General features: G+C 44.7%; 69 protein-coding genes and 3 pseudogenes (1 of these 72 running past the window's edge). 24 read left to right on the top strand and 48 right to left on the bottom strand.

The features are described from left to right. From MMY81_RS11505 to MMY81_RS11480, 6 genes are all read right to left on the bottom strand, one after another. A protein-coding gene (locus MMY81_RS11505) for a hypothetical protein (protein ID WP_252313018.1) crosses the window boundary here: on the bottom strand, positions 1-74 show its 5' end (the start). It extends 217 nt beyond the left edge of the window; the window shows 74 of its 291 coding nt (coding positions 1-74); it begins with the start codon at positions 72-74; its stop codon lies off the left edge, out of view. Positions 75-171: 97 nt separating this feature from the next. After that, positions 172-723 carry a glutamate ligase domain-containing protein gene (locus MMY81_RS11500; RefSeq protein ID WP_252313017.1) on the bottom strand — a complete coding sequence of 184 codons (552 nt, stop codon included), beginning with the start codon at positions 721-723 and terminating at the stop codon, positions 172-174. Further along, the gene (locus tag MMY81_RS11495) at positions 713-1,636 is read right to left on the bottom strand and encodes a Mur ligase family protein (protein ID WP_252313016.1); all 924 of its coding nucleotides are present in this window, start codon (positions 1,634-1,636) and stop codon (positions 713-715) included. The genes MMY81_RS11500 and MMY81_RS11495 overlap by 11 nt, the downstream gene beginning before the upstream one ends. 114 nt (positions 1,637-1,750) lie before the next feature. After that, on the bottom strand, positions 1,751-2,533 hold the full coding sequence (locus tag MMY81_RS11490) for an alpha/beta fold hydrolase (RefSeq protein ID WP_252313015.1): 783 nt from the start codon (positions 2,531-2,533) through the stop codon (positions 1,751-1,753). A 357-nt stretch (positions 2,534-2,890) separates the two neighbouring features. After that, on the bottom strand, positions 2,891-3,658 hold the full coding sequence (locus tag MMY81_RS11485) for a M15 family metallopeptidase (RefSeq protein ID WP_252313014.1): 768 nt from the start codon (positions 3,656-3,658) through the stop codon (positions 2,891-2,893). Between the two features lie 57 nt (positions 3,659-3,715). Next, complete coding sequence (locus tag MMY81_RS11480; protein WP_252313013.1) at positions 3,716-4,537, bottom strand: MBL fold metallo-hydrolase; 822 nt, start codon at positions 4,535-4,537, stop codon at positions 3,716-3,718. Between the two features lie 166 nt (positions 4,538-4,703). Here MMY81_RS11480 and MMY81_RS11475 point away from each other — a divergent pair, with 166 nt between their 5' ends. Beyond that, positions 4,704-5,438 (top strand): potassium channel family protein, encoded by a 735-nt coding sequence (locus MMY81_RS11475; protein WP_252313012.1) that lies wholly within the window; start codon positions 4,704-4,706, stop codon positions 5,436-5,438. Further along, positions 5,435-6,145 (top strand): thermonuclease family protein, encoded by a 711-nt coding sequence (locus MMY81_RS11470; RefSeq protein ID WP_252313011.1) that lies wholly within the window; start codon positions 5,435-5,437, stop codon positions 6,143-6,145. The genes MMY81_RS11475 and MMY81_RS11470 overlap by 4 nt, the downstream gene beginning before the upstream one ends. A 33-nt stretch (positions 6,146-6,178) precedes the next feature. Here MMY81_RS11470 and dhaM read toward each other — a convergent pair whose 3' ends face one another. From dhaM to gabT, 6 genes are all read right to left on the bottom strand, one after another. Continuing rightward, the gene (dhaM, locus tag MMY81_RS11465) at positions 6,179-6,577 is read right to left on the bottom strand and encodes a dihydroxyacetone kinase phosphoryl donor subunit DhaM (protein ID WP_120193073.1); all 399 of its coding nucleotides are present in this window, start codon (positions 6,575-6,577) and stop codon (positions 6,179-6,181) included. Further along, complete coding sequence (gene dhaL / locus MMY81_RS11460; RefSeq protein ID WP_252313010.1) at positions 6,570-7,199, bottom strand: dihydroxyacetone kinase subunit DhaL; 630 nt, start codon at positions 7,197-7,199, stop codon at positions 6,570-6,572. The genes dhaM and dhaL overlap by 8 nt, the downstream gene beginning before the upstream one ends. An 18-nt stretch (positions 7,200-7,217) precedes the next feature. Beyond that, the gene (dhaK, locus tag MMY81_RS11455; protein ID WP_252313009.1) at positions 7,218-8,171 is read right to left on the bottom strand and encodes a dihydroxyacetone kinase subunit DhaK; all 954 of its coding nucleotides are present in this window, start codon (positions 8,169-8,171) and stop codon (positions 7,218-7,220) included. Positions 8,172-8,291: 120 nt separating this feature from the next. Continuing rightward, positions 8,292-8,618, bottom strand: a complete 327-nt coding sequence (locus MMY81_RS11450) for a magnetosome magnetite crystal formation protein family (protein WP_252313008.1) — start codon at positions 8,616-8,618, stop codon at positions 8,292-8,294. A gap of 92 nt (positions 8,619-8,710) precedes the next feature. Then, entirely contained in the window at positions 8,711-10,048 is a 1,338-nt protein-coding gene (locus MMY81_RS11445) for an APC family permease (protein ID WP_256497888.1), read from the bottom strand. Between the two features lie 12 nt (positions 10,049-10,060). Further along, a complete protein-coding gene (gabT, locus tag MMY81_RS11440; RefSeq protein WP_252313007.1) occupies positions 10,061-11,362 on the bottom strand; it encodes a 4-aminobutyrate--2-oxoglutarate transaminase in 1,302 nt (433 codons plus the stop codon). Between the two features lie 108 nt (positions 11,363-11,470). On the opposite strand from gabT, the pseudogene pdxR reads away from it, so the two are divergent. From pdxR to MMY81_RS11420, 3 genes and pseudogenes are all read left to right on the top strand, one after another. Then, positions 11,471-12,876 (top strand): annotated as a pseudogene (pdxR, locus tag MMY81_RS36260) (MocR-like pyridoxine biosynthesis transcription factor PdxR). 114 nt (positions 12,877-12,990) lie between these two features. Next, a complete protein-coding gene (locus MMY81_RS11425) occupies positions 12,991-14,022 on the top strand; it encodes an LLM class flavin-dependent oxidoreductase (protein ID WP_252313004.1) in 1,032 nt (343 codons plus the stop codon). Between the two features lie 389 nt (positions 14,023-14,411). After that, positions 14,412-15,772, top strand: a protein-coding gene (locus MMY81_RS11420; protein WP_374561697.1) for an IS1182 family transposase whose coding sequence is annotated in 2 segments (ribosomal slippage) — positions 14,412-14,990 and positions 14,993-15,772 — 1,359 coding nt in all. Because the reading frame shifts where the segments join, the coding sequence is not laid out codon by codon here. A gap of 130 nt (positions 15,773-15,902) precedes the next feature. Here the strand turns inward: MMY81_RS11420 and MMY81_RS11415 are convergent. The 3 genes from MMY81_RS11415 to MMY81_RS11405 all read right to left on the bottom strand — a co-directional run bounded on the left by MMY81_RS11415 (position 15,903) and on the right by MMY81_RS11405 (position 17,763). Continuing rightward, positions 15,903-16,094 (bottom strand): hypothetical protein, encoded by a 192-nt coding sequence (locus tag MMY81_RS11415; RefSeq protein ID WP_252313002.1) that lies wholly within the window; start codon positions 16,092-16,094, stop codon positions 15,903-15,905. After that, positions 16,091-16,339 (bottom strand): hypothetical protein, encoded by a 249-nt coding sequence (locus tag MMY81_RS11410; protein WP_252313001.1) that lies wholly within the window; start codon positions 16,337-16,339, stop codon positions 16,091-16,093. Before MMY81_RS11410 ends, MMY81_RS11415 begins: the two co-directional genes overlap by 4 nt. Positions 16,340-16,410: 71 nt before the next feature. Then, the gene (locus MMY81_RS11405; RefSeq protein WP_252313000.1) at positions 16,411-17,763 is read right to left on the bottom strand and encodes a copper amine oxidase; all 1,353 of its coding nucleotides are present in this window, start codon (positions 17,761-17,763) and stop codon (positions 16,411-16,413) included. A gap of 226 nt (positions 17,764-17,989) precedes the next feature. Between MMY81_RS11405 and MMY81_RS11400 the strand changes: the two genes are divergently transcribed. Then, positions 17,990-18,313: a thioredoxin family protein gene (locus MMY81_RS11400; RefSeq protein ID WP_252312999.1), complete on the top strand. Its 324-nt coding sequence runs from the start codon at positions 17,990-17,992 to the stop codon at positions 18,311-18,313. 60 nt (positions 18,314-18,373) lie between these two features. On the opposite strand, the gene MMY81_RS11395 is transcribed toward MMY81_RS11400, so the two are convergent. Further along, positions 18,374-19,507: an alcohol dehydrogenase catalytic domain-containing protein gene (locus MMY81_RS11395; RefSeq protein WP_252312998.1), complete on the bottom strand. Its 1,134-nt coding sequence runs from the start codon at positions 19,505-19,507 to the stop codon at positions 18,374-18,376. 152 nt (positions 19,508-19,659) lie between these two features. Continuing rightward, a complete protein-coding gene (locus tag MMY81_RS11390) occupies positions 19,660-19,977 on the bottom strand; it encodes a DUF3243 family protein (protein ID WP_252312997.1) in 318 nt (105 codons plus the stop codon). A gap of 431 nt (positions 19,978-20,408) precedes the next feature. On the opposite strand from MMY81_RS11390, the gene MMY81_RS11385 reads away from it, so the two are divergent. The 3 genes from MMY81_RS11385 (at position 20,409) to adhP (ending at position 22,871) form a co-directional block, all read left to right on the top strand. Next, positions 20,409-20,894 carry a DUF2243 domain-containing protein gene (locus MMY81_RS11385; protein WP_252313129.1) on the top strand — a complete coding sequence of 162 codons (486 nt, stop codon included), beginning with the start codon at positions 20,409-20,411 and terminating at the stop codon, positions 20,892-20,894. Then, positions 20,894-21,688, top strand: coding sequence for a cytochrome c oxidase assembly protein (locus MMY81_RS11380; protein ID WP_252312996.1), 795 nt, complete (start codon positions 20,894-20,896; stop codon positions 21,686-21,688). The genes MMY81_RS11385 and MMY81_RS11380 overlap by 1 nt, the downstream gene beginning before the upstream one ends. A 166-nt stretch (positions 21,689-21,854) precedes the next feature. After that, entirely contained in the window at positions 21,855-22,871 is a 1,017-nt protein-coding gene (adhP, locus tag MMY81_RS11375) for an alcohol dehydrogenase AdhP (protein ID WP_252312995.1), read from the top strand. A gap of 45 nt (positions 22,872-22,916) precedes the next feature. On the opposite strand, the gene MMY81_RS34005 is transcribed toward adhP, so the two are convergent. The 10 genes from MMY81_RS34005 to MMY81_RS11325 all read right to left on the bottom strand — a co-directional run bounded on the left by MMY81_RS34005 (position 22,917) and on the right by MMY81_RS11325 (position 30,737). Further along, positions 22,917-24,302, bottom strand: a complete 1,386-nt coding sequence (locus MMY81_RS34005; RefSeq protein WP_252312994.1) for a sigma-54-dependent transcriptional regulator — start codon at positions 24,300-24,302, stop codon at positions 22,917-22,919. Next, positions 24,299-25,963, bottom strand: a complete 1,665-nt coding sequence (locus MMY81_RS11365; RefSeq protein WP_252312993.1) for an ATP-binding protein — start codon at positions 25,961-25,963, stop codon at positions 24,299-24,301. The genes MMY81_RS34005 and MMY81_RS11365 overlap by 4 nt, the downstream gene beginning before the upstream one ends. 12 nt (positions 25,964-25,975) lie before the next feature. Further along, positions 25,976-27,124 carry an iron-containing alcohol dehydrogenase gene (locus tag MMY81_RS11360; RefSeq protein ID WP_252312992.1) on the bottom strand — a complete coding sequence of 383 codons (1,149 nt, stop codon included), beginning with the start codon at positions 27,122-27,124 and terminating at the stop codon, positions 25,976-25,978. Positions 27,125-27,247: 123 nt separating this feature from the next. Then, a complete protein-coding gene (locus tag MMY81_RS11355) occupies positions 27,248-27,571 on the bottom strand; it encodes a YhgE/Pip family protein (protein ID WP_252312991.1) in 324 nt (107 codons plus the stop codon). Continuing rightward, a complete protein-coding gene (locus tag MMY81_RS11350; RefSeq protein ID WP_252312990.1) occupies positions 27,511-29,139 on the bottom strand; it encodes a hypothetical protein in 1,629 nt (542 codons plus the stop codon). The genes MMY81_RS11355 and MMY81_RS11350 overlap by 61 nt, the downstream gene beginning before the upstream one ends. After that, entirely contained in the window at positions 29,123-29,371 is a 249-nt protein-coding gene (locus MMY81_RS11345; protein WP_252312989.1) for a hypothetical protein, read from the bottom strand. The genes MMY81_RS11350 and MMY81_RS11345 overlap by 17 nt, the downstream gene beginning before the upstream one ends. Beyond that, positions 29,343-29,720 carry a hypothetical protein gene (locus tag MMY81_RS11340; RefSeq protein WP_252312988.1) on the bottom strand — a complete coding sequence of 126 codons (378 nt, stop codon included), beginning with the start codon at positions 29,718-29,720 and terminating at the stop codon, positions 29,343-29,345. The genes MMY81_RS11345 and MMY81_RS11340 overlap by 29 nt, the downstream gene beginning before the upstream one ends. A gap of 20 nt (positions 29,721-29,740) precedes the next feature. Continuing rightward, a complete protein-coding gene (locus MMY81_RS11335; protein ID WP_252312987.1) occupies positions 29,741-29,977 on the bottom strand; it encodes a YhgE/Pip domain-containing protein in 237 nt (78 codons plus the stop codon). Beyond that, on the bottom strand, positions 29,974-30,222 hold the full coding sequence (locus MMY81_RS11330) for a YhgE/Pip domain-containing protein (RefSeq protein WP_252312986.1): 249 nt from the start codon (positions 30,220-30,222) through the stop codon (positions 29,974-29,976). The genes MMY81_RS11335 and MMY81_RS11330 overlap by 4 nt, the downstream gene beginning before the upstream one ends. Continuing rightward, complete coding sequence (locus MMY81_RS11325; RefSeq protein ID WP_252313128.1) at positions 30,219-30,737, bottom strand: Rrf2 family transcriptional regulator; 519 nt, start codon at positions 30,735-30,737, stop codon at positions 30,219-30,221. Before MMY81_RS11325 ends, MMY81_RS11330 begins: the two co-directional genes overlap by 4 nt. Positions 30,738-30,936: 199 nt before the next feature. Here MMY81_RS11325 and MMY81_RS11320 point away from each other — a divergent pair, with 199 nt between their 5' ends. Beyond that, the gene (locus MMY81_RS11320; protein WP_252312985.1) at positions 30,937-31,794 is read left to right on the top strand and encodes a GAF domain-containing protein; all 858 of its coding nucleotides are present in this window, start codon (positions 30,937-30,939) and stop codon (positions 31,792-31,794) included. Positions 31,795-31,819: 25 nt separating this feature from the next. Here the strand turns inward: MMY81_RS11320 and MMY81_RS11315 are convergent, their stop codons facing one another. Genes MMY81_RS11315 through MMY81_RS11305 form a run of 3 tightly spaced genes read right to left on the bottom strand, consistent with a single transcriptional unit; the run spans position 31,820 to position 33,399 of the window. Beyond that, positions 31,820-32,005 (bottom strand): alpha/beta hydrolase, encoded by a 186-nt coding sequence (locus MMY81_RS11315; protein WP_252312984.1) that lies wholly within the window; start codon positions 32,003-32,005, stop codon positions 31,820-31,822. 11 nt (positions 32,006-32,016) lie between these two features. Further along, positions 32,017-32,733, bottom strand: coding sequence for an alpha/beta fold hydrolase (locus tag MMY81_RS11310; protein WP_252312983.1), 717 nt, complete (start codon positions 32,731-32,733; stop codon positions 32,017-32,019). A 12-nt stretch (positions 32,734-32,745) separates the two neighbouring features. After that, complete coding sequence (locus MMY81_RS11305) at positions 32,746-33,399, bottom strand: SOS response-associated peptidase (RefSeq protein ID WP_252312982.1); 654 nt, start codon at positions 33,397-33,399, stop codon at positions 32,746-32,748. 120 nt (positions 33,400-33,519) lie between these two features. On the opposite strand from MMY81_RS11305, the gene MMY81_RS11300 reads away from it, so the two are divergent. From MMY81_RS11300 to MMY81_RS35180, 3 genes are read left to right on the top strand one after another with little or no spacing between them, the layout of a single operon-like run. After that, on the top strand, positions 33,520-33,735 hold the full coding sequence (locus MMY81_RS11300; RefSeq protein ID WP_252312981.1) for a hypothetical protein: 216 nt from the start codon (positions 33,520-33,522) through the stop codon (positions 33,733-33,735). Next, positions 33,696-34,004 carry a TMEM164-related integral membrane acyltransferase gene (locus MMY81_RS35185; protein ID WP_374561692.1) on the top strand — a complete coding sequence of 103 codons (309 nt, stop codon included), beginning with the start codon at positions 33,696-33,698 and terminating at the stop codon, positions 34,002-34,004. Before MMY81_RS11300 ends, MMY81_RS35185 begins: the two co-directional genes overlap by 40 nt. 32 nt (positions 34,005-34,036) lie before the next feature. Then, positions 34,037-34,240: a TMEM164 family acyltransferase gene (locus tag MMY81_RS35180; RefSeq protein ID WP_374561690.1), complete on the top strand. Its 204-nt coding sequence runs from the start codon at positions 34,037-34,039 to the stop codon at positions 34,238-34,240. 7 nt (positions 34,241-34,247) lie between these two features. On the opposite strand, the gene MMY81_RS11290 is transcribed toward MMY81_RS35180, so the two are convergent. Continuing rightward, complete coding sequence (locus MMY81_RS11290) at positions 34,248-34,451, bottom strand: hypothetical protein (protein ID WP_120193097.1); 204 nt, start codon at positions 34,449-34,451, stop codon at positions 34,248-34,250. A 230-nt stretch (positions 34,452-34,681) separates the two neighbouring features. On the opposite strand from MMY81_RS11290, the gene MMY81_RS11285 reads away from it, so the two are divergent. The 7 genes and pseudogenes from MMY81_RS11285 to MMY81_RS35170 all read left to right on the top strand — a co-directional run bounded on the left by MMY81_RS11285 (position 34,682) and on the right by MMY81_RS35170 (position 37,680). Continuing rightward, entirely contained in the window at positions 34,682-34,948 is a 267-nt protein-coding gene (locus MMY81_RS11285) for a hypothetical protein (RefSeq protein WP_252312980.1), read from the top strand. 418 nt (positions 34,949-35,366) lie between these two features. Further along, positions 35,367-35,561, top strand: coding sequence for a hypothetical protein (locus MMY81_RS11280; RefSeq protein WP_252312979.1), 195 nt, complete (start codon positions 35,367-35,369; stop codon positions 35,559-35,561). A gap of 137 nt (positions 35,562-35,698) precedes the next feature. Further along, positions 35,699-36,120, top strand: a pseudogene (locus tag MMY81_RS11275) (ATP-binding cassette domain-containing protein); the annotation flags it as partial. Then, positions 36,118-36,273: a hypothetical protein gene (locus MMY81_RS35175; protein WP_374561734.1), complete on the top strand. Its 156-nt coding sequence runs from the start codon at positions 36,118-36,120 to the stop codon at positions 36,271-36,273. The pseudogene MMY81_RS11275 and the gene MMY81_RS35175, both read left to right, overlap by 3 nt. A 20-nt stretch (positions 36,274-36,293) precedes the next feature. Continuing rightward, positions 36,294-36,605 carry an ATP-binding protein DrrA1-3 family domain-containing protein gene (locus MMY81_RS11265; protein ID WP_252312978.1) on the top strand — a complete coding sequence of 104 codons (312 nt, stop codon included), beginning with the start codon at positions 36,294-36,296 and terminating at the stop codon, positions 36,603-36,605. A gap of 98 nt (positions 36,606-36,703) precedes the next feature. Continuing rightward, on the top strand, positions 36,704-36,919 hold the full coding sequence (locus MMY81_RS11260; RefSeq protein WP_252312977.1) for a hypothetical protein: 216 nt from the start codon (positions 36,704-36,706) through the stop codon (positions 36,917-36,919). A 132-nt stretch (positions 36,920-37,051) separates the two neighbouring features. Then, positions 37,052-37,680, top strand: a pseudogene (locus MMY81_RS35170) (ABC transporter permease). Between the two features lie 231 nt (positions 37,681-37,911). Here the strand turns inward: MMY81_RS35170 and MMY81_RS11245 are convergent. The 3 genes from MMY81_RS11245 to MMY81_RS11235 are packed head-to-tail and all read right to left on the bottom strand — an operon-like array spanning position 37,912 to position 40,962. Further along, complete coding sequence (locus MMY81_RS11245) at positions 37,912-38,208, bottom strand: glycosyl-4,4'-diaponeurosporenoate acyltransferase CrtO family protein (RefSeq protein WP_308215311.1); 297 nt, start codon at positions 38,206-38,208, stop codon at positions 37,912-37,914. A 24-nt stretch (positions 38,209-38,232) separates the two neighbouring features. Beyond that, positions 38,233-39,444 carry a glycosyltransferase family 2 protein gene (locus tag MMY81_RS11240; protein ID WP_252312973.1) on the bottom strand — a complete coding sequence of 404 codons (1,212 nt, stop codon included), beginning with the start codon at positions 39,442-39,444 and terminating at the stop codon, positions 38,233-38,235. Positions 39,445-39,447: 3 nt separating this feature from the next. Further along, the gene (locus MMY81_RS11235; protein WP_252312972.1) at positions 39,448-40,962 is read right to left on the bottom strand and encodes a phytoene desaturase family protein; all 1,515 of its coding nucleotides are present in this window, start codon (positions 40,960-40,962) and stop codon (positions 39,448-39,450) included. 177 nt (positions 40,963-41,139) lie between these two features. Here MMY81_RS11235 and MMY81_RS11230 point away from each other — a divergent pair, with 177 nt between their 5' ends. The 3 genes from MMY81_RS11230 to MMY81_RS11220 are packed head-to-tail and all read left to right on the top strand — an operon-like array spanning position 41,140 to position 42,045. Further along, positions 41,140-41,352, top strand: a complete 213-nt coding sequence (locus MMY81_RS11230) for a hypothetical protein (RefSeq protein WP_252312971.1) — start codon at positions 41,140-41,142, stop codon at positions 41,350-41,352. Continuing rightward, a complete protein-coding gene (locus MMY81_RS11225; RefSeq protein WP_252312970.1) occupies positions 41,349-41,594 on the top strand; it encodes an alpha/beta hydrolase in 246 nt (81 codons plus the stop codon). The genes MMY81_RS11230 and MMY81_RS11225 overlap by 4 nt, the downstream gene beginning before the upstream one ends. Beyond that, positions 41,581-42,045 carry an alpha/beta hydrolase fold domain-containing protein gene (locus tag MMY81_RS11220; RefSeq protein WP_252312969.1) on the top strand — a complete coding sequence of 155 codons (465 nt, stop codon included), beginning with the start codon at positions 41,581-41,583 and terminating at the stop codon, positions 42,043-42,045. Before MMY81_RS11225 ends, MMY81_RS11220 begins: the two co-directional genes overlap by 14 nt. A 151-nt stretch (positions 42,046-42,196) precedes the next feature. On the opposite strand, the gene MMY81_RS11215 is transcribed toward MMY81_RS11220, so the two are convergent. From MMY81_RS11215 to MMY81_RS11150, 14 genes are all read right to left on the bottom strand, one after another. Further along, positions 42,197-42,871 (bottom strand): hypothetical protein, encoded by a 675-nt coding sequence (locus MMY81_RS11215; protein WP_252312968.1) that lies wholly within the window; start codon positions 42,869-42,871, stop codon positions 42,197-42,199. 39 nt (positions 42,872-42,910) lie between these two features. Next, the gene (locus MMY81_RS11210) at positions 42,911-43,213 is read right to left on the bottom strand and encodes a hypothetical protein (protein ID WP_252312967.1); all 303 of its coding nucleotides are present in this window, start codon (positions 43,211-43,213) and stop codon (positions 42,911-42,913) included. 121 nt (positions 43,214-43,334) lie between these two features. After that, positions 43,335-44,480 carry a non-hydrolyzing UDP-N-acetylglucosamine 2-epimerase gene (gene wecB, locus MMY81_RS11205; RefSeq protein ID WP_252312966.1) on the bottom strand — a complete coding sequence of 382 codons (1,146 nt, stop codon included), beginning with the start codon at positions 44,478-44,480 and terminating at the stop codon, positions 43,335-43,337. A gap of 30 nt (positions 44,481-44,510) precedes the next feature. Next, a complete protein-coding gene (locus MMY81_RS11200) occupies positions 44,511-45,761 on the bottom strand; it encodes a glycosyltransferase family 2 protein (RefSeq protein ID WP_252312965.1) in 1,251 nt (416 codons plus the stop codon). Positions 45,762-45,776: 15 nt separating this feature from the next. Beyond that, positions 45,777-47,081, bottom strand: coding sequence for a polysaccharide deacetylase family protein (locus MMY81_RS11195; protein ID WP_252312964.1), 1,305 nt, complete (start codon positions 47,079-47,081; stop codon positions 45,777-45,779). Continuing rightward, positions 47,050-47,490 carry a hypothetical protein gene (locus tag MMY81_RS11190; RefSeq protein ID WP_252312963.1) on the bottom strand — a complete coding sequence of 147 codons (441 nt, stop codon included), beginning with the start codon at positions 47,488-47,490 and terminating at the stop codon, positions 47,050-47,052. The genes MMY81_RS11195 and MMY81_RS11190 overlap by 32 nt, the downstream gene beginning before the upstream one ends. A gap of 392 nt (positions 47,491-47,882) precedes the next feature. After that, complete coding sequence (locus MMY81_RS11185) at positions 47,883-48,077, bottom strand: hypothetical protein (protein ID WP_252312962.1); 195 nt, start codon at positions 48,075-48,077, stop codon at positions 47,883-47,885. A 14-nt stretch (positions 48,078-48,091) separates the two neighbouring features. After that, entirely contained in the window at positions 48,092-49,018 is a 927-nt protein-coding gene (locus MMY81_RS11180; protein WP_252312961.1) for a peptidoglycan recognition protein family protein, read from the bottom strand. 133 nt (positions 49,019-49,151) lie between these two features. Next, a complete protein-coding gene (locus MMY81_RS11175) occupies positions 49,152-49,925 on the bottom strand; it encodes an ATP-binding cassette domain-containing protein (RefSeq protein WP_252312960.1) in 774 nt (257 codons plus the stop codon). Between the two features lie 26 nt (positions 49,926-49,951). Continuing rightward, entirely contained in the window at positions 49,952-50,770 is an 819-nt protein-coding gene (locus MMY81_RS11170; protein WP_252312959.1) for an ATP-binding cassette domain-containing protein, read from the bottom strand. A 259-nt stretch (positions 50,771-51,029) separates the two neighbouring features. Further along, a complete protein-coding gene (locus MMY81_RS11165; RefSeq protein ID WP_252312958.1) occupies positions 51,030-52,238 on the bottom strand; it encodes a transglutaminase-like domain-containing protein in 1,209 nt (402 codons plus the stop codon). A 91-nt stretch (positions 52,239-52,329) separates the two neighbouring features. After that, positions 52,330-53,520, bottom strand: a complete 1,191-nt coding sequence (locus MMY81_RS11160; RefSeq protein ID WP_252312957.1) for an MFS transporter — start codon at positions 53,518-53,520, stop codon at positions 52,330-52,332. A 266-nt stretch (positions 53,521-53,786) separates the two neighbouring features. Beyond that, a complete protein-coding gene (locus MMY81_RS11155) occupies positions 53,787-54,044 on the bottom strand; it encodes a hypothetical protein (RefSeq protein ID WP_252312956.1) in 258 nt (85 codons plus the stop codon). 97 nt (positions 54,045-54,141) lie between these two features. After that, complete coding sequence (locus tag MMY81_RS11150; protein ID WP_252312955.1) at positions 54,142-54,681, bottom strand: hypothetical protein; 540 nt, start codon at positions 54,679-54,681, stop codon at positions 54,142-54,144. Positions 54,682-54,847: 166 nt separating this feature from the next. Between MMY81_RS11150 and MMY81_RS11145 the strand changes: the two genes are divergently transcribed. Next, on the top strand, positions 54,848-55,373 hold a 526-nt coding region (locus MMY81_RS11145; RefSeq protein ID WP_252312954.1), incomplete at its 3' end, for a Bcr/CflA family efflux MFS transporter.

Here is a 55,373-nt window from a genome sequence, read left to right as displayed (position 1 = left end):
CCTGTATACCACTGGCGGTCTTTTGCGATATAAACGGGTACTGCTTCGTATAATTTTTCATCCAGGGCATGCATCGCCTGTACCGCTGAAATAACCGATACTTCGTGCTCTACAGAAATCCCTCCGAAAATACACCAACTCTAGTTCTCATAGGTAAGTCCCTCGCATTCTTTACTCATTAAATGTATCCGGCAGATCGTTTTCCAATAATACAATGGATTTTTGGACAGCTTTCTCATGCATTTTGTTTAAAGCGTCCTGAAGATCAGCCGCTACATAGTATTTCTCTTCCGGAAATTCTTTTTCCAAAAGGCCGTCCTGCATAGGCTTTGTCTGCTTTTTCCCTACTAAAATAATAAAATCACATACATCAGCCGCATACTCGGCAAATGCTTTATTCAGGTCATACTCTTTATCTCCGAGCTCAATCATACCCGGAGTAATAAGCATCTTGTACTCCGGCATCTGCCCAAGCACTTCAAGAGCCATTCTCGAGCCAACCGGATTGGAGTTAAAAGCGTCATCGATAATTGTAATGTTCCCCTGCGGTTTCTTTAGTTCCAGACGGTGCTCGACCGGCTGAAGCTTTTTCACTGCGCGGGCCATTTTCTCCAGTGGAATGCCTTTTTCAGAGCCGATAGCTACGGCGGCCAGAATGTTATAGATATTATGGCGCCCCAGCAGCTTTGTCTCCACGTCTACAGAACTGCCATCATATTTCATAATGGTAAAAGTAGACCCTTTGGAAGAAAAGGCAATGTTTTTCTGCTCTAAAATGAAGATCTTCCGCGTCAATTCCATAGTACATCGTGCGTACCTGATTGCGCTGTTCGTAGGACATAATATTTTCATCATCTTTATTTAAAAATGCGGTGCCGTCATTTGGGAGGCTTTCCACAATTTCAAACTTTGTCTTTTTGATGGTATCAAGCGTTTTGAACGTTTCAAGGTGCTGTTCTCCAATAGCTGTGATAATACCATACTTTTGGTGAACCAGATCACATACCGCCTGGATATCGTGTTCTTGTTTAGCACCCATTTCAGCGATGAAAATTTCATGATACGGCTTCAGCATATTGCGGATGGTTAACGTAATACCCATTCTTGTATTGTAGCTCTCCGGCGTCATCAGAACATTAAACTGAGAGGAGAGAACGGCTTCTAGCACGTGTTTTGTACTTGTCTTGCCGTAACTACCGGTTACCCCTACCGTTTCAAGGTTGGGCATGTCTTTAATAATCCGCTCGGCGTCATTAAAGAAATGCTGATTAATCTGTCGTTCAATCGGCATGTTAATCAAGTTCGCGGCCATGACCATAAAGTACACAAAAATATTAGTCAGAATGGCCAGTGCAATCAGCCAGAAATAAGAGCCGTCGATACCAGCGCTCAGCGACAGGCCTATAATAATGACGGCTGCATATAAGAGAGTAACAGTAATAAACAGACGCCGGACCCTCTTTGTCACAACCAGCTTCTTTTTCTCTGTGGTTTCCTGCATCATTAATACATTAAATCCGTATAATATAATTCCAATCGTCAGGGCGAGCCAGACGTTTCCGGCAAACAACGGCAGGAGGGCCAGAAGCGGCCAAAAACTTCTAATAGGAAACACCCGGTCCTGATGTTCTTTCATCCATTTCCAGATTCTTTCGTTTCTATAACTGTTCAGCTGGAGCATATGCGTGCTTCGCTTGACAAGACGCAGCGTGTAATACCCCCAGGCAATAATAAAAAGCAAATAAGCAGACTAATCAAGGCTTGCTGCCTCCTTTTTTTCTTTTTGGAGGAAATGGTCGATAATGACGATAAATTCGTTTAAATTATCAAGATAGGAATAATGGCCTGCCCGTTTCAATACGACCAATCCTGCATCTGGAATCAATTCTTCCATCCGTTTTCCATCCGCTACCGGCGTAGCTTCATCATTTTCTCCCCATACAAGGAGAACAGGGACTTTAATATCCGGCATGTGATGAGTTAAATCTTCGTTGACTACTTTGACAAAAGTCTGCTGCATCACGCCGGAGACATCTTTATAGTCAGAGGACCCCACTTTTCCTTTGACGCGGGCCATTATTGACTGTTCGTATTTATTAATAAGTGGCAGTTTCAACAGTTTCTTTAACGTCTTGTACGTATACACTTTATAATAATATTTAAAAGTCCGTTTTGGGAGCACACCTGCACTGTCAACGAGAATGACCTTACGAACAGAATTGGCCGCTGAATATTTAATAGATACTCTTCCGCCGAAAGAATGCCCCATCAAAACCGGGTCTTCAATATCAAGCTTACGGATCAATTTACCAAGCATCTCCGTATAGTCTCCTACAGACCAGGGCTCCGGGGGTTCGTCACTCTCACCGAATCCGGGAAAATCAATAGACCACACTTTAAAATCCTTTTCCAGGCGCTGGTGAACCGGTGCAAACGTTTGGACGTTTGCACCCCAGCCGTGAAGAAGCATGACGTTGGCTCCTTCTCCTGATACCTGGTAATGGACGTTCACTCCATCAATATCAATGTACACTGCTAACGCTCCTATTCTTTAAAACCAAGGTTTTTAATTAAAATGACATCATGTTATCTCAGCGCTGTTGAAAAAGCACTCCAACTCTCTGAATTCTTTCTTTTAAAAAAACAGAAGTCACGGGGCAATAGTATATATGTAGACGGACTATTTACTAATTTTAGCAGCTGTTTGCTATTTAAACAGAATAACACCACTATATCTTACCATAGAAAATCTCCGGCGGAAATTATCTTCTGAAATAAACCATGAAGGCCTGCGCTCTATAGAGCCGCCTGGACAGAAAATAGTTCCTTTTTACCGGATGGTTTTGGAGGAGGAGACACGAAAAGAGAGAACAGTCTTCACTGCTCTCTCTTATTCTCCCAGACCGTAATACTCTTCAAGTGTTAACTCTTCTTTATAGAGCTCTTCAGAAAGCTCTGTGCCTACATATCGAAGGTGCCACGGTTCATATTGATAGCCGGTAATGTCTGTTTTGTCCTCCGGGTAACGCACGACAAATCCATACGTATGCGCGTTTTCTGCCACCCATTGACCTTCCGGGGTTTCTCCGAATTCCGTACTCAGCTGATTTCCGATAGATTCAGAGCTCACATCCATGGCCAGACCGCTTTGGTGTTCACTTTCGCCGGGCTTTGCGCTGTACGTATTAGCCTGCTCTTCCCCATCGCGTTCGGCGTTTTGTGTGAAGATAACGTCCTGACGATCGTAGGAACGATAGCCGGAAACAGCATACAGCTCGTGCCCAGCTGATTCAGCATCGGTGAAGAGCTGCTCAAGCGGTTCAGCTGCCGTTTCCCTGATCAGATTTTTTTGATTATCTCCAGGAGAAGCATATTGGATATCTGCCTGGATAAGATCTTCCGGCTCATAGTCGGAAGGTAAATGATATTCCCGATTTACAAGCGCATCTACTGCATCAGGGTTCTCAACTTCCCCTTCGTCATTAAGAGAAGGGGGCTCCGGTTCCGGCTCGTCTGCCGGTTCCTCCGCTGGTTCTTCTTCTGCCGGAGCGGCTGATTCTGCTTCAGAAGATTCTTCAGCCTCCTCTGTGCCGCCTGTAGAGCAGGCAGCTGCGCCCAACAAAAGAAACAGAGCTGTAATAGCTGCTGGTTTTTTCACTTTATCGCTTCCTTTAGTAAAATGAAAATCTATTCACTTGCTTTGCTTTCTTTTACTTTAAGCGTCTTTTTCCCGCTTTACAAGTTCAATATTTTTGTGATGCATTTTCTTCATAAATGTTGAAAACCCATATCCATCCACAAAAGCTTCCAGCACATGATATTCCCCATCCTCTTCCGTTGTTTTCCGGAGCTGTTCAATGTACCAGAGAGAGTCATCAAGCCTGTCTTTTATCTCTGCCGGGCTTGAAGTTACAGATCCATGACCCGGGATGAGAAAATTAATTTTCTGCTTTTCGTAAAGACTTTTTGCTTTTTGGAGAGACCGTTCATAAGCCTCGCTGTTTTGATAAATAAATGGAAATTCCACGTCGCTTAAATAGTCTCCCGTAATAAGTACCCCCAGGTGGTCAATTAAGATAAACATTCCGTCCACATTGTGCCCCGGCGCCAGGTAGAAAGTCAGCGTATGAGAACCTGTTTCAATCATCTGTTCGTCGTTATCAATAATGATATCAATGTAAGGGTACTCTATTCCATAAGGTCTTACAATGTAGTAATTGTCATCAAACTGCTTTATTTCTTCTACCGTTTCTTCTTTTCTGGAATTTGACACAAAAGCTCTGGAAGCAATAGTTACAGCTTCCGGGAAGGCATGATATCCTAATATGTGATCATAATCCGAATGGGTAAAGACAAGGTACTGCTTCCGTCCTTTGCTTACAAGCGCTACATGATTCTGAATTTCTCTTATTTCCTCGGGCAGCCAGGTAGGGTCTACAATAATAACTGCTTCTTCTGTTACAGCTACCGTTGAAGTTGTCTGGAATAATGCGCTTTGGAATACGGTAATGTTCTGGTCTTGATAATGTACCGGCATGCCTATCATCCTTTCGGGCTTTAGTATAAATAAGTATTTTCACAATAAGTGCGTATTTATATAGATATTCCCGTTTTACTATAGAAATATTCCCATTTTGTTTTATTCATTCAAAATAGCGGATGCTTTTCGGGAATAGATACAATAGAAGAAAAGAGGCTCGATCATGAAAACAAGTCGATTTCATATAGTGTATGAAAGCATTATGATTACTTTAGCAGTCATATCCCTTTCTGTTGCGTGGTCTGCCAATGAGTGGTTTATACGGATTGACTTCGTGGTCTGGTTAATTTTTTTCATAGATGTAAGTATCCGGTTCATAAAAGCTCCGGATAAATGGCTTTACATTCGAAAAAACCCTTTTGATTTTATCGCAATTATTCCTCTTAGTGCCATTTTCCAAATGGCTCGTATTGCAAGACTTCTCAGCGCACTGCAGCGTCTTTGGATTCTCCGCCACTACCTTCGCGACTTTATGGGAATTCTGCAGACAAATTACTTAAACCGGGTTCTTATTGCAGTAAGCCTGCTCGTTATTTTAAGTTCCATTCCGATCCGTTATTTAGAACCCAGCATTGAAACATATGGAGATGCCGTATGGTGGAGCATTGTTACAGCCACTACCGTCGGATATGGAGATATATCTCCGGAAACACCAGCCGGACGGATGATTGCCATTGTCCTGATGATCTTTGGAATTGGTTTAATCGGTATGCTGACAAGCTCCATTACGACATATTTTCTCTCCTCTAAAACGAAAAAGACGCACTCGGCTGATGTTCAGCATATTATCAACCAGCTGCGCCGGTATGAAGAGCTCGAAGCCGGTGAAGTGCGGCGGCTTCGGATTCTTCTTCAGGAGCTGGAAAATGATAAAAAAGAAAAGGAGATACCCTCGTGAAATACACGCTCTTTGCTTTAACTATTATATTGGTTCTCGTTTTCACCGCCTGCAGCAGCACCAGCACCACGGACGGGCGCATTCCGGCAACGATGGATAGAGTGGTCGATGGGGATACGCTCCGGATTACAATGGACGACGGCACGGAAGAAACGGTACGGCTGCTTATGGTGGATACACCGGAGACGGTGCACCCTAATGAACCGGTTCAGCCGTTTGGCCCGGAGGCCGGCAGTTTTGTTAAACAAAATCTGGCTGAAGGTTCTTCTATAGAAGTGGAGGTCGACACAACGACAAGAGACCGGTATGACCGCTTTTTAGCGTATATTTGGCAGGACGGGGAGATGATCAACGAACAGCTGCTGGAAGAAGGCCTGGCCCGGGTGGCTTACGTCTATGAACCAAATACCCGTTATGAAGAGGAATTCCGTGAAATAGAACGAGAGGCACAAGAGGCCGGACGGGGCATTTGGAGTATAGATGATTATGTTTCCGAAGAAGGCTTTCGTCCCGACGCCGCTTCACATGAAGCTCCTTCTTTTCAAATAGACTGCGAAGACCCGGCAGTTAAAGGAAACCACAGCTCAAGCGGTGAACGAATTTATCATGTGCCAGGCGGTCAGCATTATGAACAAACAAAGGAAGAAGAATTATTCTGCACGCCGGAGCAGGCAGAACAGGCAGGATACCGGGCTTCACAGCGTTAAAAAAAGAGACGAAGCCTTTTCGGCCCCGTCTCTTTATGTTTTTTTATTCCATTTTTTCGCTTTTTCCACCGATTCCTGAACCTCTTTCAAGGCTTTTCCCATGCCGGCTTCCACTACTGATACATAGGCTCCTTCTACAATAGGCGCATCGGCAATAACAACTTCGCCTTCCAGTTCATCCAGCATATCCAGAGCCATTTCCGTATTCATTAGAGCACTGCCTAAATCAAAAAGAACCACAGTTCCTGCAGGGTTGTCAGCTTTTTTTAACGCTTCACTGATTAAATCAGGCGACGTCCCTATCCCGCCGTCTTCCGTACCACCGGCTGCAATAACTATGACATCCTCCTGCTTTGTCTGATTGATTAGTTCAATTACTCCATCAGCCAGCTGACGGCTGTGGGACACTACTACTGTACTTACTTTAGCCATTTGCTTCTCCTCCTGCTTCTATCGCTTCCACCAGAGCTTCAAACAGCAGATAGGAGGAATAAGCTCCGGGGTCGAGATGTCCTATAGAACGCTCCCCCAAGTAAGCAGCACGCCCTTTTTTTGCTTCGATGCCTTCTGTTTTTTCCATTGCTTCCTTTGCCGTTTGGGCCAGCTGTTCCGCCTCAATATTTCCTTTTTCAGCTTCCTGCAGTACAGGTATCCATACATCCAGCATTGTTTTCTGCCCCTGCTCGGATTTGCCGCGCTGAGCGATGCCGTCTATTGCTGCTTTTAGACCTTCAGCAAACTCTTCATCAGTCACTTCAGCCTTTCCTTTCCAGACTCCGGAAGCTTTAAGAAAAGCTGTTCCATATAAAGGTCCTGCAGCTCCTCCTACTTTGGAAATAATGGTCATCGACGCATCTTTTACTACGCTTCCTACATCGTCGTACGTTTTTGAAGCAATCTTTTTTTCCACTTCGGCAAAGCCGCGCGCCATATTATGGCCGTGGTCTCCATCGCCTATGGCCTGATCGAGCTCTGATAGGTAGCCTTTGTTTTCCTGCATGTCGCGTCCTGCTGCAAGAAGCCATTGTTTTGCTGTTTCTGTAGTAAGATTCATGCCATTTCCCCCGCTTTTTTAATGTAAGAAATATTCGAGCTCATCATCAAGCTTTAAGATGCTTACCGAGCATCCCGCCATTTCAATAGAGGTCATATATTCTCCGACAAATGTTTTTTTAATTTCTGCTTGTTTTTCATTTAAAATCTCGCTGACTTTTCGATTCATGATGTAGAGTTCCATTAACGGAGTCGATCCCTGCCCGTTTATCATAAGGGCAATCCGGCTGTTTTTTATATCCATATGCTTCAGCAGGTTCTGCACCAGCTCTTCTGCAATCTCATCGGCCGGCTTAAGCGTTTTGCGTTCTATTCCCTGCTCTCCGTGAATGCCTGTGCCGATTTCCATTTCATCCTCTTTGAGTTCAAATCCCGGCTTACCGGAAGCCGGAACAATGCTCGGGCTCAGCGAAACCCCCATGGAGAAAACATTATCCGCCGTTTTTTGAGCAAGTTCTGCTATATCCTTCAGGGATTTACCAGATTCAGCAGCAGCTCCCGCAATTTTATGCACAAAAATAGTACCTGCTACGCCGCGGCGGTCTTCTGGATTGGCTATCGCTACATCATCACGGATGATAACCTGTTCTACTTTAATTCCTTCGTCTTTTGCCATGTCAGCTGCCATATCAAAATTCATGACATCACCGCTGTAGTTCTTAACAATAAGCAGGACGCCCACTCCGCCATCTACTGCTTTTATTGCTTCGTACACCTGGTCCGGGGTCGGCGAAGTAAATACTTCCCCGCATACTGCCGCGTCAAGCAGCTTGTGACCGACGTAGCCGGCATGGGCGGGCCTGTGACCGCTTCCGCCGCCGCTCACTAAACCTACTTTTCCTTTTATCGGAGCATTGCTTCGAACGATTACATTTGTATCTGCCAGTCGTTTAATTTCGTTTGGGTGGGCAGCCACCATGCCCTCAAGCATCTCATCAAGGATATCGTCTGTCTGGTTGATTAATTTTTTCATTTCTGCACCCCTTTTTTCGTTAGTAGTCTACTATACCCTTTATATTCTGTTTTCATGTATATTCCCCTGCCTGCCCTATCGTTTTTCTTTCTATAGAAAAAACCAGCCTGCGGCTAATGTTTAAGTAGAAGTTTTCGAATGTTTTAAAACAATGATCATCCAGATAATATTGAGAATCACTACAACCAGCAGACTAATCATAAATAAGGAAAATAGGCTGATAAATACAATGGAAATATTTTCACTCTGAAAATTCCCGCCGACGATCCAAAGGGGCACCATTGCTCCAAGGAAAAACAGCCAGGGAAGCACCTGCGATACAAAAGCTTTTTTTGCGTGTTTAGAAACAAACTCATTACCAACTATCCATACAATGAGAGGCAGAAACACAGGAGCGAAAAAAATACTTATGTATGAAACAGCAGAAATGATTCGATCAGACGACATATGACACCTCATTTTTCATTATACGCCCTATTATCCTTTTTTATGGAAAATAAATCAAATCAAAAAGAGGCCTGCATCTGCAGACCCCTTGTTTATGTTTTTCTTTTGACGAAAAATAATACAGCACCGATCAAAATCCAGACGCCCAGAATGACCCATTCATACGGCCAGATTAAAGCGGCAGGCATGCCGGGGAAATATAATAGTATAAATCCGATGCTCAAAATAATGGCAAGCCATCCTACGACCTGTGCATTTCTAATCCGGAACGGACGTTCAAGCTCCGGCTCCGTTTTACGGAGCTTTAAGAAAGCCATCGAAACAAGCAGATAGCCTCCTACAATTCCCACACCTCCGGCATCTACAATCCAGACCAGAGCTGGACGTCCAAACAAAGGAGCAATAAAAGCCAGAGCGCCTAGAAAAAGAATGGCATGAGTTGGTGTACCGTATTTCGGGTGAATGTAGCCAAACCATGCCGGCACCATTTTACGTTCCGCCATTTTACCAAGAATACGGCTGCCGCCGATGATAAAGGCATTCCAGCTTGTAATAATACCAGCTACCCCGCCCAGAACAAGGACGGTGCCGAAAGCCTGGCTACCAAGCAGGTTTACCATAGCATCTGCGGTGGCAAGCTCCGTGGTGGCAAGCTGATTGGGAGACAGCCCCAGCGTGACACCAAAAACGATTAATAAGTAGAACACAACGGCACTCACAATAGAAGCGATGAGAATTCGTCCAATGCTTTTTCCCGGTGCATTTATTTCAGAAGCCACCTGAGGAATGACATCGAATCCGACAAAAAGAAACGGTACCATTACAAGAACGGCAAACATTCCGACGGCGCCGTCCTGAAAATAAGGCTGAACGTTGCCGTAGTCTCCATTAAAAAGAGCTCCGCCGAGTAATAGAATTCCAGTTCCCGCAATAATTAATGTGAAAATGGATTGAAAGAAAGAAGCCGGTTTTAAACCAAAGTAGTTCAACGCCGTCAGCGCAAGGGCTCCACCAGAACCAATTAATACCCAGGTTATGTAAACATCCCATCCGCTCAACGTCCACAGATAACCCGCATGTTCACTGGGCAGAATATAATCAATAACGGTGGGAAGCGCTACTGCTTCAAATGTAATAACAGAAACATAGCCGAGCAGAATGCCCCAGGCAGCAATAAAAGCCAGCGTCCGGCCAAAAGCCCGTTCGACGAACACAAGCCCTCCTCCTGATTCAGGTAACGCTGCAGACAATTCTGCATAGGTTAAGCCAATCATAATAACGAGCAGCCCGCCTATGAGAAATGCTATCGTACTTCCCAAGGAACCCGCTTCATTAATCCATGTACCGGATAAAACAACCCAGCCCCAGCCAAGCATGGCTCCTAATGCTAAAAACATGACATCTTTTTGTGAAAGTACTTTTTTCTGCAAGATAATTTCCTCCTATTTAATGGACTCAGCCAACTGATCGTACAGCAGCTCCAGTCCCTTTTCAAGCTGATCATCCGTAATAACGATTGGCGAAAAACGGATCACGTTTCCATAGACACCTGCCGACAAAAGCAGAAGACCGGAAGCATTTGCTCCCTTTACAATAGAAGAAGTTCGTTCCGGATCAGGTGTTATACCATCCTCTTTTACGATTTCAAAAGCAGCCATTGCTCCAAGGCGCCGGAATCCTCGGACAAAATGAAATTTCTCCGCCCACTTTTCCGCTGTTTTTTCCACATCCGCCCCGATTTTTTCGGCACGTTCGTTAAGTTTTTCTTCCTTAATAATGTCTATAACCGCAAGTGCTGCTTTGCAGGCTACCGGGTTTCCGCAGTAAGTGCCTCCAAGCTCTCCAGGCGCCGCTGCATCCATTACTTCGCTGCGTCCGACTACTGCGCTTAATGGAAAGCCCGCAGCAAGCGACTTGGATACGGTAATCAAATCCGGTACGACATCAAAGTGCTCAATACCAAACCATTCCCCCGTCCGGGCAAAACCGGCCTGAATTTCATCAGAAATAAACAAAATGCCATGTTCTTTGCACCGGTCTGCTACATGCTGGACAAATGCTTTCGGAGGAATAATAAACCCGCCTTCTCCCTGAACGGGCTCCATTACTACGCAGGCAATGCTTTCCGGGGCAGCCTGGGTCTTGAAGAATAAATCAAATTCATCTTTACTCCACTGAATATAAGCTTCCTCTGTCATGCCCTCCGGCTTTCTGAACATATAGGGATAAGGAGCATGATAGACTTCAGAGGCAAACGGGCCAAAACCAAGCTTGTACGGCTTTACTTTGCTGGTCATTGCCATTGTCATATTTGTACGTCCGTGGAAACCTCTTGTAAATGTAACAACAGCCTGGCGTCCGGTTGCTTTACGGGCAATTTTAACCGCGTTTTCAACCGCTTCTGCTCCACTGTTTAATAAAATCGCTTTTTTATCGAAATCTCCCGGAGTAATGTGGCACAATGCTTCAGCCACTTCAATGTAGCTGTCATACATCATTACGTTAAATCCGGGATGCGTTACCTTTTCCACCTGAGCTACGGCAGCCTCGACTACTTTCGGATGCGAATGTCCGACGTTCATCGTGCCGATAGCTCCGGCAAAATCGATATAGTCGTTTCCATTTGCATCTGTTAGAATGGCACCTCTTCCGGATACAGCCATTGCTCTGTTCCCATTTCCAACGCCTTTTGGCACGTATCGATCTCTTTTTTCCTGCCATGTTTCTGATTGTACTTTTGTCATTCTTTTCACTCCCTGTATTAAGTATTTTCACAATTGTATGATTTATTTGGTATGCTTAATAGAACCAGTTTTAAAATAATAATGGTACCAGTCGAAGGGGAATTTTTTATGTTATCTATACAGCTCACACGCTCTGTAAACAGCGGACCTTTATATAAACAGATTTATCAGGCCCTTAAACAGCAGATCTTGGAAGGCATACTGGCCGAACACGATCAGCTGCCTTCCAAGCGGGAGCTCGCTGACTATCTTCACGTCAGCATGAACAGTGTCATATCGGCCTATCAGCAGCTGATTGCCGAAGGATATGTTTATACAAAAGAGAGACGCGGGTATTTTGTGGAGGCGCTTGATGCGTTTATTGCCGTTCCGGAAGAGGAGATTTTCCCGGAAGAATTAATCGAAAAAAGAAGTCCCGCTTATCTATTTTCCTTTTCGCATATGAATGCAGACGCTTCATTATTTCCATTCCGTGCCTGGCAGCACTGTGAACAGCAGGCACTCCGCCACTACGCAGCCAGCCTGGATAACCTGGAACATCCACAGGGCCAGTGGCTGCTGCGCGAAGAAATTGCAAGAACTATCGGGCGCACCAGGGGCGTACGCTGCCGACCGGAACAGATTGTACTCGGTGCAAGCACGCAGTGGCTGTTCGATCTTCTTGCGATGATCTGTGATAAACATGCTTTATTTGCCGTAGAACATCCCGGCTATCAGCGGATTTACCAGCAGCTTCACGCATCCGGCCGACCAGTGCTGCCCATTACAGTTGACTATAAAGGAATGAGTCCGCAGGAATTGGAAGAATCCGGCGCTTCCATCGCTGTCGTTACTCCGTCCCACCAAATGCCTACGGGCCGCATTATGCCGGTTTCATTCAGCTTTTAAATTGGAGCTATAAAGAGGAAGGCCGTTATATCGTGGAAGATGATTATGACGCGGAATTTAAATACGAAGGCGACCCGATTCCGGCCCTTCACAGCCTGGATGATTTGAAACGGGTTATTTATGTCGGTACCTTCTCCAAATCGCTGCTTCCGGGCCTTCGGCTCAGTTATATGGTACTTCCTCCTGCTCTGCTAGCCGTATATAAACATCAGGCTTCTCATTTAATGCAGACCTCTTCTTCACTGATTCAGCTGGCTCTTTACGTTTTTATTAAAAGCGGTGAGTATCAAAAACATATTAAGCGTATGAGCAAACACTATAAAACGATAAGGGCCGAACTAATTGAAGCTCTTTATGACACATTCGGTTCGTCTATATCGATTACCGGAGAAAAAGCCGGCCTCCATTTTTTAATGGAGATCAATACACCCCGGCCGACCGGTGCTATTTTAGAAAAAGCGAAAGAGCACCGCCTTGAGCTGTACGGTATGGACCGGTTTTGGCTGAAAGAAACGGCTCCTGCAGAAGACAGGCCCGTTATTATTATCGGATTTGCCCGTCTTCGTTCGCAGGACATAGCCTCCGCTGTGTCTCTTCTATATCGTTGCTGTTTTGGCAGGGCCTGAAAGTATTTCGAGTTCAGAAATTTGTTTCTGTCTGCCGAATCCCATACAATAGAAAAATGAACAGATGACAGAGATGTTTCTGAAACAATTCTTTAAAAAGAAAGGACGATTAGCATGGATCATACTCCATTGAAAGACATACCATTTTCTATATTAAATTTATCTCCAGTAAACCAGAATCAAACGATTGCAGAGTCAATGCACAACAGCCTTGACCTCGCTCAGCACGCCGAAAAGTGGGGGTATAACCGGATGTGGCTGGCAGAACACCATAACATCGACGGCATTGCCAGTTCAGCAACTTCCGTTCTTATGGGCTATATTGCCGGAGGCACAAGCACTCTCCGCATCGGGTCCGGAGGCATTATGCTTCCCAACCACGCGCCGCTTGCTATTGCCGAGCAGTTTGGTACATTGGAAACTCTTTACCCGGACCGCATTGACCTCGGCCTTGGCCGCGCCCCGGGCTCAGACCAGCTGACAGCTATGGCGCTCCGTCGCAATGTGAACAGCAGTGATAACTTTCCAGCGCTTCTTGAAGAGCTGCGCAGCTATTTTGAGCCGTATGATGAATTTTCCCGCCGCGTCCGAGCCATTCCCGGAGAGGGGCTTGATATCCCCGTCTGGCTGCTTGGATCAAGCACATTCAGCGCACAGCTTGCCGGTCAGCTGGGTCTCCCATTTGCTTTTGCCGGACATTTCGCACCGGCCAGCATGATGGATGCCCTATCTGTTTACCATCGGGTTTTCACGCCATCCAAAGTACTGGATAAGCCTTACGCGATGGTCGGCGTCAATGTTATTGCCGCAGATACAAATGAAAAAGCGGAGCATGTGGCTTCTTCTCTTTATTTAAAATTTCTCAGCCTGATCCGTAACACACCCGGTCGCACCCAGCCGCCTGTAGATGATATAAATGAGGTATGGAGCGAACGGGAAAAAATGGCTGTTAACGATATGTTGAAAAATACATTCGTTGGCGACAAAGAAACCGTGGCTGCTAAAATGGACGAATTTGTAAAACGTACCGGCGTCCAGGAGTTGATGATTAACAGCGAAGCTTATCATCACGAAGACAGGCTGCGTTCGTTTGAACTTATCGCCGAAGCAAAAAACCACCCAATTTCCGCATCACAGTCCAACTAAAAAAAGACCGGAGAGCATGAGCTCTCCGGCTTTTTTTATTATTAAGAAATCATGTGATAGCGTATATCTATATCCAGCCTTGAATACTTTGGAGTATTTGTTAACAATGAAAAAAACATAAGGGGAGACTCCTGCAGAACAGCCATAGGTGAAGATAAAGAGGTCGTTCTTTTCCTCTTTAGCTGAGGCATGGCCTGCGGAAAGCGACCCTGTATAAATTTTTGTACAAAAACACGTATTTTTCGATTTTTTCAACAGCCTGAAAAGACCGGAGAGCATGAGCTCTCCGGTCTTTCCAGGCTGTCGAGAAAGTTTTCTTTCTCGGCAGTTTTTTTGTGGGCAAGCAGCTGGAATGGTCGTATACTGAAAAGAAAAGGGGCGATCCTAAGATGCTTGGCAAAGCCAAAAACCATCGACGCGATCAAGTGACTGTTTCTGTAGAAGAACTGGTGCCCGCTGATCACTTTCTCCGCACCATTGATACGATGATTGATTTTCAGTTTATTGAAGAAAAACTGGCTGCCTATTATTCGCCGACCATCGGTCGGCCCTCCATTCCACCGATCACGTTGTTTAAAATGATGTTTATCGGCTATTTTTATGGCATTCGTTCGGAACGGCAATTGGAAAAAGAGCTTCAGACCAACGTCGCCTATCGTTGGTTTCTTGGTCTTTCTCTGACGGATCGCATTCCAGATCATTCCACGATCAGCTGGAACCGTCAGACCCGGTTTCTGGATACCACCGTATTTGAAGATATTTTTAATGCCATTGTTCGTCAAGCAGAGGGCCATGGATTGGTGGACGGTCGGATTTTAGTGAGTGACTCCACCCATGTCAAAGCGAATGCCAATAAAAACAAATTTCTACGTAAAGCCAAATCCCCCAAAGTTCCTGCCTATCTAGCAGAACTGGAAGCCGAAGTGCAAGCCGATCGGGAAAAAGAAGGAAAAAAGCGCTCGGACCCCGGAAGGAGAGGAAGCCCGCCGACCCAGCGATGACCCGAATCAGTCGGACTGATCCGGATAGTGGATTCATGATGCGAGATGGCAAACCGCAGGGATTTTTCTACCTCGACCACCGGACGGTGGACGCCAAATATAATATCATTACCGATACCTATATCACGCCCGGTAACGTCCACGATGCGGATCCGTATCTGGACCGACTGGAGGTGCAGCGGGCTACGTTTGATTTCCCGGTAGAGGCGGTGGCGCTCGACGCCGGCTATTTTACAGGCTATTTGTGCAAAAAGCTCGAAGAGCAGGGAATTTATGCGGTGATGGGATACCGTCGCTACGGAAAAAGCCGCCGGTACCTGCCGAAACGGAAGTTTCGATACATCGCGTCCAAAAAAGCCTATGTATGCCCGATGGGCTGTATGTTGACCTACCGCCTTACCGATCGGGAAGGATATTGTCAGTATCGTTCCCGCCCGCAGGACTGTCAGGGCTGTCCGATGCGGGAGACTTGTTTTTCGCCTGCCGCTTCCTCCCGGTTAATTAGCCGACATATATGGGAGGATGGGAAAGACCGGGCGCGAGCAAGAAAACGAACGAAGACAGGAAAAGCCTTGTACCATTTACGCAGCCAGACCATCGAACGGAGCTTTGGCGATGCCAAAGAGCTCCACGGTTTTCGGTACACGCGGTATCGCGGGCACCCGTCTGTCCAAGCGCAGGCCCATCTCACCGCTGCCTGTCAAAACATGAAAAAAATCGCCCTCTATCTCGCCAAACGGTCGGCTTAGAGGACGATTTTTTGCGAAAGAAGTGAAAAAAACGTGGATCGAACGATCCACGGGAAAAAACAACCTTGTTTCTTTCATTTCTCAACAACCTGAAAAGACCGGAGAGCATGAGCTCTCCGGTCTTTCTTTATTATGCTAACGTAATTTCTACTTTCTCAATATCGTTGACTGTCTTATCCAGCCTGCGGCCCTCTATATCTATCTCTTCAAAGGGAGCATTCAGCTTTTGTCCTTTACTCAGTAACGTAAACAGCTCATCGTATGTTCCATTCACCTGTGCTGTTTCGTATATTTTTCCATCATTAAAATGAAAACGAATCATGAAGGTATGCTCCTTTCTCTTTTTTGTTTACGCAGGGAGGCCTGCTGCTCTTTTATCTTCTGAACGATCACTTCATTTGTACTCCGGCTGTCTACACCAATCGATGATACCCTTCCCTGATGATCCCACTGGGTATATACGAAAAAATCAGGAGCGGCTCCAAGTGTTCGTTTCGCCTTCTTTGTCAGTTCTTCATCTAAAATATAGTAGTTCGCAGTCAGCGTCTGTTCTGAATACATTTTCATGCTATGCTGCCTCCCGCTTGTCTTATTGTAAAGAAAAGGAAGAAGAGATAGTCTCTGCTTCCTTTTTTTAATTATGCGTTTTTCTTTTTACGGATAAATAGTGCAGCTGCGCCACCCACAAGGGCTGTTACACTTGCCCATAGTGCTGTCATCCAGCCATCATTGCTTGTTCCGCCCATGCCTGTCTGCGGCATTTCTTCCGGCATCATGTTCTCATCGCCGCCGAACTGGTCCGGGTTCTGGGCAGAAATGGCACCGCCAAGTGCTTCTCCTACGCCGAACATGAACTGGTAACCTTCACGAAAATCAGCGGTAGACGCTTCATAGTCTTCTGCATTGTAATTATCAAACGTGCTCAGTACCTGCGCTTCATGTGTACGAAGTGCTTCCTGTGCAGCTTCTGTTGGAAGATTTTCCTCTGTTGCTGCGCCAAGGAAAGCGCCAAAGTCCTGAGTGAACATATCAATGTGATCAAGTGCCATTGTGCGGGCTTCTTCGTCGCCTTCCAATTCAGCTGCTACGAGCTGTCCCTGCGCGTCAATGTGATCGGGCTGCCATAGTTCTGCAAACTGGCCGCCTGCTTCTTCACCGTAAATAGAGGATATAGCTGCGGTGAAGTCTGCTGTATTCTGGTCTTCTGCCCATGTTACGAAGTCATAATCGTCTGCCTGGTTTACTCCTTTTTCCATACCGTAGGTGGCAAGAGCAAAGTGTTCAGCCGTTAATTTATTTAAATCGGAACGAAGGTCTGCGGCTGGCGTATCGACAGAAGTGTTGTTAAACTCTTCCGGCATCTGCGTTACAATCGCGCCTGACAACGCTTTGCTGATATCAAACATTCTGGAGAATCCTTCTCTGTAGCTTGTGTAGGCTGCTTCATAGTCGCCTTCTACGTAGCTGTCAAATGTGCTTAGGACGTCCATTTCATGGGCACGGATGGCTTCTTCAGCTGCTTCCTGCGGAAGATTATCTTCCGTTGCGCCTGCCAGGAATGTAGAGAACTCTACAACAAATTCTTCTACTTCTTCCTCTGCATCGGCACGGGCTTCTTCATCTCCCGATTTAGCTGCCTCTACGATGTCATCTGTATAATCATTATGCTCCGTGAAAATGCGGTCAAATTCTGCCGCTCCTTCTTCTCCATAAACAGATTCAATTGCCGGCAGCATATCTTTTGAATTTTGGTATAAAGCGTCTTCTGTCTCCTGTGCATCCGGCGCTTCGTCATACGTCTTCTGCATGGTTTCAACAGCAAGTACGAAATGCTCTGACAATAAATAGTCCAGATCGGATCTTAAATCAGATGCCGGTGAAGTTTCCATTGCCGGCTCCATTTCTGTTTCTTCATGGTCGGCCGCCATTGCTGCGGTAGGTAGTAAAAAAGTTACGCTCATTGCGCCTGCTAGAGTTCTTTTCAATTTCATCTTCAATCATCTCCTGGTTAATTTTTTTTATGCTGTTTTCTTATCAGGGTTAACGCAGGCAGATTTCATTTGGATCACTTTCTTTATAAATCTTTTTTTCCGGGGCACTTCATTCCCTGCCGGCAGTATGGTTTTGCATCCTATTTAAGAGAAAGGTTTTATTTAAGAGAAAACCATTTCTGTTTATGCTAAAATGGGAGAAACTTCTTTAAGAGGGGGCGTTATCATGCACGAAGCTATTACAGACAAACAATCCTTTCAGGAAACCATCGCGGCCAGCGAACCGGTAGTGATTCATTTTTCTACAGACTGGTGTCCGGACTGCAGACGCTTTGAAGCGTACTTCCCTGTAGTGGAAGAAAAATTTTCAACCCTGCCTATTTATGAGGTCGATCGCGATAAGCTTTCTGACATTGGCGAGGAATATGAGGTGCGGGGCATTCCAAGTCTTCTCGTATTCAAGGATGGCAAAAAAACGGCTCACCTGCACAGTGCAGATTTAAAATCACCTGAAGACGCAGAGGAATTTCTTTCGAAATACTTTGATTAACGTTAAAAAGCTCCGGATAAAAGGCTTCTGCCTTTTATCCGGAGCTTTTTTACTGCTGTTTTATGGTTTCAAAATAACTTTGATATTGCCATCTTCTTTTTTATCAAAAATGCGGTAGGCTTCCACTGCTTCCGAGAGAGGCATTGGATGGGTAATGATGTCGGTTGGGTCAATCAGCTTATTTTCAACCATCTTATAGAGACTCGGCATCATATGAATAACAGGCGCCTGCCCCATCGTCAGCGCGACGTTACGGGTAAAAAAGTCACCGATTGGAAAGTTATTTGCTTCTGTACCATACACTCCGGTTAATTGTACAACACCGAATTTCTTTACAGCCTGCGATGCTGTAATGATTGGGCTGATGGTACCAAATTGATTGTCTCCGTCTGAACCGAATGTTTCATTGGGCTGAACAGTTCCGTCCATGCCGACACAGTCGATCACGACATCAGCGCCGCCTTTTGTATCTTCATGAAGAAGCTGTCCGATATTATCCATTTCGCTGAAATTATACGTTTCAACATGGTTGGTACGCTTGGCATGCTCCAGACGATGCGGCACCTGATCGACAGCAATGACTCTTGTTGCCCCTTTTAACCAGGCAAACTTCTGTGTCATTAAGCCGATCGGGCCGCAGCCGAGAACGATGACCGTATCACCGTATTTCACGCCGCTGTTTTCCACACTCCAAAAGGCAGTAGGAATGACGTCAGATAAAAACAATACACTTTCATCACTCAATTCGCTGTTTTCCGGCACTTTGAATGAGGTGAAATCCGCATAGGGCACCCTTAGATACTCTGCCTGGCCGCCGGGGAAACTGCCGAAATCTTCAGAGAAGCCGAACAGCCCGCCCATTTCCTGATGAGGATTCGAGTTATCACACTGGCTTTCCATATCATGCGTACAATAATGACATTCACCGCATCCTATATTAAAAGGGATAACGACCCGATCTCCTTTTTTCAGGGTTTTCACATCCGGACCGACCTCTTCTACAATACCCATTGGCTCGTGGCCGATAATATAGTCTTTGGGAGCTGGAATACCACCTTTATATAAATGAAGATCTGATCCGCAGATGCCGGACGCCGTAATTTTTACAATCATATCATCATTTTTTTGAATTTTTGGAGCTTCTACTTCTTTTACTTCCATATGCTCTTTTCCTTGTATCGTTACAGCTTTCATCGTATCTCTCCTTTTAGTTTTTTTACAACCGCATACTCGACGGCCGGTGCTTTTTTTGCTGAAAGATAGTATGTATAAATAGTCCCTTTCCTCTCCCTCTGCAGAAGAAAAGGCTCTATTTTTTAATGCATGGCCAATGCATTATCATTTGATTATGCGTTTCCTTCTTCTTTAGCAAGTCTTACCAGCACACGGGCAAGAGGACGCTTCTCTTCATCATCCGCTACGTTCCACATTTCATGAAGAAGCTTTTCTTCAGGGTTTTTAGGATCATCTTTTTTGTTAAGGTGTTCTGCGACACGTTCTGCGCCTTTAGCCAGCTGCTCTTCGTTCAGGCCGACTTTTTCTCCTTTGTGAATCTGCTTTTTCAAATAATCCTGAAATCCCTGATAGCTTTCCAGAATATCCTGCTTTTTTTCTTCTGATGTTTTCTCAAGCTGCTCGTCTGCGTGCTGTTTTGGATCTGCCATAATAAAATTCCTCCTCTAAAATGATAAATATATAGTATCCAGTGTCTAGTGGGCTCTCGTACGCTTTGTTTCGGCTGTTCTTTTTTATCACCTCCTGTATGTACACTGCTTTGTGAAAAACGGAGGGTAAAAAAAGCCGGAAAGAAGGTAAGTCGTCTTCTTTCCGGCTTTACACGCGGCTCTATTGTCCGGTGATTCATATGCCTCTTATCTTTTTATGTTTTATGCTGGTATTCTATAATGACATGCAATAAGGATGAGTGTTATTTACTTGTCCTCTGCTATCCTGTTTTCCCCCTATTTTGACTTTGAAACATTATTAGAAAGAAAACAGCTTTCTTTTCACTTTATTGTTTAGGAGTATTCATTAAAGGAAAGGGTTTACTATTTACTTACAAGCGAAAGGGAGGAATTTACCGGTGGATACAAAAATGTCGATTTCTTCAACCATGAAAGATAGAACAGTAGAGTATGCTCGAAGAAATCTGCTGTCTGGATTTCTTTTCGGGCTTGGTCTTGTAGCTTTTATAGATGAGATGGTTTTTCATCAGCTTCTTCACTGGCACCATTTTTATGACCTTTCCACTTCGGATGCTGGATTGGTTTCTGATGGTATCTTTCACGCTTTCAGCTGGCTGGCTACAGTCGGGTCACTTTTCATGGTCGCTGACCTGCGCAGGCGCGGGGCCTGGTGGATAAAACGCTGGATCGGCGGTCTTCTTGCAGGCGGCGGACTTTTTAACCTTTACGATGGCCTTGTACAGCACAAAGTAATGGGGCTTCATCAAATACGCTACGGCGTGGACCTGCTGGCTTATGATCTGACGTGGAACATTGGAGCTGTCGTTCTTCTTGCAGCAGGACTTATTATTATTTTTCAGACGAATAAAACGATCAGGCAGAAAGGGACGTCCTGATGCATAATCATCATGCTGCACTGGAATGGTGGCCGCAGCTGCTGTTGGCCGCACCCTTTTTATTTCTTTTTATTTTATATGGGATCCTTTATTTTCTTTCCCTTCAAAAAGGAAAGCCATGGCCCATTCACCGGCTTTTATTATGGAATACCGGACTTGCGCTTTGCCTGATTTCTGTTATCGGACCGCTTGCCCAACAGGCTCATGTTGATTTTACTATCCATATGACCGGACACCTTTTCCTTGGAATGGCCGGACCGCTGCTGCTCGTGCTAGGGGCGCCTATTACCTTGCTGCTTCGCGTTCTTTCTGTATCCCGGGCAAGAAAAGTCTCGGCTTTTTTAAGAAAGCCATTATTACGAGTCCTGACCTACCCTATCCTGCCTGCTCTCTTGAATGTAGGAGGACTCTGGCTTCTCTATACCACCAGCCTCTACAATCTGATGCACGAGTATATGCTGCTCCATGTACTTATTCATCTGCATGTATTTTTTGCAGGATATTTGTTTACAGCTTCTATTATTTATATAGACCCTATTCCCCACCGGGTCAGTTATCTCACCAGGGCTCTGGTACTGACGGGGGCTCTTGCCGGCCACGGCATTTTATCAAAATATCTTTATGCTCACCCCCCAGTCGGCGTTCCGGCTGAACAGGCACAATCCGGAAGCATGCTGATGTACTACGGGGGCGATGCTGTAGATTTAGTCATTATCATTATTCTCTGCAGGCACTGGTATCGTGCAGCTAGACCGCGTACTTTGCATTCCGGGCAGATATCGACAGAAGGATGACCAATATTTTGTATTTTCAGCCGATATTTCGGCTGTTTTTTTATGCATAAATTTCTATTTTCTTAACAAACCCGTGCAGCTTCCTTATTTTCACACGCTTATACGTTGGCACGGCTCTTGCAATAACTATAGGCAGATCTACTATTCTTTAAGGAGGGTTTCATTTATGAAAGCAGCAGTGGTAAACGAGTTTCACCAAAAGCTTGAGATCAAAGATGTTCCAATGCCGGAGCTGGACTATGGGGATATTCTGGTAAAAATACACTCCTGCGGTGTGTGTCACACAGACCTTCATGCCGCTCACGGTGACTGGCCCGTTAAGCCTAAGCTCCCTCTTATTCCAGGCCATGAAGGGGTAGGAACGATTGAAAAAGTGGCAGAGGGCGTCAAGTCATTAAAAGTAGGTGACCGCGTCGGCATCCCTTGGCTCTATTCAGCCTGCGGAGAATGCGAATTCTGCCTTTCCGGCAGGGAAACGCTCTGCCACGATCAGTTAAACGCAGGCTATTCCATTGATGGGGCGTACGCGGAATACTGCAAAGCACCTTCTGCCTATGTATCAAAAATACCTGATAATCTGGGTTTTGATGAGGTAGCTCCTCTTTTCTGCGCCGGTGTAACAACATACAAGGCCCTTAAAGTATCTGAAGCCAAACCAGGGGATTGGGTGGCTATCTTCGGCATCGGGGGACTTGGCCACGTAGCCGTACAATATGCCAAAGCTATGAGTCTTAAGGTAGTCGCTGTTGATATACGCGATGATAAATTAGAACTTGCCAAACAGCTTGGCGCAGATGAAGTAATCAATGGGATGAACGAAGATCCGGGGGAAGCTATTATGGAGCGCTTCAACGGAGTTCAGGCTGCTATAAGCGTTGCCGTAAATCCAAAAGCATTTGAACAGGCCTACCGCTCTGTTAAAAGAGGCGGCACCCTTGTTGTTGTAGGACTTCCTGTGGGAGAGCTTCCTATTCCTATCTTTGAAACCGTGTTAAATGCCGTAAACGTCCGTGGTTCTATTGTAGGTACGAGAAAAGATCTTCAGGAATGCCTGACGCTTGCTTCCGAAGGGAAAATCCGGCCGATTATTGAAACCAGATCACTCGAGGACATCAATGAAGTATTTGACTCTATGGAGCACGGAGATATTAACGGACGAATTGTTTTAAAAATACACGAATAATTCCTTCGTTATGCATAAAAACCTTCAGGGTGCCCTGAAGGTTTTTTATTCATTAAGCCAGTAGCGCAGCTTTCTTGTATTAACCCCAAGCCGCTCTGCCGCTTTCTGCCTGTTTCCTCTGGTAATCATTAAGGCGTGGTCTATTACCTGCTGTACAGCTATCTTTTCGGCACTTCTCAGATCGTCTACCATCTTATCAAGAGAAAAATAGTCCTCTTCTCCCAGCTGATTTTTCTGCCCGGTTAACCACTTGTTGGAAATCGGTCCGCTTTCCTCTGCTCCATCAGCCAGGATTTTACCATTTCCATGAAACAGTATGTGTTCCGCCCCAATTTGATCCTCTGCATGAGCGCAGGCTCTTGCAAGTACATTGGCAAGCTCCCGGATATTGCCCGGCCAGAGGTAGTTTTGAAGCTTTTCCAATGCCTCATTGCTTATCCGTTTAATTTCAGTCTCTTCTTTTTGAAGCATAGCTTCTACCAATCGAGGGATATCCTCTTTTCTTTCTCTTAAAGGAGGGACCGTCAGACGGACAACTTCCAATCGATAAAGCAGATCTTCACGGAATTTTCCCGTTTCAACGGATTCATGCAGGGATCGATTGGTAGCAGCTATAATTCTGGCACTGCTTTTAACAGAGCGTTCTCCCCCGACCCGGAAAAATTCTTTTGATTCCAGCACACGCAGTAGTTTGACCTGCGTCGCCAAAGAGGCTTCACCTATTTCATCAAGCAGCAGGGTACCGCCTTTAGCCATTTCGAAAAAACCCTTCCGGATTTTCTGAGCTCCCGTAAATGCTCCCGCTTCATGACCGAACAGCTCACTTTCAATAACATTTTCCGGCAGCGCTCCAAAGTTTATTCCAAGAAACGGCCTCTCTTTTTCTCCTGCTGCTTCATGAATAAAACGGGCAACGACTTCTTTTCCGCTTCCGGTTTCTCCATCAATTAAAATAGTCAGCGGTTTGGTGGCAAATCGGGAAGCCAGGCGCAGAAGCTCCTGCATTGCTTTGCTTTCCCCTATAATCATGCCGCTTTTCTTTGCCGCCTGCTCAACTGCATTTGTATGCTCAACGTTATCTTTCCGGTTCACCTTTTCTTCAAGAAGCGCTATATTTTCAAATGGCTTTTCGATATAATCCTCCGCGCCCAGCTTAATGGCTTCCACTGCCGACTCAATAGTGCTGTATCCCGTCATAACAATACACCGGCAGCCCGGCTGCTGAAGCCGTATTTCTTTGAGCAGCCGGAGGCCGTTTGTATCAGGAAGCTTTATATCTATAAAAGCAATATCGAATTTTTCCCAGGAAAGCATAAGCTGATGAAACTCTTTTCCGTTCCGGGCTATATGAATGGCATGGTGTTCGGTACCAAGCAGGTATATAAAGAAATCTCCTATATCTCTATCATCATCCACTACTAAAATATTCACTCCGGGACCTCCTTCTTTGGCGCTGCTGGAAGCCGGAGCTCGAACGCACTTCCAATCCCGCTTTTGCCTGCAATAACCAGACTGCCTCCATTTCGCTCTGCGAGATCCCGGCTTACGGAAAGGCCGAGCCCGGTTCCGCTTTGTTTTTCTTTTGTAGTGAAAAACGGATCAAAAATCAAATCTTTTTTATCTGTCGGAATCCCGCATCCATTATCTTCGACAACTAGTTTGATGCATTCCGGAGTATGATGTGTCGACAGTGTAATATATCTGGGCTCCTCTTTCTCTGATAAGGCATCTTTAGCATTAAGAAGCACATTGATAATAATCTGGCCGATTTGATGAGGGCTGGCTTCCACTAACGGAAGGTCCTCAGAAAAAGATCGTTCAATTTGAATATTTTCCCGCTCAATCTGAAAACCGATCAAACTCAATACATCTTCTACAGATTCATTCAAACAGCATTCCGAGCTTTCTTCCTTTTCCGGACGGGAAAAAGAAAGCAGATTACGAATGATGTCCTGACACCTTTTCCCGCCTCTTTCAATGGCATCTGCTAATTCACGAGGTCTGCCATCCGCCGATAACTGGCGTTTCAAAATCTGGGTGTTTCCAATAACGGCGGTAAGGGGACTGTTTAACTCATGTGCTACCCCGGCAGCCATTTCACCAATCGCCGCAAGCTGCCCGGAATGCTGAAGCTGCGCCTGCGTTCTGATTTTTTCTGTAATATCTTTAATATAAATAAGCAGACCTTTCATTTCACCAGCCTCCCCACGCACCGGATACGTCTGAATATCGCACATACTGCCATTTTTCAGGCTCATTTGATAATTTTTCATCGACTGCGTATGATAACTTTCTTCTATTGGACAGAAAGAATAATCTTCCGGAAAAAGCACATCATGGCAGCGAAGACCAACTATATCAGCAGGCGGCCTGCCGAAAAAATGGTGGGCTGCCTGGTTGCAGCGGATAATACGGTGATCGGTATCTGTAAGCAAAAGCAGGTCCGCCACTGCCTGAAACGTTTCTTCCCATTCTTTTTTACCTGCGGATACTTCTCCGTAGAGCCTGGAGTTCTCCACCATTACAGCGATATGATCTGAAAGCTGGCGGAAAAATGTGATATCCGAATACTCATAGGGCATGCGCTCTGCTGTAGCAAAAGTCAACACGCCGATAACGGCTGTTTTCATCCGCAGCGGGATCACACAGGCGTGATACAAATTATTGGCAGCAAGGGTCTGCTCTTCTACGAAGCGGTAGGAGGCTCCTGGTTCCCATTCATGAATAACAATAAGATTCTGATTGATTGCTTTCCAGTAAATTGACTGTCCGCGCGGCAGATGCATGCCTACTTCTTTATCCTCACCGGAGACCGGATAGATACTTTGAAGCGTCATCACCTCATCTTCAATTAGGGAGATACTGACACGGTCAATTGGATAGAGCTCATAGATGGTTTCTAAAATATGCTGCAGGGACCTTTCCATCGTTCCCGTCAGCTGGAAACCTTTTGCTACCTCATTTAATATTTCCAGCTTTTGATTTTTCTTTTCCAGCTCGCCGATCGTTTTTTTCAAATCGGTATAGTAGCTTTTTTTAGATGCTTTGACTCCTGTCAACTTCTCGATTAAAATCTCCTTTTCTGTAAACATAGCGCTCCCCCTTCATTCATAGGCTTTTTGAAACAAGGTTTCTACATCCTGCAGCGTTACGTCCCGGGGATTGGTTACCATGCATGCGTCTTCAAGGGCAGTTTCAGCCATTTTATGAAAATCAGGGTTGTTCAGCCCGACTTCTTTTAACGTTTTGGGAGCACCGATGTCATCAGCAAGCGAACGCAGGGCGCGAATGCCAAACCTTCCTTTTTCCATCTCATTTTCTGTAGAGCCGGCCGCTCCCAGGATATCCCCTATCTCTGCAAAGCGTGAAGGAGAGGCAATCAGGTTAAATTCCATCACATGGGGAAGCAGAATGCTATTAATTTCTCCATGGGGGAGCTCATAGCGTCCTCCTATCGCATGGGACATGGCGTGAACCGCTCCCAGTATGGCGTTGGAGAAGGCAAGACCTGCCTGCATACTGGCCATAGCCATGGAGCGCTTGGCTTCCAGGTTGGTGTGGGATGCAGTAGACGGCCGTAAATTAGCTGCGGCCAGCTTGAGAGCGTTCAGTGCATGTACATCCGTGAGCGGTGTGGCTGCTACACTGACATATGCTTCAATCGCATGAGAAATCGCATCCAGTCCGGTAGCTGCTGTCAGCAGATGATCCTTCGTCATCAATACAAAAGGATCCACAATCGCAATATCCGGAACAAGGGATTTGGAGACGATCGTCATTTTCTTTTTACGTTTGGGATCAATAATAATCGAAAACTGGGAGACTTCAGATCCCGATCCGGCAGTGGTCGGCACCATTATCGTCGGCGGCAGAGGGCTGTGAATACGGTCCACTCCTTCATAGTCTTCGATGGCCCCTCCGTTGCTTACGATAATGGCCACTGCTTTTGCTACGTCTAGCGCACTTCCGCCTCCAACTCCGAGCACGGCATCGCATTTTTCTTCTCTGTATAAGGCAGCCCCATTTATTACCTGGTCTGTGCCTGGATTTGTAGTCACTTTTTCATACAAGGTATGAGCAAGTCCTGTTTCTTTTATGTTTTCAACAGCCTGTTCCGTCCATCCGGCAGCCTTTACGCCTGGATCACTGACTACGAGAATGCGCTGAGCCCCCAGCCGGAGAAAACTTTCTCCAATTTGATGAATCGCATGATCTCCAAATATGATTTCCGGTGCCATGAATTTTGTAATCATTGGTTCACCTCATCCGCTTTTATGAATGCGCTTTTATATGTAGTATACCACCGGTTATGGTTTTCTATTCTGTTCGATTAAAATCATCCATACAAAAAAGCCTCCCATAAAAGGAGGCTCTTTCTATGAGGAAGCAGAAACCGGCTCCGGCTCATATCTTTTTGCTTTCCATGTGAAATAGAAAATCGAGGCAGTATGAAAAATGACAAATATTCCTGTTAAAATAAGCAGCTCTATTGTAATGGATCCGCCAAGAAATATAGCTTCACGATATGCAGAAACTGTATAAGTCATTGGAAGAAACGGATTAATCTGCTGGAAGAAATGGTTCAGCAGTTCTACCGGCATGGTTCCTCCTGCGGCTACCAGCTGCAGGATCATTAGAATCAATACAACAAATCGACCGGGGTTTCCAAAAACGACGGCAAAAAACTGCACAATTGCCATAAAGCAAGTGCCGATACTATCGCAGTTAAAAAGACCAGACCGGTGCTTTGAACATCAACTCCCATCCATAAGACAACACCCGCCATTACTACTGCCTGTAAAATGGATACTGGCAGCAGGATGGAAAATTTACTTATCCACCATGCAATACCTGAGCTCGGTAATGTTTCAGGCTGTTTCACCGGGTACAATAAGCAGAAAATGACACTCCCGAGAAACAAAGCCACCGCCATCATATACGGTGCCATCGCATGTCCATAGTTTGGCACAGACGATAACTCATGCTCTCCTAAAAGAAGCGGACTGGAAAACATATCGCTGTTTTCATTTCCGGTACCGACTTCCCTTATATCACCTGCTCCGTCTGCAAGCTCTCCGGACAGATCCCCTGCTCCATTAACCAATGAGCCGGCTCCTTCCTGCAGCTCATCTGTGCCGGAGGCAAGATCAACGGATCCATCCTTTAAATCAACCAGTCCTGTATTTAACGATTGAAGGGCTTGTTGGAGCTGCGGCAGGCCTTCTGTTAAAGATCCCGCACCTTCATTTAGCTCGCTTCCGCTGGAAGCAAGTGCAAGCCCTCCTTCTGAAAGCTCTCCCCCGCTTCCTGCAAGCTCCGCTGATCCTTCCGCGAGATCTTCTCCGTTATCTTCAAACGCCTGTGCACCTTCTGATAAACCGGCGGATTGGCCGGCAAGCTGCAGGGATCCTTCCGCAAGCTCTGCTGACGCTTCTGTTATCTGATCTGTACCAGTTAAAAGAGCATTTGACTGACTTGTCAAGCGGCCGGCTCCCTCTGCAAGCGTCTGCGCTCCCTCGTCCAGCTTCTCTACTCCCTGCGTGTAATCTTCCAGACTTCCCTGAAGCACAGAGGCACCATCCGACAATTCATCCAGCCCTTCACTTAATTCTTCTGTACTGGAAGCTAATGCTGTGACCTTGTCAAAAGAGGCGTCCCCGGAAATATCCGGCAAAATCGTTGTAATCTGCGAAACCAAAGAACTGTTTTCCGTCATAGAAAGTATTTGATTTTGACTTCTCTCTAAAGCTTCTGCGGCTTCCAGCCCTGATGCTGCTTCTTTGGCGGCACCAGATGTTTCAGGAGCAGACAATGCGTCCAATGCTGCCGCCATTTGCTGCACCGCTTCGGTTACTTCATCTTTATTTATAGATGACTGGCTGGTTTCTGTATTCTCCGCTTCCTGAAGCAGTATCTGTTCTTGTTCTTCAGTCAAATCAGCTGAGGTATTATTTATCAGGCTTGTCACCTGTTCCGGACCGGAAGAGGATGGATCGGACGCTTCCAGACGATCCACAGCATCGGAAAGCACCAGAAGCGCTTCTTCCGCTTCTGCTTTTCCTTCTATATCTGTGCTGCTGTTTTTTTGATCAGTTATTGAACGCAGCGTTTCCGTCAGCTGGTCAGCTTCTTTGGAGGAGGACACTGCTTCCTGTCTTATATCTTTCATAACATCATCTACAGCTGCTTCTACAGAAGAAGAATCTATATTTGATAAAGCTTCTGCTTCTGAGGCAGCAGCCTGCACCTCTTCATTTAAGGCACGCATTCCGGGGTGCTGCTTCCTGCAGTCCGTCCGCGAGCGCCCGGCTTCCACTAGTCAGCTCTTCATTATAAGCCGCTAGTTCCTGCGTTCCTTCCCGCTGCTGAATCAGCCCGGCTTCCAGCTCTTCCGTACCACTTGTGTACTGCTCCAGACCATTTCCCAGCTCCTGTGTACCAGAAGAAAAAGATTGAATTCCTTCGTCCAGCTCATTTACTCCGGCAGTGTACTGCTGCACACCACTGTTTTAAATCTCCGGCTGCTCCTGTGTACTTCTGTACTCCGGTATCCAGGCTGCCGGCACCTTTCACATATTGTTGAATACCTTCATTCAAATCACCGGCGCTGTTCGTATACGCCTGCACGCCTTCATTTAATTTTTCAGCACCGTCTGCTGCAGTACTCATATTTCGTTCAATATCGCCGCTTCCGTCCGCCGCTTCTTCTAGTCCATCACGAAATGTCAAAGTGCTGTCAGACAAAACGGCTAAATTATTTTCCAGCTCTTCATTTCCATTTCTTAATTCTCCTGCCCCATCGGCACCGTCCTGAAGGCCTTCTTCAATATCACCGAGCTGGGCCAGCATAGCTTGTGCATATTCCCCTGTTACGCTGTCTGCGCGATTTCTTCATAAATCCCTTCAGCAGCCTGTTCACTTATCTGCCCGGCTGTATAATTCATGCCGGGATTCGTATAGTAATCAAGTTCCATCTTTTCAGGATGCTCATCAAAAACGGTGGCCGCATGTTCAGAGAAGTTCCCGGGAATGACGACCGCCATATAATAATCACCGGCTTCCACTCCCTGTCTGGCTTTTTTTTCACTCGTAAACGTCCAGTTCATTTCATCATTCTCTTTAAGTTGGCGATCGTTTCTTCTCCAATATTCAAGGCTTCCCCTTCATAATCGGCCGGCTTGTCTTCGTTGGCAACAGCGACTGGCAGCTGATCTGCATTTCCATATGGGTCCCATGCCCCCCTCAAGAAGATGCCGGCATAAATAAGAGGTATAAGAATAACAGCAAACACTACTATCCTCATTTTGCGGTTATGCATTAAATGTTTCCATTCTGCTTTTATCATGTTCACTCTATCTCGTCTCCTAATTGCATCTTCCGGCGCAGTGCCTGAATTTCCTGTCTTTTCGGTTTTTGGTTCCAATCAACCACTCTAAACTGAGCCGTTCCGATAATTTGTTTAAGTACATCTGCTACAGTTACTTTCTTTAAGGTGGAAAAATAATTTTCCTGCGCTTCAGCAAAGATGTCTTTAAGCATTTTTTCTCCTTCGGGAGCTACTTCCGATTCCGGAAACGCCTGGGGGATCAGTCCGTTCAGTTCTATAAAAGGACCGCTTTCTTCAATTGCTACGAACACATCATATATCGTTATTTCATTAGGCGGCCTCGTCAACTTTATTCCTCCCTGATTTCCCGGTACCGAAACAATAAGTTGATGCACCACCAGTTTTCTTAACATTTTTTTCAAATAGGAAGGAGACACCTGCAGCTTGGCACTGATTACATCACTGCTGACTAATTTATGCTCTTCCTGTGTAGAAATCATAGCCAGAATGCAGGCGGCCTGTTCTACTCCCATTTTCATTTTCACGGCATTCATCCCCTTTTTATTATAGATGTATTATATCCATAATGGATATAAATTGTCCATAAAAAATGTAAACATAACTCTTTTTACATAAATCTTTTTAATAGTAATAAAAGCTGAAAAGTGATATATTCAACTCCATATGACGATAGATAAATTTATGATCAGGCACAAGCAGTGAAGGGAGTTGCCGCACATGCCTAATGAATATAATCTGCATTCTTCTGATTTCACTTCACTGAAGTCTGTCTCGCAGAAAATATTTCATATTATAAGTAAACAGTTAAATGTGAATACAGCTTATGTGGCTCTGCGCGGAGATAAAGAAATGACCGCTCTTAGTTCCTATAACGCAAAAGATCTTATCGTACCTGAAGGATACTCATTGAATCATTCTGACTCATACTGCCAGATGGTTTTATCTGAGAATAATCATTCTTTTTATACAAACAATGTGAATGAGGAAAGCGTCATGAGACATCTAAACATTACGGATGACTTTAAAGTGAAAGGCTTTCTGGGAGTTACCCTTTTTGATCTGGAAGGAAATGTATTCGGAACCCTTTGCGTAATGGATAAAGAAAAAGAAAACTTTACCGAGAAAGATGTGCAGTATTTAAAAGCCATGGCAGAAGTTCTTTCACATATTATTGAGCTGGACCGCACTAAATTTAATATGGGTTTTCTAAACGTGCCTATTATCCCTATTACGAAGGGTATCTCCATTCTTAGTATTCAAGGTATTGTAGATGAGCATCGTGCAGACAAGATCACCCAGTCCGTTTTACACTACGGCGCCTCTCATAACATTAACTATTTTATTATTGATTTATCCGGTTTGATCATACTGGATGGTATTTTTCCCCAAGTATTGACTGACCTTGTTAAATCGCTTAAATTAATGGGTATCGAAGCTATTCTTACCGGTATTTCACCCGACTTTGCACAAAATCAGACAGGAGCTGTGTCGCTGCTGCAGTTAAATATCAAGATTGTGCACAGTCTGGAAACCGCCCTAAAGTATATAGGATTTACTCTTTCTGAACACAAATAAAGCCGGGGCAGCTGCCCCGGCTTTATTATGTTGAAAATAGATCAGCAGTGAATGCCTGAATATGCTTATGCGTTACATCCGGCTGTTCTTCCGGAACGTAGTGACCGCAGTTTTTTACTTCTTCAGCCATAACGATAGAAGACGCTTTTTGTTTCCAGATGTCTACTACCGGCTGGCCGGCTAAATTTCCTGAATCCCCCCAGAGCAGCATTACCGGCACTTCTATCTTTTCTTTGTTCTGCTGTTTTCTCTATACTTAGGCAGATCCACCCGATAGGAGGCCCGGTAGTCGTTTAGAGCGGCCTGAACGGATCCTTTTTTCTGCCAGGTTCGAAGATATTCCTCCCATGCCCCGTCCGCTTTAAAAGCTTCCATTAGATGGGGAGAGCGCTTAAAGAAAAATTCCAGATATACTTCTTCTTTCCCTTCAATTAAAGCTTCCGGTACGTCCGGTACTACTTGAAATATCCAATGCCAGTATTTTTCAGCGGCTTCGCCGGCGGTAAGGTGATCATAAATATATTCCAGCGGCAGAATGTCTATCAGGCCAACACCTGCAAGTTTTTCCGGATAGTCCAAAGCATATCTTCTTGCGATTCTCGCCCCCCGGTCATGGCCGATCATCGCTATATGTTCAAGCTCCAGCAGCTGTACCAGCCCATGAACATCCGCAGCCATCTGCTCGTTATCATACGCATCGATTCCTTCCGGCCTGCTCGAATCACCGTAGCCGCGAAGATCCAGAGCCAGCACATAATGATCTTCGGCAAGCTTTGGAATGAGGTCTCTCCAAATCAGCCAGCTCTGCGGAAATCCATGAAGCAGCAGTATAGGCTTTGCTTTATTGGCACCAGCCTGTACATAATGAATCGTAATTCCATTTACTTCTGCATATTGATGATCCCATTCTTCTGCCGCATATTTTTTCGTCTGGGACATAGTGGCGCCTCCTTAGTGTTTCTCTAATAGGTCAGGGGTGTTATTTTTAGGACTATTAACGTCCCGGCTGACGGGGTAAGCTGTCATCTGCCCGCTGTCAAAAGGCTCCAGCATGGCTTTTACTTCTGTTTTGGAAGTGTTGGGATGCAGCCAGGCCTCCCTCCGGCTTTTTGGAATAATGACCGGCATGCGGTGATGAAGATCCTGCATTAATTCATTTGCTTCGGTAGTAATAATCGTACAGGTAGTAATGGTCTCTTCTTCTCCTTCCCATCTATCCCAAAGGCCGGCAAATGTAAAAATACGTTCTTCGTTCAGCATAATCCGGTACGGCTGTTTTTCTTTACCTTCTTTTTTCCATTCATAAAAGCTGTCAGCTACTACAAGACAGCGTCTTCTCTCCAGCAGCTTTTTAAAAGAAGGCTTTTCATCTACTGTTTCTGCTCTGGCGTTAATCATTTTATGGCCCACCGAAGGATCTTTGGACCAGGATGGGACAAGTCCCCACTTCAAAAAGCCTGCTTTCGTCTGTTCCTGATTCGAAGCAATCGTCAGCACAAACTGGGTGGGAGCTACATTATAATTTGGAGATATGTCAGGAATCTCCACCCCTGTTTCCTGTTCAATGGCTGTGGCTGAAGAATATAACGTAAATCTGCCGCACAATGCTATCACCTCTTTTTTGCTTCTATACCCTTTTTTTAAAAAGCATATCCACCGTTCAGCGGTTAAAGCTTTTCAAAAAAGGTTATGGGAAAGAAAGAGTCTTATACAAGGGGGCTTTTCATGTGGTGGGTTGAATTTAATCATGATGGGCCGGGATTTGATCCATTTGGTCCTGCTCATCTGCTCGTGTTTGCAATCGTTATTTTAAGCTGCGCGTGCCTTCTTATCTGGCGACGGCCGATCCGCCGTTCGCAGGCATTTCAGAAACGTTCTGCTGGACAGCTGCCGCTTTTCTTTTGGCGGCTGAAGTATGGCTGCACACCTGGTACATTTTAGAAGGAATTTGGAATGTACGTTTTGCTCTGCCTCTTAATTTAAGCAGCTTTGCCTGGATAGCTGCCATTGCTATGCTTCTTACGAAAGGCTCTTCCATCTGGACGGCTTTTGCTTTTTATGCCGGTGTTACGAGTGCTTCTTTAACCCTGGTTTTTCCGGATATCGATAACTATGGGTTCCCGCATCTGCGCTTTCTGCATTTTTTTATAACCCACGGTCTTGTCATTACAGCAGTATTTTATAAGCTTATTATTGAAAGAACCCGGTAACTTTCCGCTCTCTTTTTCCGGTGTGGCTCGTAATGAATGTGCTTGCGGCATTGGTTTTTCTCGTCAATTCGCTCACGGGCGGAAACTATATGTATTTAATGGAAAAACCGCCGTCCCCGACTCCGTTTGACTGGCTTGGGGAATGGCCTTATCTCATTGCTCTACAGCCTCTGGCAGTTGGACTGTTCATGTTGATGTACGTGTTTTACTATTACGCTGTAAAACGCTGGCAGTAGATCATTATTAGGAAAAAACCGCCAGGCTGGCGGCAATTCCTACAAGGATAACCAGTACAGGCAGAATAATAATATACAGCACCAGCATATTAGAAGTACTTTGGCCGGCATCGTACTTTTTATCTTCTTCATCCGTTACTTTTGTTAAGCCCAGCGTGATTCCCGTGGCAGCAATTCCTATAAGAATAATCAATACAACAGCCACATTCATATCCGGCTTTCTCCTCTCCATTACCCTTCTTCTCTATACACATTTCGCCTTTTCTATCCATATTCCTGCCGGGGAAACCTTTAGCTTCTCCACATGTTTATGATAAGATTAATTTACAATTTATTCTATAAATAGGAAAATATTTTTTGTTAAAATAATGCTCAAACGTCCGGAATTCCGGTATAGACGCCGATATTTCCCGGCATTTTCCCCTGCAGCGAGGTGTCTTTATGAGAAAAAGGTTTGACCCGTCTAAATGGCAGCTGAGATTTGGATTTCTCTTTCTTGTAGTACTGTATCTGGGAGCCGCTTCTTTTGTCGAGTATATTATCGACGATCCTGTGCAGGGACTGATCTACGGATACATGGGCGGGCTGCTTCCCTTCATAGGGGTCATTATTTATGCAGAAACCCGCCTGAAGAAAACCACTGAAGAATCTTATCCCAAGCAGACAAAGACTTTAACCTTAAACCGGATATACTGGTTTCTATTTTAGCTTATACAGGAGCTTTTCTCTTTGTTTACTATTCCTTTGATTTTCCTTTAAGAGACATAATAGTGCAGGGCTCCCTGCTGGCCGGCAGTGCTCTTTCTTCGTTTATTTATTATATTATCCGAATGAAGGGCAAAGGCTACGAGCTTGAAGACGGCACCTGGTTAAAAAGAAAGGAGATACTACCGATGATTAGACCATTAACCTCTATGGAAGACCCTCCTATGTCACTGCTGCTCTCAGCCGACCCTTCTGATAAAATGGTGCAGTCCTATTTGGACGAGGGCGTTTGCTGCGTGATGGAAAAATACGATCAAATTATTGGAGTGTATATACTCGTGCCTGTAGAAGCAGATACCGCTGAAATTGCAAACATTGCCGTTGTAGAAAAAATCAGCGGCAGGGCCTGGGGAAAGCTCTTTTGCTGGATGCTTTTTCCCGGGCGAAGAATCTCCCGGTTTCGCGTCTTCTTATTGGTACAGCCGATGCCAGTATTCATCAGCTCACTTTTTACCAGGCGATGGGATTTCATATTACCGCGCCGTATTTCCCAATTTCTTTGTTGAGCATTACGAGGAACCGATTTACGAGAATGGCGTGCAGTGCATGGATATGATCAGACTTGCTAAAGAAGTATAAAATTTTCTACTGTATATAATATATACTAAAAGAATTGATATTGTTTCCGCTTTCCATCATAGTAAAAGAAGATCGCAATATTTTTAAAAGTTCCCATTACTACTATCAGGAGGTATGTCCATTGACGCTCGTTATCGACAATATAACCAAGCGATTCGGTTCTCACCAGGCAGTAGACGGAGTATCATTAACTGTAGAAAAGGAAGCATGTTTGGCATGCTTGGCGCAAACGGAGCCGGCAAAACGACCACATTCCGCATGATTCTTGGGCTGCTTGATCCTACTTCAGGCTCTGTAACCTGGGACGGCCGCCCTCTTTCCTACAAACGTACCAGTTTAATTGGGTACCTGCCGGAAGAGAGAGGTCTTTACCCTAAGCTGACAGTGAAAGAACAGATCATTTACTTAATGCGGCTGAAAGGGATGAAAAAATCAGTATCGTCCCAGCTCTGCAGGAGTGGCTTGAAACGTTCCAAGTACCGGAATATGAGAACAAAAAAATTGAAGAGCTTTCCAAAGGAAATCAGCAGAAAATCCAGTTTATTGCAGCAGTCCTACATAAACCTGAGCTTTTAATTTTAGATGAGCCCTTCAGCGGACTTGATCCCGTGAACACCGATATGCTGAAGCAGGCCGTGGAGCACATACAAAACAGGGTACCACTATTGTTTTTTCAAGCCACCAGATGAAAAATGTAGAAGAGATGTGTGTGAGATTTAATTATGCTCAAACGCGGCAGCGCCGTTCTGCAGGGAAATCTGCGGGACATAAAAGATCGTACGGCGTAAAAAACATAACGATCCAGGCGGACTATGACCTGAATTTTCTCCAGGAAGTGTCCGGCGTCCTGGATCTCCAGCAGAATAAAGACGGAGCCGTACTTCGGGTAAAGGATGAGACAATCGCAGAACCTGTCTTTCAGCGAATTGCCGAAAAAGGATTTGTCCGTAAATTCGAAGTAGAACAGCCCAGCCTGCACGACATCTTTATTGATAAGGCAGGTGTAGAGCACGATGAATAATTTTTGGATTACTGTTGCCCATACCATGACTAAAACGTATCCGTTCCAAGTCTTTTTTCTGGTCCAGCCTTGTTACCATTATTCTCGTTATAGGATTAATGAACGCGGCCGGCGTATTATCTTCTTTTTCCGGAGAAGGAGACGGCGGCGAGCAGCAGAATGTAGCTGTTCTTGATAATACATCGGAAGAAGAAAGTATGGGAGAAGCGCTTGCTTCCTACGAAGAAAGTTCTTTTGCCTATGAAAATTATTCCGGCACAGAAGAAGAAGCGCTCACCCCGCCGCAGAAGAAGAGGAATATGCTTTTGTACTGACACTCGCCGGAGAACCAGCTGAACTGGACGCTGTCCTATATGGCAGTGAAAATGATTTTCAGGATGGACAGGAAATTAATCAGGACGTACAGCGTATTAAAGAAGGATTTGTGACCAACGAGCTGAATCTCGATGAGCAGCAGCTCGCCACTATATATGCACCGGTATCTTTTTCTGAGCAGCCTCTTTACAGAAGGGGCCGAAGTTCAGACAGAAGAAGCACACAATCAAGCCTATTGGATGGTATACGCCCTTGTTTTTGCCATTTATCTGCTTGTGATAATGTTTGGTTCGATGATTGCAACGGAAGTAGCTACCGAAAAATCCTCCAGGGTGATGGAGTTAATTGTTTCCAGCGTTAACCCAATTACACAGATGTTCGGAAACTTGTCGGCATCGGTATGGTAGGCCTTTTAAATGTAGCCGTTCTGGCAGCCGCCGCTTTTATTGGAAATGCCATCAGCGGTGATAATATACTTGAAGGGTTGTTTAGTGAAGCAATTGAAGTATCCCTGCTTTTATATGCCCTGCTTTTTATTGTGCTCGGCTATTTTCTGTACGGCGGCATTGCCGCTATGCTTGGAGCACTCGTCAGTCGCGCAGAAGAAGTGAATCAGGCGATTCAGCCGCTCATTTATGTAGCTATGATTGCATTTTTTATAGCTATCTTCGGCCTGAACGCCCCGGATGCGACAATCATTCACATCTTATCGTATATTCCATTTTTCACGCCGCAGCTGCTTTTCCTAAGATCGGTATGACCTCAGTGCCGACATGGGAGATCATTTTAATTATTGTTATTCTTACCATCAGCGCAGTGCTTATTAATATGCTCGCAGCCAGAGTATATAAGGGCGGCGTGCTGATGTACGGGAAATTTTCTATTAAAAATGGCATGAAGCAGGCATTTTACTATTTCCAAAAAAAAATAACGCATAACAAAACCGGGAGCGGATCTGCTCCCGGTTTTGTTCGTGCTGTATGTGCTCCATTTATGAATATTTTTTCTCCCAGCGCTGCAATCGTCCTCGATTGTAGCGTTGAATCATAATAAAAGGCATGTTAAAGCTGAAGGCGTAGAGCATGATAAACCAGCCGGACAACGGATCATTGAATAGGAAAAAAAAAGGTGCTGGAAGCATCTGCAGCCAGTGCGAAAGCTCCGAGCGGCTCGTCTCCCGTTTAAATACCGCCATGTCTTCAGCACTTCGCAGCCGCAGGGTGCTTTTCGCAATTCCCATTTTGGTCCAGGAGCCCGCTTCCGGCAGACGATGCTTCCATTTTTTGATTTAAATATATCGTATATTTTTCCATCATTTTTCCCAATTACGAATGGTATACAGCCAGGAAAAAGAAGCGATAAAAGACGGGGGCAGAAAATAAACAATGGTGCTGATGCTCACATGATAAACAGCCACGCGGCTGCATTTATCCAAATCATTCAAATGCCCCTCTCTACTTCCCTGCAATGTTACGGCCTTTCCATGTCGCTTTTTTAAAGAAAAACGTTTTAAGCAGCGAATACATAAATATACAAAAAAAAATAAAAAATATACCGGAAACAAAAGCGCGTCAAACCACCGAAAATTCCCAATATCCCGAAGTGTTTTATAAAGCCATAACGCTATAGCCAGATAGCCGGCCAGGCTCCACCATCCGGCTTCAGGACTGTTTACGAAAAAAGAAACTACCGCAGTAATCCATATTACATTTGCTGCAGTCAGCCATAAAGAAGCGGTTTTCGCTCCGGAGGCGAAGCTTTTAGACCAGCCCTGCACGACATCTATAAGCCTTGCTTCATACATTCTCATATTCAGTACCCCTCTGCCGCTGAAAGCACGGGTCTCTATTCCCTGCTGCTGTGCTCTCCGGGCAAAAGCCAAATGTTCTACGATCTCGCTTTTAATACATTCATGGCCGCCCATTTCCCAATACATCTTCCGTTTTATTAGAAGACAGGGTCCAAAACCTCCCTGAGCCCTGCTATGCTTTGCGAAAATGTGGGTAATTCCAGAAGAGGCAAACACGACCAGATGAAAGACTGCCGACAGTTTTTCCCAAAAAGAATACATAAAATGAAAAGGATGTACTGTCACAAAGGAGGCTGCTTCCGGTTGTTCTAAGTATCGAATCATACGGTCCGGACCGTCCTCTGAGAACCAGGTGTCCGCATCTAAAAAACAAAGCGTATCACCGCCTGCCTGCCGGGCTCCTTGAAAACAGGCCCAGGACTTACCCATCCATCCTTTAGGAAGAGGCGGAGTGCTGACGACTTTTACCCCGAATGAGGCAGCCGTCTCTTTTGTTCCATCACTGGAATCATCATCGACGACGATTACTTCCCGCTTGTCATTGGGAACAGCCAAAAGAGAAGGCAGCAGCCGTTTCAGATTTTTTTCTTCATCACGGGCTGGAATAATAATAGAATAGGTGCCGGTTTCTTTGACCGGCATGATAGGAAAAGAGACCCTCTGCCAAAAAAGCAGAAGGGTCGCCAGTATTGCTGTTACAAGAAACCACATCATTACTCACCTCAGGATTTTACAGCTTTTTTTGGGGCTCCCGTGCTTTTCCAGAATAGCGTTGGCTGCCATGTGTCCGGACAGCGTTACCATTGGCACACCGCCTCCTGGATGAGTAGCACCTCCTACAAAGTACAGGTTATCCACTACGCTGCTCTTTGTATCCATTTTAAAGCCGCCGTTCAGCTTGCGGTCTGTGACTACTCCGTAAATAGAGCCGCCGTTGGAGCCGTAGAGAGATTCGATATCATTCGGCGTGAATGTATATTCATACTCAATCCGATCACGCAGACCTGTCATTCCCATACGTTCGAGCTTGGAAAGTACTACGTCACGATAGCCGGAAAAGTTTTTATTCCAGTCTTCTCCTTTTTGCAGCGCGGGTACGTGCGTCAGGACAAACATGTTTTCTTTGCCTGGAGGAGCCTGGGATGAATCACTTTTCGACGAAATACCTACGTATACTGTAGGATCATCGGCCGGCTTCTTTTCTTTAAAAACCTGTTGAAATTCTTTTTCCTGATCCTCGGAGAAGAAGAAATTATGATGACCCAGCTTATCATAGTTGCTGTCTACGCCGAGCAGCAGTACAAGACCGGATACCGTAGGCTCAAACTTTTTGCGGTCGGCCAATGCTTTTTTGCGGAGCTTTTTGCTTTCCAGCAGATGTTCATAAAATGGAATAACCTCCAGGTTGGACACAACAAGATCTGGAGTTAGAACATCGCCGCCGGCTAAATGTACTTCTTTCACCTGTTTCTTTTTCGTTACTACTTTTTCCACTTCTGTCTCCAGACGTATCTCTACGCCCAGTTCCTCAAGCACGCTCTCCATAGCTTCTGCAATTTTGTACATGCCGCCCTGCACATAGAAAACGCCAACGCCCAGCTGGACATGTGTCATCTGCGACAACATAGCAGGAGCGTCATAAGGCGAAGAACCGATATACATAATAAGAAAATTAAACATCTGCTGTAGATGTTTATCCTTAAAGAACCGCTCCGTCGTCTGGTTCAAGGAATGAAATGGGTCCATGGCCCACATTTCCTTAAGAGAGTGATTGGCGCGCAGATCTGATACACCTGAAATACTGTCACGGTAGAAAGACTTCATGCTTAAGTCATACATCTTATGGCAGTAATCCAGATATTCAAAAAAGCGGGAAGCATCGTCTTCCGACACTTTCTTCAATTCTTCCAGCATTTTAGGGAGGTCACTCGTTAAATCAATTGTTGTTCCATCTTCAAAAAATGTCCTCCAGCCCGGCTCAATGCGCTGGATGTCCAAATAATCGTGAACGTCCTTGCCCACTGCTTCAAACAATTCTTCGAGCACCCAGGGGAGAGTCAAAATAGATGGACCGGTATCAAAAATATACCCCTTTCCCGTCCGCTGATTGAGTTTTCCACCAAGACGTTCTCCTTTTTCGATAATCGTTACGTTATAATCTTCTCCAGCTAAACGAATCGCAGATGCCATACCTGCAAGTCCTCCGCCGATAACAGTTACATTTTCGGGCATAATGACAGGCTCCTTTATGGTAAATTGGGTTATTTCCTTTATAAAAAGGAAGCGGTAACAGAACATTTTACTCCCTCTAATATACCCTTTTCAACTGGAAATTACTCTCTATAGCCCTTGTTTCGATTATATTTCAAAAAGGAAGGGTATAAGTAAAAAAAGAAATGAGGCCTTTCTATGCTGAAATTAATTGCTGCAAACATAATCCGCGCTATTCCTGACAAAGCTTCAGGCAGGTCAATGATAGACTTTGAGACCGTCCGTGAAGTGAAGGAAGTATTATTGGAGGTAGAAGAGCGAACCATTCACCTTTCCATTTATTATCCTTTGTTATCGATCAATGAACCGCTTCCTGCATATATAACCTGCACGGCGGAGCCTTTATTATGAATAACAAAGACATGGATGACCCATACTGCCGGTATCTGGCAAACCACGCCCGCACTGTCGTTGTAAATGTCAATTACAGCAAGGCACCCGAAACCCCGTTTCCTGGTGCACTTGAAGAATGTTATCAGGTTATGCAGTGGCTGCGCCGCAATGGCTCTGCTTTGGGTATAGATACCCGCAAAATAGCGGGGGAGGCCAAAGCTCCGGCGGCAATCTTGCTGCAGCATTATGCCTGCTGCTAAAAAAACGCCGGAGAAGCAGCCTCTGCTTCAAGTATTGTCTGCACCAATGCTGGATTTTGTTACTCCGCATGCAGACAAACCCGAGCCGGATCCACTGCGGGCAAAATACCCACAGGCAGCCGGATTTTTAAACGCCTGCTATGTACCAACGATAGAACAGGCATCCAACCCGCTTGCCTCTCCGGTTCTGGCAGCTGATGTAAGCGGACTGGCTCCTGCACTAATCGTTTCGGGTGAAAATGATGCTTTCCGCCCTGAAATAGAACGCTATTCTGACAAGCTGAAAAGAGCCAAAGTGCAGGTACGCTATGAACTATTCAAAGACTGCACCCATACGTTCATGAATACCGGTCCTGAAAAAGATGCCGCTGCAGCCTGGAATATTATAGCATCAGAACTGCACCGAGGTTTTTATCCATCTTCCTTCTTTAAGACCCATCGCCCCTCTTAAAATATGGCAATCCTTTTTATCGAAAAATAGCAGAGAGCATGTAAAAAAGCCGGTTAAAACAATATGTTTGTTTTAACCGGCTTTTATATTTACCAACTGCATCAATCCCTGCTGAAGAATTAATAATGTAAAGACAATTATACGCACTATGTTAGATAAGCTTTTTTTGACGAAGCTGCTGTTCCGCGAGCAGTGGCAGCAGGTTATCAAAAACGTGTGTATCATCATCGTACACCGAATAGCCTCCTGCATATTGATCACTGTTTCCGCTGTTCTGATGCACTTTTAGACGATCAAATATATCCATTGCCAATTCTTCTTCGCCTTCAGCTAAACAGTACATGACAAGCAGGCCATAAATAGCCGGAGACTCGTATTCTACGTTTTCTTCTTTAGTTTCTATATCATATTGTCCGAACACCTGCCCGTGGTCGTCCATTTCTTTACGAATAAAGGCAAGAAAATCAGTCGTCTGCCCACCGCTCTGAGCTCTGTATAACGCTACCAGCGACTGGTCAACGATGTTGACACTTTCATCATATTCGTACTCCGTTTCTTCCACATTATAGCCTTTTGGAAAAAATCCATTTCGTAAAGGTGCCTCTTCTAATATCCGCTCCATGTTGTCATAGATCTGCTGATCCAGTACCCTTTCATCCCGCATGCGGCGGAGAGCCTGCATGTCAATGTAGGACAGCGTAATCACATCACTTGCATAGTCATCATTCGTTTCATAAAAATCGGTCAATACGTTTTCATTTAAATTATTTCGGTCGTATATGAAGCAATACGCTGGGCAGTCTCCTGGTATTCCGTTTTGTCCCATCTGTCAAATCCTTTGTAAAGAACCTCCACCAGTCTGATATCATCTACCAGCGCATTTGTTGTTTCCATCTTGTTCCCGTTCTCCTGTACTTTCCAGTGAACAAACCCATCCTCTTCTAAAAAATAGGTCTGCAGCTGTTCGAATCCTTTTGAAAAAGCTCTTCATCATTTTCTTTGAGAGCAAAATCCATCCACCAGCCCCAAACGTTTCCGACAACGACTCTCTTCCCTTTACCTCATCCGAATCTTCTACATCGCCGTCCTGAATATAGGTAGCAACGGTGCCGTTGTCGTTCAGCATCCAGGTCTGAATGAATCCGGATACCGGATATTTACTATCCACTACCTCTTCTGAGGGAGGCGGGCGAGGAGGAAGAAGAGGAATAATAAAAATAAATGCCTGTTCCCACTAAAGCCGCAATGATTAGAATAACTACCAGCATTTTCAACCACTCCCCACTCCTTTAGGTGATAGACTCTGATTTCTGCTTGGGGTTGAGAGCGGGCGCCTTCCATTCTTGAATCTGCTGTAGAATCGCCTGAGCACTCTCTCCATTTCCGAATGGGTTTTTAATTTGACTCATTTCATGGTATGCCTGCGGATCATTAAGAAGCTGAGAAGCTTCCTTATAGATCATGTCCTCCGATGTTCCTACCAGCTTCAGCGTTCCGGCTTCCACCCCTTCCGGCCGCTCTGTCGTATTACGGGCTACGAGCACGGGTTTTCCTAAAGCGGGTGCCTCTTCCTGAATTCCCCCTGAATCTGTAATAACCAGATAGGAATGCTTCATAACGTGAACAAAGTTTTCATAATCCAACGGCTCAATAAGGTGTACCCTGGAAGTATCTTCTATTGTTTCTGTTACTTTTTTTCGGATGACCGGGTTTTTGTGTACCGGAAAAACAATTTGAATATCGTCATTTTCCTTAACAAGACGATTTATTGCTTTGTAGACATGCTGTAGTTCTTCAAGGTTTTCCCGACGGTGCGTCGTTAAAAGAATGGTTTTTTTCCCTGATTGAAAAATAGGTTCCAGATATTCTGGAAAAGTATATGGCTTATTGGCTACTGTCAGCAGCGCATCAATTACTGTATTGCCGACTACAGCAATTTTTTCATTCTGCACATTTTCCTGAAGCAGATTTTCTCTGTTGGCAGCCGTGGCGGAAAAATGATAATCTGCAATTCGACCCACCAGCTGCCGGTTTCCCTCTTCCGGAAACGGTGATTTCATATTATTTGTCCGCAGGCCGGCCTCTACGTGAGCGACCGGCACCTGCTTTAAAAAAGAAGCGTAGGCTCCTATAAACGTTGTCGTCGTATCTCCATGAACCAGCACCAAATCTGGTTTCTCCTGTTCGATAATAGGCGATATTCCTAAAAAGATCCGGCTTGTCAGCTGCTCCAAAGACTGCCCGTTCTGCATAATATTTAAATCATAATCCGGTACAATATGAAACAGCTCCAGCACCTGGTCGAGCATCTCTCTGTGCTGGGCTGTATTAACAAACACACTTTCAAATTGAGTACTCTGATTTAATGCCTGAATAACCGGGGCCATTTTGATTCCCTCTGGCCTTGTACCCAGAATTGTCATTACTTTCAGCATGTTATCCGCTCCTTTAGTTAGATGGATGGTTTACGTATTCTGCTTGAAACGCTGGGTTTTGTACCATTTCACTTCCTGTTTGAAAACTACCCTGCGGATTTCCAGCACTGTCGCATAGGCAACCAGCGCCACCCAGAGCTGGGAATAAGTGAAGTACATAAACACAACGACCAGAGTATTCTTAAATGTAAGCTGTCCCTTTTCCATACTCAATGCTATTAATGCTTCTGTTACAAAGAGCAGAAAACCGGTAATAAGCAGTACGATAGAGATCGGACCGATACTCAGCTCCAAATCAAAAATCAGGTTCGATACAAAAATGCCATGCGATAAAATGATCCCGGAAAAGAAAAGAATGTAGGTGAATAAAAAGTAGAAAAGATCAAACGTAACCGTTTTATTTTTCATTGGGGAGAACAAATATTTAAAAATTACATATTCGTTGCCTCTTGCCCAGCGGGTACGCTGTTTCCACCATACCCTGAGCGTTTCCGGCTCCTGCTCCCATGTGACGGCTGAAGGGAAAAAGCGGATGTAGTAGCCAAGATTGTAAACGCGAAAGCTTAATTCTGTATCTTCAGACAAAGCTTTTTCGTCCCATCCACCAAGCTGCTGTAATATAGAACGCCGGATAGCAAAGTTTGTGCCTGGTATGGTAGTCATTTTAAACCAGTACCAGCGTCCTGCCTGAGCCAGCCACTGAAACGTTAATGTTTCCACATTAATTAATCTGGTCAGCAGGTTCTGCTTAGCGTTTGTTACCCTGAACTTACCCACCACTGCGCCTGCTTTTTTATCTTTTGCGATACCGAGAGCCAGGTAATAAACAGCGTCCGGCTCAGGGGTGTTGTCTGCGTCATACACTACTACGACTTCACCTGTAGCATGTTTTAATCCTTGATTTAAAGCGCCGGATTTACCTTTTCCTATATTAGGGGGCTTCGTATGAACTACTTTAACGAACGGGTGCTTTGCTGCGTATAAATCTGCTATATGGCCGGTGTTATCACTGGAATTGTCATTAATAACGATGACTTCGAGCTTTGTTTTATCGTACCGAAGAGCGATCATCGACTGAATGGTCTGCTCGATAACTACGTCTTCATTATGCGCCGGAATGAGTATACTGACTGTTGGAAGCTCAACCGGCTCATCTGTCCATTCCTTTTCCAGTTTCTTATGCTTCAGCGAATACAAGTACCCCCCGTGCATAAGAAACATGTGATAAAACAACATCAGCCAGATAATAAATAGTGAAGTATATAACAATACATCTGCCATACGGTTTCCTCCCCTTTAGCTTTTATTTGCCTGCGAACGGTTTCTAAAGATGTAAAAGAAAAATATAATAACCGCAAGTCCACCGATGATCGCAATAAGCCGAACCATAGCTTCTACGGTATTGTTTAAAAAGTAGAGCGGATAAGAGAAGCCCGATGTGTAAAGAGCGATACGGTCTTTATTAACGTCAATTTCACCGCCGTCTGCTCTTATTTCTACTTTATCTGTGACTACTTGACTCTCTGTTTCTTTTAAATCAATCCATTCAATACCTTCAATTTTTTTCATGCCTTCCACTACTTCAACGAGACCGTCCAGGCCTAGATAAGGGTGGTAAAAAGCAGAAGTAACGCCTCCGTCGGTAAATTGATACTCTTCAGCGTTTTTCATCATGATATCAACAGCGTCTGGTTCATCCGGCTGTACGTACCCCATTGTTTCCGGGTATAAAGTCATTCCATGGAGATACGTTGGCTGCCCTATCGTCGGAATCGGCCGCATAATTTCCCAGTTTTCATCACTCATCTGCACCTGTCCTACATAGGTGGAAAAATAGTCTGATAAAACTTCGTATCCGTTTTGGGACATTGTATAATGCGGAGCTTCAAAGGCAAGCGGATACAGCTCGTACTTCGCCAGTTCATCAATACCGCTCTCAATTCTGTCTTCAATATAAGCTCTTTCATAATCAAGATTCTCCTGATTGTATGCTTCAAATTCTTCAGGACTTTCGAAATCTTCTTCGGTTTTCGGATTCACTTCTTCATTTTCTCCATGGTAAATGGGCATATTATTTTCCACATCCCAGAACTCAAACCCTTCTCCTGTTTCACTTGATCTGAACTGGTGGGTATACCCATGCAAAACAATACTTGCTCCATCTTCCTGCATTTCCTGTAATACAGAGGTAAGCTTTTTATTATCAGAAAAACGATATTCCCGTCCTGTTTCAGGATCTGTGTAAATGGGAATAACCGCTATCATGTACGGAATATTCTCACTTTTGAGGTAATCAGCTATTTCTTGTACCTGCTCTGCATCCGCTAATGGATGAACATCTTCCAGCCTTAAATAGCCCGGATGTCCCTCTTCCTCTTCCTCATTGAATATTCCAGCCATTTCCTTTGCAAACATAACAGCATGCATGGAATCTAAGTTGGGAGCAGCGTAATAATATATATCATCCTCTATAAAAAACAGAGGGTTTTCCTGATTTTCATTGGTTCCATACAATAGTATTTCTGCCGACTCAGAGGGATCCGCAGGAAACATAGCCTGAGATTCAAATTCAAACTGCATTGTCTTCATTGTCAGCTTCATAGGCGCCTTCCACCGCTTCCTGTAAAGAAGTGTCCACATGGTCAAGCTGGGAGCTTAATTGGTCCGCATTATAACCAATAATTGTTTTTACACCATCAAAATCAGCAAACAGCTCTACTGTTTCTTCATGTAACTGCTCTTCCACCTTTCCGTAGTAAAAAAGGTGTGTGGTTTCTTCCAGGTCTTCAGCTTCTAAGCTGTTGGCTTCTACGTAGGAAATATCCGTCGTGTACCGGCTGATCATTCCATCCAATACCTTTTGGTTTTCCTCTACTTTTCCGTTCTCTGAAGAATACATTATAACTGCTTTTTTTCCTCCGCCAGCGTCTGCTTCTGCCAGATTCACCGGAAAAACACTCATAAGTACCAATAATACAACGCCCCATACCAGTTTCCCGTTTCTTTTCATCGGCCATCCCCCTAAATCTCTAAATGTATTCTTAATAAAGAATTTATATGTTCTTTAAAAAGAATACAAAGCCGATTTCGAACTATATAAAGCACTATAGGTTCTTTAAAACGAACTAAATAGCTCATCCTTTGATTTACTTCAAATTTCATTATTTTCTAAAAATAACCAAAAGAATAAATCCTCTACTGTGAAACAAAAAATCTTTTTCTTTCGTTTGAATGGATACAAGAGAGAATTTGTTTCACTGTTAGTTGATGGATTATATAGTGGAAACACTCTTCAGCCTTCCGCTACAGAGAACGTTTTATGTGGTTAAAAACATCAAAAAACCGGACGCAGAGTGTTTTCTCTGCGTCCGGCATAAGTGTAAACCAGGACTTTTGGTGCTTTTATTTGTTCTGCGAAAGCTGCTCATTATTTGAATAAATACCAAGCGAAGCCAGGACAGCAAAGATCGAGGAAATCAGTGCAGATACTGCCGTTTCAATTTCTGTAAGATTGTCCAGACCAAAAAAAGCGCCGAGAGCAAGAACAAGAAGCGGGACATTATATAACACAATTTTTTTGATGTTTTTTTGTGTCACTAATTTCTCTCCTTTCAACGAAGCGTTACATAGTTTTCATTTGTCGTAATATACAGGCCGGAAACCAGACGGTATAACGTTGAAGAGCTGCCGGGTACAGATACGACCTCCACTACGGTAAAAGCTTCCCCTTGAACGACCTGCCCCGCTACTGCATCTGCGGCAAAGGAAGGACGGGAGCGGACATTCACCGAGGCCGCTGTAACAATGACGAGCCGCCCTTCCACTTTGGCCCGGTCGAGTGCTTCCCAGGTCTGCAAACCTGCTATACCATCCACAGTAAGATCCATTCTTCGTTGAAACGAACGCACCGCTTCTTCGGTTTCTGCCCCAAATCCACCATCTGCCCCAAATTGAGGCAGACTTTCTCCTGCAGCCAGCAGGTCGTTCTGCAGTACAAGAACATCCGGTCCGCTGTCTCCTCTGCGCAGAACGGGACGGCCGGGGTTTCCTACCGGGTGCCCGCTTACGATAGCGGCACGTACTACATCCATATTAATGCCCGGGCAGGCATTGGAAGCATGCCCTGGATATTCATTGTGACCGCGCAGGTTCGAAACAGCCACATTAATGCCACTGGTACTGCGAAGGGCCGTAACCAGATCAAAATAGGACTGCTCCTGAGCGCCCGTAAAAGACCCGTTTCCTACCAGACAGATACCGATTAAGGGCGTGTTGTTGTTTCCAACATGATATGACACACGATCTATGCTGTTTGCCCATTGAATCGTGCCGTCTTTTGTAATCACAAAGTGATACCCGATACCCGGCCAGCCCAATGTATTCACGTGGTAGTTGGCGAAAGAAAAAGCATCGCCTGACGTGGTGGCGGAATGATGGCGGGCAATCCCTGTAATTTGGGACCACGATCTGGAAGCAAATGATCCATTTCTTTTGACCTGTCCTCTTACATCTACAAGCTGAGTTAAATTTCTGTACAATCTCATCGCCTCCTGAGTTTTTTAGGCTTACCATCTCTAAAGGGAGCCTGGGAATTTTTTTACAACCACTATTTATATATTGTTATTTTTTTAATCAGGAGGAGAGAGTTATCACACTAGAAAAAAGAGCAGCTCAGGGCTGCTCTTTACGTTTGTTTTTCTGATTTATTAAATCCTGAAATTCCCGGTCCAGTTTTATTTTTTCCTCTCCCTCTGCGCTTCCCAGACGGCTTAGTATTTCCGTTATCTTTATTTCAAGTACAGACAAGAGTATTTCATCTTTCTCTATGGCGGGAGCCGCTTCCTCCCTCAACGGTTTCTTTATTTCAGCTTCACCTGCTTCAATTTGCATTATATGGGTTGCCGTACTTTCTATAAACTCTCTATCATGTGTAACAAATATAATCGTCCCCGGATACGTTTGGATTAACTTCTTTATCGCTTCTTTTGCTTCTATATCCAAATAGTTGGTAGGCTCGTCAAGAAGCAGTATATTTGCAGGCTCCAGCATAACTTTTATTAAAGCCGCCTTCACCTGCTCTCCTCCGCTCAAAGAGGATACAGGCTGATGCACTTTTTCTTCTTTGAATTGAAGACCCGCCAGTACTGTTCGAATAAATATTTCTGTATAAGGGCTGAGCTCCTGCATGTTAGCCAAAACTGTCTTTTTAAGATCAAGGTGGGAAATCTGCTGATCAAAGTAACCAATTACAGCCGGCTTTGCCGTTTGTATTCCTTTTTCTCCTTGATATATTTTCTGAAGAAATGTAGTCTTCCCGGACCCGTTCGGGCCGAGAACAGCAAGTTTGGTACCCGGTGTTATATTTGCAGATTGTATATGAAACAGCAGACGTCCTTTCCGAAAAATGCTGCCCTCTTCTAAAAAGACAGCAGATTTTCCGTACAATGGCGTAAAAGGCTGCTGTTCAAAGCTCAAAGTGCCATGTTTAAACGGCTTTTTTTCTTATCCAGCTGAGTAATTCTCTTTTCCACTGATTTTCCTGCCCGGCTTAATTTCGCTTTTTGACGGCCGACACTGCGTTTATGCAGGCGGGCTTCTGAGTTACCCATCCGGCTGGGCGCTTTTTTCAGCTGGCGGGACAGCTTTTCTTTCGCTTCGGCTGCTGTTTCAAGTCTCTTTTTTTCTTTTTTGTAGCTTTCGTATTCTTTTGCCTGCAGCTCTTTTTCTTTTTGTTTCTGCTTTTGATAAGCACTGTAGTTTCCCGTATATTCTTTAATAATTCCGTTTTCCATTTCCCATATCACCGTGCAGACGGCATTCAGAAGCATTTCATCATGGGAAATTAATACGATACCTCCCTTAAAACCCTGCAGATTTTTTTCAAGCTGCTTTATTCCACTAATATCTAAATGGCTCGTCGGTTCATCTGCTAATAGAAAACGGGTATCTGCCGAAAAAGCCTGTGCAATTTTTTTTCTTGTTTCCTCTCCTCCACTTCCTTTCATTTGTTCCGGACCAGGGACTCCCCAGATACTTCTGTCTTTCTTTGGCAGGAAAACTGATTCTGAATGCTCCATCTGCGGGATAACAGTAGGCTCTTCCCACAGATTCACCGTACCCTTATCCGGCTTTTCCCAGCCCGCGATTAAGTGGAGAAATGTTGATTTCCCGCTTCCGTTTTTTCCAACAATGCCGATCCGGCTGTTATCATATATTTTGAGATTTGCTGTTTGTATCATTTTTCTGGCGCCATAACTTTTTTCCACATTTATTATTTCTGCTGTTAACATAAAAAAACCTCCCTAGATAATCTAGAGAGGATCAGCCGTTGTCAAAAAGGCACACGTTTCCCATAAGGAAGATATGTGTTGCATGGAGGCACCTCTATGAAGACAAACTAATCCTGTCTAGACGTTAACTGCTTTTCATTATTTATGATAGGCACGTCTTTTGATCAGGATTACTGCTTCATTGGCAGGGTACCTCTCTTTCCGTTGAATAAATTCTATTTTCAGCATAAGGCGGCCGCCCTGTTTTTGTCAACGGCACTTATATAATTAAATACATGACGGAAATAACTACGGAAACAATAAACCCCAGTACAATCACGCCGTTATACTCTTTTCTTAATATGGAGGCACCCAGTCCTGAGGCGGCCAGTATATATCCTGCCGTTAGAAAATAAAAATTATCCATAAAGAAAACAGCTGCAATACTGGCAAGCATGGCCGCAATAAATAAGTAATAAGAAGTTTGTTTAATAAATAACAGGCTCTGCAGATACAGGCTGTCATCGCGGACGTTCCAAGTACCCAGGACGTCCGTAATTTTTCCCGGGGAAGGCATGTCTTTGAATTTTGTATAAATAGGCTGGAGATAAGGAGCCGATCCTGAAAGACTCTGGAAGCCGTAGGCAAAATTATCTTTTCCAAACGTACTGAGCGGGTAGCCTGCCGGGGCTTTGGTATCGTTGTACTCTGGAGAAAGCGGCCATTCTGCATCCAGGCAGAAAACAACGCGGCGCCCGGAAAATTCTCCAAAATAATGAAACACTCCGGTACTTTCTCCCCGCTGAAGTGGATGTCTTAATAAACTGTTGTTCTTTTTTAAAGAAGCAGCCACGCTCGTATCTATAGGAACCCAGCCATATTCTTCTATATAGCATTCGTTCCAGACATGAGGCTGGAATTTTTTCATGAATGCCCCGATTACTGAGCGACAGGGGATTCCAAGCGCCCGGGCATAAGAGCAGAAAAGAAACGAAAACTCCCCGCAGTCTCCTTTCCCTTCTTTTAAAAAGAAAGAAGCTCCCCGTTTTTCCGGCGGAAAATGATATGTATACGTATTGTATATATGTTCAAACAGATACTGCAGTTTCTCTATAGGATTTTCTGCGTTCTGCGATATTTCCTCCGCCTTTTCCCGCATCGCTTCATTAACCGGGCTTAAGTAAGTATTCCGTAAATAAAACTGTTTTTCTGCCGGCGTCAGGGTTTCAGGAGCTTCATTTTCTTCAAGAGACGAGGAATACAAATCCATTTCCGCACTTACGTTAATCGTCTCTCCCGATGCCAGCTGATAATAGGCGAGTTCCTGTCCCAGATACTCCGAGAGTTCCTGTGGTTCTGTGGAATACGTTACTTTTTTTACACACTGGCAGGCCATCTGCGGCGGTACAGCCAGCCAGAGGGACAAAGAGTCCTGCTGTCTGTTTTTGTAGGTGTAATCCAGAACGACTGATTTTTCCAGTATAGGCATTCCTCTGCTCCTTTCTTGTTCTTTAATCAAAATACCCTGTTTTTCCCAGAAAAAACATCGGATTCTGCGGCTAACAGAATCCGATGTTTTCTTAAGAAAGAGAAGGATCAAAAAGTTCTTTATCCTCTATTTTGTTGGTTACAGTAGTAATAATGAGACCTAAAATAGTAATGCCTGCCCCAATAAATGTTAACACCATAAAAGAAGCTCCATTATTCAGCACAAAGGTTCCAATTACAGCGCCCAAGGCGTTGGATAGGTTAAAAGCTGAAGCGGCAATAGTCCCGGCAAGGGATGGTGCTTCTTGTCCGGCAATAATCATTTTTGCATTCAAAAGCGGTACGGTTCCAAATGCACAGAGACCCAGCAGAAAGCCTGCCAGAATAGCAGTAGGGCCCCACTGCACAAGAAACGTAAAAGATCCCAGCACAAGACAAAGGCTGGCTAGTGCGAAAAATAGCCGCCCGGTCAACACCTCTGCACGTACTCTGCCTGATACAAAGTTTCCAATAACTGCGCCGCAGCCGAAAGCGAATAAAGCAAAAGTAACTCCTGTAACACCAAACCCGGCAATTTCGCGTAAAATAGGCTCTTTGAATGTATACGTGGTAAATACTCCGGAATAGCCGAATAGAACGATAGCTATGACGAGCAGCACATTTTTGTTTTTCATTACGCTGAGCTCTTTTTTTATATTGGGAGCTTGAAGGGGTTTTTCGTTTGGTACAGCTAACAGCAGACCGACAAGAGCCACTGCTCCTAAGATGGCTACAAGCCAGAACACAAAGCGCCAGTCGAGCATTCCGCCTAAATAAGATCCAAAGGGTACTCCAATCATAATTGAAATTGTAAGCCCTCCATTCACGGCTGCAAGCGCTTGTGATTTTTTGGAGGCTGCCGCCATTTTAAAAGCTACCGCCATGCTTAAACCAAAGAAGGGGGCATGCATAGCAGCCGAGCATAACCTTGCCAGAAGAAGCACTTCGAAGTTTGGAGCCAGGGCTGCCATAACATTACTTCCTACAAACACCATCATACAGGAAAGTAGAAGCGGCTTAACTGGAAGCTTTATCGTCAAAATCCGCAGCACTGGTCCAAATACCGCTACGCTTATTGCATATACACTAAGAAGCATACCGGTTGTTGAGACAGGGACATCCAAATCACCGGCAATTTGTGTCAAAAGGCCGGTCACAACATATTCTGTCATTCCAATAGCAAATGTGCACATCATAAAAACGAGTAATACAATTCCGGCAGAGCCCTGGATATGTTTTATCATACAATACCTCCTATGCTTCGTTTTTTCAACGAATGATGATCCTATGATATTTTTTAAGTCTTGTCTACTGTTTTTACTTTAAAAATGAAAAACAGAACATTTTTTTCATAAAAAAATAGAAATTCAATTTATTTTCCATTAAGAAAGTTCTAACTTTTCTTATAAACTGCCATTTCAACTTCATAGGTATGTAAACACAAAAAAAGCCCCCAAAAAAATTTGGGAGCCTTACCATATACATATAAGAATAAGACCAAAAGACAAGGCTAAATTTTATAATTTTGGAAGGAACGGATCTGTGATTCAGTCTTGGCAAAAACATTTCCTGCCTCTTCTGAAGAAATATCAAAATGTTCGCTTGCTTTTTGTTCTACATATTCATCATTTTTAGCTTCGTCGAAATGTTCACCCTGTTCTGTCAGAACATCGTATTCCTTACGCATAAATAAATAAATTTCTCTTTGCGGTTCCTCAAGTGATTGAATAAACTGCTCTGTTTCTGGATCATTTTTTACGTAACTCATCACTATTCCTCCTCTTTCTGCTTTAAAAAAAGACTTCTCTATTAAGACGCTAATTCCTTCCACCTGTTACATTTTACACATTTTTTCATGATTCATGCTACAGAGACTTTGTTACTTTTTTTGTCTGTCCTGCTTTCTTTTTCTGGACATCATAAGCAAACACAAAGCTTGTTACATCAGTAAACGCAGCTACAGGTGTTTTTAAATTCGGCTGATTGGACAGCATAACCCCTTCAAGCCTCCACTCCTGCATATGTCCGGGCGGCATATTAATAATGTCTACAGGCTCTTTTACTTCCTGCTTTTCCCCATTCCGCTCAATCTGCTTTTGCTCAAGCAGTTCAATGCGGACTAAGGAGCCGGCTTTATCCTTTACGGCAATATGTCTGTTATGGACAGCCCTGGTAGAAGAGGCACTGTTATAAGCCTGAACAATTAAAGTAACCGTCAGCCTTGTAGCTGTTTCCGGATCCGCCGGAACGAGCCGGCCGCTCTCCAAGTTTGTGTAATCAAAATTTGTATCCGTTACATAGGTCGTAATGGTCCCTCCAAATTGTTTTGCCAGCAGTACCAGCAGCAGGACAATTAGTAAAAGAGGTATTATTCCTGCTAATATCATTCCTTCCCACATCAACAAGAAATAACCTCCTTTGGCTCTCTCTATCTTTTTACATTATAACAAGAATTGCCGGCGGTTTCAGAAGGAATAGCAAACTCTTTTCTTTTTTCATTTTTACGTTACAATAAAAGGATTGCTGTATACATTTAATGGAAACTTATATTGAAAGAAAGAAGGCGTTTTTATGGCTGCTGTTTTGTCTCCTAAACGTCGTTTGTGGATGGCTGCCGTTCTAGGTTCCCTTGCAGCCTTTGGTCCGCTGACGATTGATATGTATCTTCCAAGCTTTCCATCTATATCTAATGATCTGCAGACAAGTGCCTCCCTTGTACAGCTGAGCCTGACTGCCTGTCTTCTCGGTCTGGCTGTAGGACAGCTCGTGATGGGGCCTATGAGCGATGTACGCGGCAGAAAAGGTCCTCTTTTGGGAGCTTTGGCTGCTTTTTTTGTGGCTTCCATCCTCTGTGCTGTCGCTCCTACTATTTGGGTGCTTATCATCTGCCGTTTTATTCAGGGCTTTGCCGCGTCAGCAGGAATTGTTATCTCCCGGGCCATCGTACGCGATTTATTCCAGGGAAAAGAATTAACAAAGTTTTTTGCTCTCTTGATGCTTGTGAACGGACTGGCTCCTATTTTAGCTCCCGTCTTTGGGGGCATCATTCTGGAATTTACCATATGGAATGGTATTTTTATCGTATTAAGTGCCGTAT

The sequence above is a fragment of the Sinobaca sp. H24 genome (assembly GCF_023845525.1).
Note: the sequence above shows the minus strand (reverse complement) of the source record. Positions and strands in the feature narration are given on the sequence as shown.

Coding starts and splice junctions, on each gene's coding strand:
- MMY81_RS11215 (WP_252312968.1), bottom strand. CDS start 42,871: ATGGGACAAAACGGAATACCAGGAGACTGCCCAGCGTATTGCTTCATA.
- MMY81_RS11500 (WP_252313017.1), bottom strand. CDS start 723: ATGAAATATGATGGCAGTTCTGTAGACGTGGAGACAAAGCTGCTGGGG.
- MMY81_RS11390 (WP_252312997.1), bottom strand. CDS start 19,977: ATGGCAGATCCAAAACAGCACGCAGACGAGCAGCTTGAGAAAACATCA.
- MMY81_RS11335 (WP_252312987.1), bottom strand. CDS start 29,977: ATGAACTGGACGTTTACGAGTGAAAAAAAAGCCAGACAGGGAGTGGAA.
- MMY81_RS11450 (WP_252313008.1), bottom strand. CDS start 8,618: ATGTCGTCTGATCGAATCATTTCTGCTGTTTCATACATAAGTATTTTT.
- MMY81_RS11415 (WP_252313002.1), bottom strand. CDS start 16,094: ATGATTCGTTTTCATTTTAATGATGGAAAAATATACGAAACAGCACAG.
- MMY81_RS35180 (WP_374561690.1), top strand. CDS start 34,037: ATGAATGTGCTTGCGGCATTGGTTTTTCTCGTCAATTCGCTCACGGGC.
- MMY81_RS11400 (WP_252312999.1), top strand. CDS start 17,990: ATGCACGAAGCTATTACAGACAAACAATCCTTTCAGGAAACCATCGCG.
- MMY81_RS11475 (WP_252313012.1), top strand. CDS start 4,704: ATGAAAACAAGTCGATTTCATATAGTGTATGAAAGCATTATGATTACT.
- dhaM (WP_120193073.1), bottom strand. CDS start 6,577: ATGGCTAAAGTAAGTACAGTAGTAGTGTCCCACAGCCGTCAGCTGGCT.
- MMY81_RS11395 (WP_252312998.1), bottom strand. CDS start 19,507: ATGAAAGCTGTAACGATACAAGGAAAAGAGCATATGGAAGTAAAAGAA.
- MMY81_RS11160 (WP_252312957.1), bottom strand. CDS start 53,520: ATGATAAAACATATCCAGGGCTCTGCCGGAATTGTATTACTCGTTTTT.
- MMY81_RS11355 (WP_252312991.1), bottom strand. CDS start 27,571: ATGGCAATTGTGCAGTTTTTTGCCGTCGTTTTTGGAAACCCCGGTCGA.
- MMY81_RS11165 (WP_252312958.1), bottom strand. CDS start 52,238: ATGCCTATACTGGAAAAATCAGTCGTTCTGGATTACACCTACAAAAAC.
- MMY81_RS11190 (WP_252312963.1), bottom strand. CDS start 47,490: ATGAAAAGAAACGGGAAACTGGTATGGGGCGTTGTATTATTGGTACTT.
- MMY81_RS11350 (WP_252312990.1), bottom strand. CDS start 29,139: ATGCGTGCCTTAAATGAAGAGGTGCAGGCTGCTGCCTCAGAAGCAGAA.
- MMY81_RS11235 (WP_252312972.1), bottom strand. CDS start 40,962: ATGCCCGAAAATGTAACTGTTATCGGCGGAGGACTTGCAGGTATGGCA.
- wecB (WP_252312966.1), bottom strand. CDS start 44,480: ATGCTGAAAGTAATGACAATTCTGGGTACAAGGCCAGAGGGAATCAAA.
- MMY81_RS11230 (WP_252312971.1), top strand. CDS start 41,140: ATGCTGAAATTAATTGCTGCAAACATAATCCGCGCTATTCCTGACAAA.
- MMY81_RS11300 (WP_252312981.1), top strand. CDS start 33,520: ATGTGGTGGGTTGAATTTAATCATGATGGGCCGGGATTTGATCCATTT.
- MMY81_RS11260 (WP_252312977.1), top strand. CDS start 36,704: ATGAACGCGGCCGGCGTATTATCTTCTTTTTCCGGAGAAGGAGACGGC.
- MMY81_RS11170 (WP_252312959.1), bottom strand. CDS start 50,770: ATGTTAACAGCAGAAATAATAAATGTGGAAAAAAGTTATGGCGCCAGA.
- MMY81_RS11425 (WP_252313004.1), top strand. CDS start 12,991: ATGGATCATACTCCATTGAAAGACATACCATTTTCTATATTAAATTTA.
- MMY81_RS11200 (WP_252312965.1), bottom strand. CDS start 45,761: ATGGCAGATGTATTGTTATATACTTCACTATTTATTATCTGGCTGATG.
- adhP (WP_252312995.1), top strand. CDS start 21,855: ATGAAAGCAGCAGTGGTAAACGAGTTTCACCAAAAGCTTGAGATCAAA.
- MMY81_RS11310 (WP_252312983.1), bottom strand. CDS start 32,733: ATGTCCCAGACGAAAAAATATGCGGCAGAAGAATGGGATCATCAATAT.
- gabT (WP_252313007.1), bottom strand. CDS start 11,362: ATGACAAAAGTACAATCAGAAACATGGCAGGAAAAAAGAGATCGATAC.
- MMY81_RS11385 (WP_252313129.1), top strand. CDS start 20,409: ATGTCGATTTCTTCAACCATGAAAGATAGAACAGTAGAGTATGCTCGA.
- MMY81_RS11195 (WP_252312964.1), bottom strand. CDS start 47,081: ATGAAGCTGACAATGAAGACAATGCAGTTTGAATTTGAATCTCAGGCT.
- MMY81_RS11360 (WP_252312992.1), bottom strand. CDS start 27,124: ATGATTACAAAATTCATGGCACCGGAAATCATATTTGGAGATCATGCG.
- MMY81_RS11495 (WP_252313016.1), bottom strand. CDS start 1,636: ATGAAAGAACATCAGGACCGGGTGTTTCCTATTAGAAGTTTTTGGCCG.
- dhaL (WP_252313010.1), bottom strand. CDS start 7,199: ATGAATCTTACTACAGAAACAGCAAAACAATGGCTTCTTGCAGCAGGA.
- MMY81_RS11380 (WP_252312996.1), top strand. CDS start 20,894: ATGCATAATCATCATGCTGCACTGGAATGGTGGCCGCAGCTGCTGTTG.
- MMY81_RS11320 (WP_252312985.1), top strand. CDS start 30,937: ATGCCTAATGAATATAATCTGCATTCTTCTGATTTCACTTCACTGAAG.
- MMY81_RS11285 (WP_252312980.1), top strand. CDS start 34,682: ATGAGAAAAAGGTTTGACCCGTCTAAATGGCAGCTGAGATTTGGATTT.
- MMY81_RS11340 (WP_252312988.1), bottom strand. CDS start 29,720: ATGCTGGCCCAGCTCGGTGATATTGAAGAAGGCCTTCAGGACGGTGCC.
- MMY81_RS11220 (WP_252312969.1), top strand. CDS start 41,581: ATGCCTGCTGCTAAAAAAACGCCGGAGAAGCAGCCTCTGCTTCAAGTA.
- MMY81_RS11480 (WP_252313013.1), bottom strand. CDS start 4,537: ATGCCGGTACATTATCAAGACCAGAACATTACCGTATTCCAAAGCGCA.
- MMY81_RS11410 (WP_252313001.1), bottom strand. CDS start 16,339: ATGAAAATGTATTCAGAACAGACGCTGACTGCGAACTACTATATTTTA.
- MMY81_RS11155 (WP_252312956.1), bottom strand. CDS start 54,044: ATGAGTTACGTAAAAAATGATCCAGAAACAGAGCAGTTTATTCAATCA.
- MMY81_RS11315 (WP_252312984.1), bottom strand. CDS start 32,005: ATGCTGCTCTGGGGGGATTCAGGAAATTTAGCCGGCCAGCCGGTAGTA.
- MMY81_RS11240 (WP_252312973.1), bottom strand. CDS start 39,444: ATGATGTGGTTTCTTGTAACAGCAATACTGGCGACCCTTCTGCTTTTT.
- dhaK (WP_252313009.1), bottom strand. CDS start 8,171: ATGAAAAAATTAATCAACCAGACAGACGATATCCTTGATGAGATGCTT.
- MMY81_RS11365 (WP_252312993.1), bottom strand. CDS start 25,963: ATGTTTACAGAAAAGGAGATTTTAATCGAGAAGTTGACAGGAGTCAAA.
- MMY81_RS11290 (WP_120193097.1), bottom strand. CDS start 34,451: ATGAATGTGGCTGTTGTATTGATTATTCTTATAGGAATTGCTGCCACG.
- MMY81_RS11225 (WP_252312970.1), top strand. CDS start 41,349: ATGAATAACAAAGACATGGATGACCCATACTGCCGGTATCTGGCAAAC.
- MMY81_RS11325 (WP_252313128.1), bottom strand. CDS start 30,737: ATGAAAATGGGAGTAGAACAGGCCGCCTGCATTCTGGCTATGATTTCT.
- MMY81_RS11405 (WP_252313000.1), bottom strand. CDS start 17,763: ATGAAATTGAAAAGAACTCTAGCAGGCGCAATGAGCGTAACTTTTTTA.